Raw genomic sequence first — 57671 nt, 5'->3', positions numbered from 1 at the left:
CGGCACGCTTGCAGAGCGGCTCGAGACGTATTCCCGTTTGGAAAAGGCAGCCGAATGATATTCCCGTTGTCGCACGGTGGATCAGTCGCCCCCACCGTCTCCGCCGCCGCAGTCTCCGCCGGTATCCCCGTCGCTCGACGCATAGACGCCGCCGTCGCCCCCCGATCCCGCCGCCTGGCTTTTCCTCTTTCTCGCGGCGCGGTCCCCCAGGATGACGATCACCAGCACAACAAGACCCGCCAGAACGAGCGGCAGTACGTTGAAGGCGCTGGGTTCGGCTTCCATCCCGGATCTTTCTCCCGTGGTCCTCTGCACCTCAAGGTAATCGACAATGCCTGACCTTGCCACATACAACTTCGCCTATCTCGACGAGCAGACGAAGCGGATGATCCGCCGGGCGATTCTCAAGGCGATCGCCATACCCGGCTATCAGGTTCCCTTCGCATCGCGCGAAATGCCCATGCCCTACGGCTGGGGCACCGGCGGTGTCCAGGTGACGGCGGCGATCCTCGGGCCGGATGACGTGCTGAAGGTCATCGACCAGGGCGCAGACGACACGACCAATGCCGTCTCGATCCGCGCCTTCTTCCAGAAGGTCGCCAATGTCGCGGTGACGACGAAGACCAGCGAGGCGACGATCATCCAGACCCGCCACCGCATTCCGGAGGAACGGCTGAAGACCGGCCAGACGCTGGTCTATCAAGTGCCGATTCCGGAACCGCTACGGTTCCTCGAACCGCGCGAGACCGAGACCCGCAAGATGCATGCGCTGGAGGAATACGGCCTCATGCATGTCAAGCTCTACGAGGACATCGCCCGTAACGGCCATATCGCCACGACCTATGCCTATCCGGTCAAGGTCGAAGGTCGTTATGTGATGGATCCCTCGCCGACGCCGAAGTTCGACAATCCGAAAATGCACATGTCGGAGGCGCTTCAGCTGTTCGGCGCCGGCCGCGAAAAGCGCATCTACGCCGTGCCGCCCCATACCGAGGTCGTCAGCCTCGATTTCGAGGACCATCCGTTCGAGATCCAGCATTTCGACAAGCCCTGCGCGCTCTGCGGCGCCGAGCACGTTTATCTCGACGAGGTCGTGCTCGATGACCACGGCGGTCGCATGTTCGTCTGCTCCGACACCGACCATTGCGAGGATCGGCGGGCGCATGGTCATGCCGGTGAGATGCTGGCGCGACAGGAGGCGGCGGAATGAGCGGGGCGGCTGAGCGTTTAACGAGGAGTTACCCCCCTCTGTCACTTCGTGACATCTGCCCCTCAAGTACCGGGCTATTGCATATGAAGCGAAGGCGCTTGCGACAAGCTCCCTCTTCTCCCCGTCGGGGAGAAGTGCCGAGCGTATGCGAGGCGATGAGGGGGCCTTCTCTGCGATTTCGGCGCCAGCCGTCCCCCTCATCCGGCGCTTCGCGCCACCTTCTCCCCGCTGGGGAGAAGAGGGAGAAAGCCCGGCAAATCCAGGCGGCAGGCTGGGCTGCACGATGGGTCCAGCCGATCTCCCCCCTTGTGGGGGAGATGTCCGGCAGGACAGAGGGGGGTAAACCTCCGCGCGCTCAAAAGGAGGCACGTCAATGACGACCGTCCCGCTTCTCAAAGTCAGCGACATCTCGAAATTCTACGGCGGGCGTATCGGCTGTCGCAATGTCTCCTTCGAGCTCTGGCCGGGCGAGGTGCTGGCCATCGTCGGCGAATCCGGCTCCGGCAAGACGACGCTGCTCTCCTGTCTTTCCACGCGGCTGATGCCGACCTCCGGCGTCGTCGAATATCACATGCGTGACGGCCAATACCGCGATCTTGCCCGCATGGGCGAGGCCGAGCGCCGTTTCCTGATGCGCACCGACTGGGGTTTTGTTCATCAGAACCCGGCCGACGGCCTGCGCATGACGGTTTCGGCCGGCGCCAATGTCGGCGAGCGGCTGATGGCGGTCGGCGACCGGCACTACGGGCAAATCCGGGCCACCGCCACCGACTGGCTGCGCCGTGTCGAGATCGAGGAAGACCGCATCGACGATCAGCCGCGCGCCTTTTCCGGCGGCATGCGCCAGCGGCTGCAGATCGCCCGCAATCTCGTCACCTCCCCGCGTCTCGTCTTCATGGATGAGCCGACCGGCGGCCTCGACGTTTCAGTGCAGGCGCGCCTGCTCGACCTGGTGCGCGGCCTCGTCCATGACCTCGGCCTGTCGGCGATCATCGTCACCCATGACCTCGCCGTCGCCCGCCTTCTCTCGCATCGAATGATGGTGATGAAAGACGGTGTGGTGATCGAGCAGGGCTTGACCGACCGGGTGCTCGACGATCCGCGCGAGCCCTACACCCAGCTTCTCGTTTCCTCCATTCTGCAGGTCTGAGCACGGGTCCGGAAAGTCGGAACCGTTTTCGGACGAATCCATGCTCCAACAGGAAGAATAGTCATGCCGACACCGCTTGTTGTTTCCGAAGTCGCCAAGAGCTTCACCATGCATCTGCGCGACGGCATCACCTTGCCGGTGGTCGCCGGCGTTTTCTTTTCCGTCAAAAAGGGTGAATGCGTCGTGCTCGGCGGTCCGTCCGGCGTCGGCAAGAGTTCGATCCTGAAGATGCTCTACGGCAACTACGCCGTCGATGCCGGACAGATCCTGATCGAGCACCGCGGCCATCTGGTCGATCTCGCCAGCGCGGCGCCGCGCTCGGTGCTCGAGGTCCGCCGCGACACGCTCGGCTATGTCAGCCAGTTCCTGCGCGTCGTTCCCCGCGTGTCGGCTCTCGACGTCGTTGCCGAACCGCTTCTGGCGCGCGGCGTTTCCCATCAGGAGGCAAGCGAAAAAGCGTCCGATCTGCTGGCAAAGCTCAACCTGCCGCGTGAACTCTGGCAATTGCCGCCGGCGACCTTCTCCGGTGGCGAGCAGCAGCGCGTCAATATTGCCCGCGGTTTCATCACCGACCATCCGGTCCTTCTGCTCGACGAGCCGACGGCGTCGCTCGACGCGAAAAACCGCCGCGTCGTGGTCGAAATGATCGCCGGCAAGAAGGCCGAAGGGGTAGCACTTCTCGGCATCTTCCATGACAAGGAGGTGCGCGACGCCGTTGCAGACCGCATCCTCGACGTCTCCGCCTTCTCGCCGCGAAAAGCTGCCGCATGAGCAAGAAACTGACAGAACAGCCGACGATCCACCCAACAGCGGTCGTCAGCGAATCGACGCTTGGCCGATATACCGAGGTGGGCGAACGCTGCCGCATCGACGAGGTCGAATTCGGTGATTATTCCTATATCGAACGGGATGGGTCGATCTGGTGCGCAACGATCGGCAAATTCGCCAATTTGGCGGCCTCCGTGCGCATCAATGCCACCAACCATCCTACATGGCGGGCGACGCTGCATCACTTCACCTATCGTGCCACCAGCTATTGGCCGGACGCGGACGTAGATCAGGATTTCTTTGCCTGGCGCCGTGAAAACCGCGTTGTCATCGGCCATGATGTCTGGATCGGCCATGGCGCGACGGTGCTGCCGGGCGTCAAGGTCGGCAATGGAGCGGTGATCGGTGCGGGCGCCGTCGTCTCGAAGGATGTCGCGCCCTACACGATCGTCGGCGGCGTTCCGGCGAGACTGATCCGCGAGCGCTTCGGCAAGGAGATCGCCGGGCGCTTCGAAAAGCTCGCCTGGTGGAACTGGGATCACGCCAGGCTGCGCGATGCGCTGAACGATTTCAGGATGCTGGACGCCGATGCATTTCTAGCGCGTCACAATGGATGACTTTTTACTCTGCAACCCCTGCCTGCGCAGGAGTCGTGGACTGTAACAAAACCTACATCGATCTGACATTCCCCCTTCATCAAGCACCGATATGGCAAGTGTCGTACCGATGACCGGTGCTGCCAAAGAGGACGAGTGCCCATGTTCCAGCTGAAGAACGTAACACGACGGTTCGGCAAGAAGATCGCCGTCAACGCGGTTACCTTCGACATTCCGCAGGGCCAGATGGTCGGCATCATCGGCCGTTCCGGCGCGGGCAAGTCGACGCTGCTGCGGATGATCAACCGGCTCAACGACGTGTCGTCGGGCTCCATCCATTTCGGCGATCTCGAGGTCTCCTCGCTGCGCGGTGCGGCGCTGCGCACCTGGCAGCGCGATTGCGCGATGATCTTCCAGCAGTTCAATCTGGTGCCGCGTCTCGATGTGCTGACCAATGTGCTGCTTGGCCGCCTCAATCACCGTTCGACGGTGCTCAGCATTCTCAACATGTTCACCCGTGAAGAACGCATCATGGCAATCGGCGCGCTGGAGCGGCTCGGCATCGAGCAGACGGCGCTGCAACCGGCAGGCACGCTTTCCGGCGGCCAGCAGCAGCGCGTCGCCATCGCCCGCGCCTTGATGCAGCAACCGAAGATGCTGCTTGCCGACGAGCCGATCGCCTCGCTCGATCCGCTCAATGCAAAGATCGTCATGGATGCGCTGCGCGACATCAACGAGCGCGACGGCATCACCGTCGTCACCAATCTGCACACGCTGGATACGGCGCGCAATTACTGCGAACGGATCATCGGCATGGCGCATGGCCGCGTCGTTTTCGATGGTCAGCCAAGGGACCTGACGGCAGCGGCCGTCGCTGAAATCTACGGAGGCGGTGCGGAAATCGAGGAATCGATGACCTCGACCAGCATCAGCATTCCTGCAGCGCAGGACAATCAGAAATCAGCCGGCGTCAAGCCGCTGGCACTGGCCGGGTTATAGGGCGTGGTGCCGAAAAGTGCGCAGCAGTTTTCGGATGACATCACACTTGGACACATAGTTCCCCGTCAGGATCGAAAGCCCACGTCACGGGCGCATCCTTGCAACCGAATGTGAACCGGCGCCGCCGGGATAACAGGAGAAGACTCTATGTTGAAGAAAGCCCTCTTGAGCGCCGTTGCGCTCTTTGCCCTGGTCGGCCACGTTCAGGCTGAAGACCTCAAGGAATTCCGCGTCGGTATCATCGGCGGCGAAAACGAAGCCGACCGCCTGCGCAACTTCCAGTGCCTCGGCGACCACCTGAAGACCGCGCTCAACGTCGAGAAGGTGTCGTTCTTCCCGGCTGCCGACTATGACGGCGTCATCCAGGGTCTGCTGGGCGGCACGCTCGATTTTGCCGAACTCGGTGCTTCCGGCTATGCCAAGATCTACCTCGCCAAGGCTGACGCCGTCGAGCCGATCCTGACGACCGAACAGACCGACGGTTCGACCGGCTATTACTCGATCATGGTCGCTCGCAATGACAAGGGCTTCACCAAGATCGAGGACCTCAAGGGCAAGAAGCTCGGCTTTGCCGATCCGGACTCCACCTCCGGCTACCTGATCCCGAACGTCACCCTGCCGGAAACGATCGGCATGCCGGTCAAGGAATTCTTCGCCGAGACCGGCTTCGGCGGCGGCCATGAAAACCTGGTTCTGGAAGTGCTGAAGGGCACCTTCGACGCAGGCACGACCTTCGGTTCGGGCATCGGCGACTTCAAGGAAGGCTACACCTCCGGCAACCTGCGCAAGATGGTCGACAAGGGTATCCTCGACATGAACGACCTGGTCGAACTGTGGCGCTCGCCGCTGATCCCGAACGGCCCGACCGTTGTCCGTTCGTCGCTCAGCGCCGACGTCAAGGCCAAGTTCAAGCAGTTCATGCTCGACCTGCCGAAGACCGATGCGGCCTGCTTCGCGGCTGTCGAAGGCGGCGAGTACAAGGGCTTCGTCGAAGTCAACGCCGACTTCTACAAGCCGATCATCGAAGCCCGCAAGTCGACCATCGGCGGCTGATATCGCCTGAATTCAAAACGCTGGCCGGTCCTGCCGGCTAGCGTTCCTCGTCTGGACAGGCTTCAGGGGCATGATGTCCGCTGAAGCCGCCTCGTTTGCCGGAGACTCCATGGCCACGTCAGCGCCTTCCCCGACCTTGAGCGATAACGGCGCTGTGGTCGAACGCCACTGGCAGGAGCTTAATCTCCGTCGCCGGACCTACACTTTCATAGGTCTCGCACTGCTTGCCATGGCTCTCTCGGGGTCTCTCTGGTTTGCCAACGAGACCAATGCCGGCAAGTTCTTCGACCGTTTGCTCTATTTCTTCGATTTCGTCGGCGATCTCGTCCCGCGCGATGGCGCCGAAATCGCCCGCGCCATGTTCGATCTTGCCTCGCCCTATGACGACGGCAGCCTCAAGTACAACTATCCCGAAGGCCGGATGTATCTGACGGACGCGATCTACGTGCCGGAATATTTCTACAGGATGCTCGAAACGCTGAATATCGCGATCTTCTCCACCATTTTCGGCATGTTCTTCGGTTTCATCCTCTGCTTCCTTGCGGCCCGCAACCTGATGCCGAACCCTTGGGTGCGTGGCTTCGTCCGCCGCCTCATGGAGATATTGCGGGCCTTTCCGGAAGTGGTCATCGCCGGCTTCTTCCTCGCCATCCTGTCGCTCGGGCCGATCCCGGCGATGATCGCCGTATCGATCCATACGGTCGGCGCGCTCGGTAAGCTGTTCTTCGAAGTTGTCGAAAATGCCGACATGCGACCGGACGAAGGGCTCAGGGCCACCGGCGGCAACTGGATCGAACGCGTCTGGTTCGGCATGGTGCCGCAGGTCCTGCCCAATTTCATGAGCTACGCGCTGCTCAGGCTCGAGATCAACGTGCGCGCCTCGACCATCATCGGCGCCGTCGGAGGCGGCGGTATCGGCGAGCCGCTGCGGCTGTCGATCGGCCAGGGGCATGAGGCAAAGACGCTCGCCATCATCATCCTGTTGTTCTCGACGATCATCGCCGTCGATCAGTTTTCCGCATGGCTGCGCCGCCGCCTCGTCGGCGACCAGGCCTTCCAGCTTGCGCAATAGGAGCGGACCATGACCGTCAACACGATGATGAACGCCGCCGAGATGGAAGCGATCGCCGCCCGGCATCCGCATCTGATCTATGGTTCGTCGCGCAAGCGCATCCGCTCTGCCCTGATCTTTGCCGGCATCGCGCTCTACATGATCTATAGCTGGTGGTTCTTCTCGATCGGCCAGGTCCTGACGAACGCCAATTGGGGCATCGCCGGCACGTACCTGGCCGACTGGGTCTCTTACGAAGTTCGCCCGGATATCAAGATCGCCGCTGACGGGGCCATGCAGGTTGTCTATCCACGCTTCTCGCCCCTCGGTCCCGATGCCAAGCCGGAATGGGTGAAGATCGAGACGAGGATGGTGGAGCGCGCCTTCGATGCACCAGCCGCGACGCAGCAGGCTCTCCCGACAAAGAGCTCCACCTTCAGCTTCATGGCGCCGAAATCGGCAGTCGGTAGCAGCGCACGGGCCGAAGTCAAACCCGAAATACGCAGCGAAGAGGTCGTCAGCCGCGCAACGATCAGTTTCAACAGCGCGACCAGCGTCGATGTCGTCGATCGCACGGTGACCGCCACGCATAACGGCGAGACGCTGCTGATCGATCTCGATCCCGGCCGCGGCGTGCAGCCGAAGGGCGAACTGCCGGATTGGGCGACACAGAAGCGGCCGGGCGAAAAGATCACGCTCGCCTTCGGCATGACCGGCTGGGCGGATGTCGATGTGGAAAAGGTCAGCATCCACAACCGCTTCCCCGGCTGGGCAAATTTCATCTTCGATACCAACTCGCCGTTCTTCAACAAATCCTTCGGCGAAGTGGCAGGCCTGATCTTCGCTGGAGAGCGTCTCGATCCGGCCCGCTCCAACCTGTCTCTCGCCTGGAACAACATTCTCTACAATGCCGAATGGCAGCATCTCGACGTCTGGACCAAGCTGTTGCAGACCATTGTCATGGCCTTCGTCGGCACCCTGTTTGCCTCGATCGTCGCCTTTCCGCTCTGCTTCCTGGCGGCGCGCAACATCACCCGCAACGGCGTGCTCAACCAGGTCACCAAGCGCTTCTTCGACTTCCTGCGCTCCGTCGACATGCTGATCTGGGCGCTGTTCTTCACCCGCGCGTTCGGCCCCGGGCCGCTTGCCGGCATGTCGGCGATCTTCTTCACCGATACCGGCACGCTCGGAAAGCTCTATTCGGAAGCACTGGAGAATATCGACGACAAGCAGCGCGAGGGTGTGAAGTCGGTCGGTGCCGCGCCGCTTGCCGTGCAGCGGTTTGGCGTGCTGCCGCAGGTTCTGCCGGTCTTTGCCAGCCAGGCGCTCTATTTCTGGGAATCCAATACGCGATCGGCAACGATCATCGGCGCGGTCGGCGCCGGCGGTATCGGCCTCAAACTCTGGGAAGCGATGCGGACGAATTCCGACTGGGAAAACGTCTGCTACATGGTTATCCTGATTCTCGTCGTCGTCTTCATTTTCGACAGCGTCTCCAATCTTCTGCGCTCGCGTCTGATGGGCCAGAAAACACATTGAAAACGTGCCGGTTCATCGCCGGCCATCACGATAATGTCACGAAAAGCGGATAGCGACGGCGTCTCATCGGCCCGTCCGATCGACGCTCCCGTGACGCCCTCGATAGGGAATGGACCGTGCGCTACGCATTCTATTTGACGCCGGACGAAGACCACCCGCTGACGATCACGGCGGCGAATTGGCTGGGCAGCAATCCGTTCACCGGCGAAACCAGGGCTCTCCAGGCTGCCGGGGAGTTCGGTGCAGCCGAACTGAAGGCCCTGACCGCCGATCCGCGCCGCTACGGATTTCACGGCACGCTGAAGGCGCCGTTTCCCCTTGCCGCGGCGAAAACCGAAGCACAGCTGCTTGCCGCCTTCGATGGTTTTGCCGCCGAATGTGCGCCTTTCGAGATACCTGAAATGACGCTGGGGCAGCTCGGACCTTTTTTTGCGCTGGTACCGGCGGTGGACTGTCCGGAACTGCAGGCGCTTGCCGACGAGACGGTGCGGCGCTTCGAACCTTTCCGGGCGCCTCTCTCGGCCGCGGATTTCTCGCGGCGCAAGCCGGATTCGCTGACCGACCTGCATCGGGCCAATCTGCTCTCCTGGGGTTACCCCTATGTGTTCGAGAGCTTCCAGTTCCACATGACGTTGACCGGCCCGGTGCCGGCGGAACGGCAGGCCGCAATGAAGGCCCTGCTGGAGCAGACCTTCGCGCCCTTCATCGGCGAGCCGCTCTCTGTCACGTCGCTGGCACTGTTTACCGAACACGCGCGCGGCGCGCCCTTCACCGTCCACACGCTCTTGCCGCTTAGCGGCACATCCCAACGAAAGATGGCATGACATGACCGCTGAAACCGTTCTTTCCAATGCCCGCATCGTCCTTGAGGACCAGATCGTCACCGGCTCGGTGCTGATCCGCGAGGGCAAGATCGCCGACGTCTCGGAAGGCGCCGCCCGCACTGGTGAGGATTTCGAAGGCGATTACCTGATACCGGGCCTGGTCGAGCTGCACACCGATCATCTGGAAGCGCATTACTCGCCGCGCCCCGGCGTTCGCTGGCTGAAGATGGCGGCCATCCAGGCGCATGACGCGCAGGTCGTCACGTCGGGCATCACCACGGTCTTCGACTGCCTGCGCATGGGCTCCGACGAGGACGGCGGCTTCGAGCGGGGCGAGATGCGCGAGATGGCAGACGCGCTGGCGCAGGCCGCCAGGGAAAATCGCCTGCGCGCAGACCACCGCATCCACCTGCGCTGCGAAGTCTCGACCGATAACGTGCTTGCGCATTTCCAGGAATTCGAGAATGACCCGCAGGTCGGCCTCGTCTCGCTGATGGATCATGCGCCGGGCCAGCGCCAGTTCCAGACGATGGATCAGTACACGCTCTACTACAAGAACAAGCGCGGCATGACGGACGAGGCCTTCGCCGCGTTCTGTGCCCGCCAGCAGGCTCTTTCGGCCAAATACGCTGGACCGCATCGCACCGAGATCGCCAAGGCCTGCGCCGAGCGCGGCATCACGATTGCCAGCCATGACGACGCGACCCTTGCCCATGTCGAGGAATCCGTCGGTTTCGGTATTCGGCTGGCGGAATTTCCGACCAGCTTCGAAGCCGCGAAGGCCTCGCATGCCGCGGGCCTGAGCGTGCTGATGGGTGCGCCGAACGTCGTGCGGGGCAAGTCGCACTCCGGCAATATCGCCGCGCGTGACCTTGCCGAACGCGGCGTTCTGGACGTGTTGTCGTCGGACTACGTGCCGTTCAGCCTGATCCATGCGCCCTTCGTGCTGTCGGACGAGGTGGAAAGCGTCAGTCTGCCGCAGGCGCTCGCCATGGTGACGGCGACACCGGCCCGCACGGTTGGTCTTGACGATCGCGGCCGCATCGCCACCGGCCTGCGCGCCGATATCGTTCGGGTGCAGCGTCATGAGGGCATTCCGGTCGTCCGTTCCGTCTGGCGCGAAGGTCGGCGGGTCGCCTGATGGACGGCCAGCTCAAGAATCGATCCGGGGCGATCATCGTCGTCGTCGGACCAAGCGGCGCCGGCAAGGACAGCGTCATCGGCTATGTCGCCCAGCACTTCTCCGGCCGCGCCGATATCGATTTCGTCCGCCGTGTGATCACCCGTCCCTCCGATGCCGGCGGCGAGGATCACGAGAGTGTTGCCACTGACGAATTCGACGCTCGGCTGGAGACGGGTGATTTCGCCGTTGCCTGGCAGGCGCATGGGTTGAAATACGGCATTCCCCGCGAGGCGCTTGAGCGCGTGCACGCCGGGCGTATCCTGATCGCTAATGGCAGCCGTGGGGCGCTTGCCCAGTTCCGGCAGGTTTTCCCCAAGGTGGTGGTCGTCAACATCACGGCATCGCCGCAGGTTCTCGCCAAGCGACTTGTCGCACGCGGGCGCGAAAGCGAGGCGGACATTCTGAGACGCCTGCAGCGGCAGGCACCGGATATTCCCGACGCCGCCGACGCCACGACGATCGACAACAGCGGGCCGCTCGATATAGCCGGCTCGCGCTTGGTTGCCCTCGTTGCCGAGTTGCAGGGAACGGTGCAGGCGCTCTGCAGCGCCGCGCGTCAGACATGACGCGCGTTAAAGGGCGTTGTCGAGGAAATACCACTGGTCGAGATGGGCGCGGACGACGGGCTCGATGACCGAATTGAGCAGCAGGACGTCGTCAATCAGGCGCTCGCCGGGTTTGTTTTCTGGCGGCAGCGTGATCGGGGGGAGCGCGAAGGCTTCGAAATGCGCCCCTTCCTTGCGCAGGATATAGCCCGGGCAGATTGTCGCCTGCGTCAGCCGGGCAAGCCGCACGACGACCGCGAGATTGCCTTCGAGATGCGGAGGACGGTCGAAGAAGGGGCCGCGGATCTTGCCGGCAAAACCCTCGTCGCAGAACACCGAAATCGCACCGCCTTCCTTCAATATCTTCAATGCCGGCCGTATCCCCTCCTTGCCCGGCGGCATAAGGCCGTATCCCAGCTTGCGCCGGACCCGCTCGGCGATCCAGGCCCGCGCCCTTCCGGCGGGCGGCGTATAGTTGGCGGATGGGCTCAGTCCGAGTTCAACGAGCTTCGGGGCATATATCTCCCAGTTTCCGAGATGCATGCCGACCATGATCACCGGCCCCTTCGCATGGGCCTCGGTGAAATAGTTGAGATTGTGCCAGACGACGCGTCGCGCCAGACGCCCGACGATCGATAACTCCGTCATGATGCGTCCCTGGTTTTGCCAGTTTCGCTTCAGAATACGGTCGCGTTCTTCTTCGGTCGCATCCGGCAGAAGCCGCTCCAGATTCTTCTGCGCCTTCTTGACTGCGGATTTATGCCAGCGAGGCATGACAAAAGCGCCAAGCCGCGCGCCTGCCGCCGAACAGACCCGCGCCGGCATGGCTTTCAGTCCGAAATGGACGGCAAGGTCGAGGAGGTTCTGGATATTTTCGGTCACATGGTAGCGAAATGCGGCGCGGCGGCGGTCGGCGCTCGCAAACAGATCCGCGAGCGGCGGCGCGGCCGGGGCGCTGTAGACCCAGGCGGACCGTTTCGCCGGAACGCTCTTCGCCTTCTTGTTCGCCTCGGCCATGGGCTCTACACCCTTTCTCGCCGGTGCAGCGTCACCGGCAGGCCGCCGCGCGGCCGCAGCGTCAGGCGGCACTGCGGCTCGACCTTGGCATCATCGGCAACGCGCACCCTGAAGCGCTGCGCAAGGATCGCCAGGCACAGGATCGCCTCCGTGAGGCCGAATTGCAGCCCGGGGCAGACGCGCGGGCCGCTGGCAAAGGGGATGTAGCTGTAGGGGATCGGTCTCTGCCCGTTCAGGAAGCGCTCCGGCTTGAACAGATGCGCGTCCTTGAAGAAGGCCTCGGTGCGATGCAGCAGCCACGGCACGATCAGGATCAGCGACGCCGGCTTGACGTCGATATCGCCGATCCGGTCGGCTTCGTTCGTCTGCCGCGCAAGGATCGGCACCGGCGGATAGAGCCTGAGCGTTTCCTCGATCACCGCCCGGCACCATTCGAGCTGCGGGATGTCGTCAAGTGTCGGTACGCGGTCGCCGCAGACGCGGGCGATCTCCTCATGCAGGGATTTTTCCACCCATCCGGCCCGCGACAGCAGGTACCAGGCCCAGGTCAGCGTCGCCGCCGTCGTCTCGTGGCCGGCCATGAAGATCGTCGCCGCCTCGTTGCGCAGCGCCACCACGTCGAGCTTCAGCTCCGGATTGCGGTTTTGCCGGCGCACCAGGAGCTCGATCATCGAATTGTTGTCGCCGCGGCCGGCCAGATGGTCCTCCACCACCTTGTCGATGATCTGGTGGATACGTGAAACGGAGCGGCGCAGCTTCGGCGTGCGCAGCACCGGCAGGCCATCATCGAAGCCGAGGAAATAGCCGATGTTGACGGAATCGATCAGCGATTGATAGCTCTCGAACCCCTCGCTGACGGCGCTGGCCGCGTCTTCGCCGAGGTCGTTGCCGAAAACCGAACGCGAAATGATCTCGGCCGTGAGACCGGCCATCTCGAACAGCGCGTTGACGGGTGCACCCTCCGGCAACGATTCCCAGCGCTGGACGAGCTCGCTTGTCGTGTTTTCCATGATCTTGCCGAACGCCGGCACACGGTTCTTGTGAACGATATCGTTGACCAGCGGGCGGCGCTGCTTCCAGGTTTCACCGTCGGAGATGAACAGGCCGTCGCCGAGCAGGAATTCCAGTGCGCGGCGCATCTGCGGGGTCTTGCGCTCGAAATTCTCGTGCCGTTTGGCGACGACGTAGCGGATCGCGTCCGGCGAATTGACGACGACGATCTGGCGTCCGAAGACTTTCATCTGGGTGACGCGGTCGGTATAGTCGCCCTTGCGCCAGATCGACAGGAAGTCGTGGCGGGCCTTGAGGATCAGGTTCAGTGGCCGTCCGGGCTTGCCCGTATAATAGGCGGAATGCGCGGGCTCGAACGACGTCTTCCTGAGTTTTTCAATGACATCCGTCGTTTGCCGTAAACGGGAGAACATGCTCCGGTTGCCCCTCTCTGTGTCCGCTCACGGCCCATCGCGCGCTTCGTTGCGGCTTACCGGATAGCAGCAATTCTCCGTAGCGCAAAATCCTTTCGAAGCTCCCCGGCGCGGCGCGAAAGCCATTCACGGCCGCGGGTGCTGTCGCGGCCGTGAAGGAGAATTCAGCGCAAGGCTGCGCAAGCCTTGGCAATCCGCTCCATGGCTTCGCGCAGTTCCGCTTCCGACGTGGCATAGGAGATGCGGAAGAAGGGCGAGAGGCCGAAGGCGGAACCTGGCACGACCGCGACATGCGCATCTTCGAGCAGATAGGCGCAGAAGTCGGTGTCCGTCTCGATCCGCCTGCCGCTGGGCGTCGTCTTGCCGAGCACGCCGCTGCAGCCCGAGAAGGTATAGAACGCCCCTTCCGGCACGCGGCATTCGAGGCCGTCAATGGCGTTGAGCGCGGCGACGACCAGATCGCGGCGGCGCTTGAAGCTTTCGGTGCGCTCCTTGAGGAAATCCTGCGGTCCGTTAAGGGCCTCGACAGCGGCGGCCTGGCTGATCGAGGACGGACAGGAGGTCGACTGGCTCTGGACGACGGCCATTGCCTTGATCAGCGCGCGCGGACCGCCGGCATAGCCGATGCGCCAGCCGGTCATGGCATAGGCCTTGGAAACGCCGTTGACCGTCAGGGTGCGGTTCTTCAGGCGCGGTTCCAGGGCGGCCGGGGTCACGAAACGGAATCCATCGTAGACGATGTGTTCGTACATGTCGTCGACCAGCAGCCAGACATGCGGATATTTCAAGAGCACGTCGAGCAGCGGCCGGTAGTCCTCGGCGCTGTAGGCGGCGCCCGAGGGGTTGGATGGCGAGTTCAACATCACCCAGCGCGTCTTCGGCGTGATCGCCGCTTCGAGCTGTTCGGCCCGCAGCCGGAAGCCGGCTTCGGCATCGCAGGCAATCAGCACCGGCTTGCCCTCGGCGATCTCGATGATATCCGAATAGGAGGTCCAGTAAGGTGTCGGGATGATCACCTCGTCGCCCGGGTCGAGCGTCGCCATCATCGCGTTGAAAAGGACCTGCTTGGCGCCGGTCGCGACGGTGATTTCGTCCTGTTCGTAGGAGAGATCGTTTTCGCGTGCGAATTTCTTGCGGATCGCGGCCTTCAGCTCCGGGGTTCCGTCGAGCGCCGTATATTTGGTTTCGCCCCTGAGCATGGCCGCGGTTGCCGCGCGCTTGACGTGGTCCGGCGTGTCGAAATCGGGTTCGCCGGCGCCGAGAATGATCACCGGCTTGCCGTCACGCTTCATGGCTTGTGCGCGTGCGCCGATCTTCAGGATTTCCGAGACACCGATCGTGGAAATCCGCGAGGCGGGCGAAAAGCCCGCCTCCTCAACCTTGGTGTTGATGGTCATGGTGCGATCCTGTTCGATGGCGCCAATTATTCGATATCGAACGAGACGCCCTGTGCCAGCGGCAGGGCCTTCGAATAGTTGATCGTGTTGGTGGCGCGGCGCATGTAGGCCTTCCACGAGTCCGAGCCGGATTCGCGACCGCCGCCCGTTTCCTTCTCGCCGCCGAACGCGCCGCCGATCTCGGCGCCCGAGGTGCCGATATTGACGTTGGCGATGCCGCAGTCCGAACCGTCTGGCGACAGGAACCGCTCGGCTTCCTGCAGGTCGAGCGTGAAGATCGACGACGAGAGGCCGGCTGCGACGGCGTTGTGCTCGGCAACGGCGGCGTCGAAATCGCTGTACTTCATGACGTACAGGATCGGCGCAAAGGTCTCTTCGAGAACCGGGCCCGCCTGCTTGGGCATTTCGACGAGAGCGGGCTTGACGTAGTAGCTGTTGGCATGGCCGAGAGCGACGCGATCGCCACCCGTGACCGAGCCGCCATGGGCCTTGGCTTCGGCAAGCGCCCTCTGCATGTTGTCGAAGGCCGGCTTGTCGACCAGCGGACCGACGAGGGCGGTCGATTCCAGCGGATTGCCGACCGACACGCTCTGGTAAGCCTTCTTCAGGCGCGGAACGAGCTTGTCGTAGACGCTTTCGTGAACGAACAGGCGGCGCAATGTCGTGCAGCGCTGGCCGGCCGTGCCCATGGCGCCGAAGGCGATGGCGCGCAGGGCCATGTCGAGATCGGCCGAGGGGCAGACGATGCCGCCATTGTTGCCGCCGAGTTCGAGGATGGCGCGGGCAAAGCGCTTGGCCAGGCGCGGGCCGACGTCGCGGCCCATGCGGGTGGAGCCCGTCGCCGAAACCAGCGGCACCTTCGGATGATCGACCAGCACCTCGCCGATGGCGCGATCGCCGATCAGCACCTGGGCCAGGCCTTCCGGCGCATCGCCGAAGCGGGCAAGGGCGCGCTCAAAGATAGCCTGCGATGCAAGTGCCGTGAGCGGCGTCTTTTCAGAAGGCTTCCAGACGACGGCATTGCCGCATACCAGCGCCAGCGCCGCATTCCACGACCAGACGGCGACCGGGAAATTGAAGGCGGAGATGACACCGATGACGCCGAGCGGGTGCCAGGTTTCCATCATGCGGTGGCCGGGGCGTTCGGTGGCGATCGTCAGGCCGTAGAGCTGGCGCGAGAGGCCGACCGCGAAATCGCAAATGTCGATCATTTCCTGCACTTCGCCGAGGCCTTCCGACGGTATCTTGCCGGCTTCGATCGATACCAGGCGGCCGAGGTCGGCCTTGTGGGCGCGCAGCTCTTCGCCGAGCAGGCGGATCAGTTCGCCGCGCTTCGGGGCCGGAACGAGACGCCAGGCGCGGAAAGCTGCGTCGGCCTTCTCGATCTTGGCTGCGGCTTCGGCGGCCGAGACCGTCTTCAGGCTGGCGATCTGTTCGCCGGTGACCGGCGAGAAGGAGGCCATATCGCCGCCGGTGTAGAGCTCCTTGGCGACGCCGAGCTTTTCGAGAAGTGCGGCCGTTTCCTGAACGACATTCACCGTCTTCGTTGCAATGTTCATGATGAGCAAACTCCCGTTTCTTGTCTCGAAGGACTATCCGAAGCTGACCGTGCCGAGGTCTCCCGGCGAGGTGATGACTTTGAGGCCGTGGGCCATGTCCTTGATCTTCTGGTGTGTATAGAGGTCGTAATAGGCCTGGTTTTTCCGGCCGATGGCATGTTCGGCGCTGAAGCTGCCGTTGAAATCCTGAACGGCGATGGCAAATACCCAGTCGCGCAGCCGCCGCTCGAAGTCCTTGTCCGATGCTGCTGCGCTGTCCCTGGGCACGACGAGATTGAAATGTACGCCGCCGTCGCCGATATGGCCGAAATCGCAGATCGTCACCTCCGCAAAGGTTTGCGGCATCTCGTCCTTCATTCGGTCGCAGAAGGCCATGATATCACCTCTGCGGAAGGAAAGATCGAAGGCGATCAATTTTCCGGCGTGCTTGACACCCTCGGACAGGGCATGGCGCAGCGCCCACATTTCATGCGCCGGACCGACAAAGGCATCGGCGAGCGGCGGGTCTTCACTTTCCCAGATGTCCGCCAGCACCGTTTCCAGAACCGCATCGAGCGGCTGTTCGCCCGCGCGTGGATCCCAGGTCCGGGAGAGTTCGGCGAGAATGACATAATCGGGCACGTTGCCACCCTGGAAGGGGTTCTTCAGCGACGGCACGTGATCGAGCGCCGCCGCGACGGCGTTCTTCGACATGCCTTCGAACGCGGAGAGATAGGCGCCGAGGCGGTCTTCCATGGCGCGCAGCAGCGGCATGACATGGGCGCCGCTTGCCGGCACCAGATAGGCGGTCGCCATCTGCTTCGGCAACGGTTCGAGATTCAGCACGCATTCCGTGATGATGCCGAAGGAACCGACGGTGCCGATGAACAGCTGTTTCCAGTCGATGCCGGTGTTGTTCTTGCGCAGTTCGGAGGTGTGGTCGAGGATAGTGCCCTCGCCGTCGGCCAGCACCACCTTGATGCCGAGCGTGTTGCGGCGCACATCGCCATATTTCAGGAAGCGCGAGCCGCCGGTATTGGTCGCGAGCATGCCGCCAAGGCGCGGATCGGCGCCGAGGTCGATCGGAAAGAACAGGCCGTGCCTTTCGAGCTTCTGGTTGACGTCCGAAAGCCGGAAACCGGCGCCAACGCGCAGCGACCGATTGTCGAGATCGAGATCGAAACGCTGGGTCATGCGGTCGAGGCTGAGCACGGCTTGAGTGCCGCTCGCATCCGGCGTCGAGCCGGAAACGAGGCCGGTATTGCCGGACTGCGGAATGAGCGGAATGCCGTGTGTGACGCAATAGCCGACCGCCGCCGAGACCTCTTCGGTCGTCTCCGGCCGCAGGACGAGTGCGGCCCGGCCCTCGTCATAGCGCGCGCCGGTCTGGTAGGCCGCCATGTCCCGCGGCTCGGTGACAACACCCTTGTCGCCGAGAATACCGGTCAGTGCGGCGATGTGCGCTTGGTCAATCATCGTTTCAGGTTTACTCCGCTGCCTCGGCGCAGGAAAGCATCTGAACGCAATCGGCGATGGATGCCTGCTCGATGCCGGCATAGTGTTCGAATTCGTTCAGCACCTTGGCGCCCAGATCGAGCTCGAAACGCTGCTGGTTCGGGCTTGCCACGAATTCCTGCGCGGCATCGTCGCCGAGGTTGGACTGGAAGATGCCGGCGGCGCTGACCGGCAGGAAATCCTCGTAGACAATGGGATCGAACTGGACGAGGCCGCCTTCGATCAGGCTGTCGAGGCTTTTGGCGGCATCGACCTTCGTCTTGCGGCCCTTGGCGGTGAGCGAATAGGCGAAATAGCCGAGGCCTTCGGCACGGATGCCTGCCCATGTGTCGGGGAATGGGACGAAGGCTTCGGCGAGCGCCTTTTCATAGGCCGCCGCATTCGAGCCGTCTGCAGCCGGGCGAACGATGTTGCGCGAAGCGTTCAGCAGCTCGTCGTAGAGCGCGCGGCCCTTCGGCGTCAGTGCGATGCCGCGCTGCTCGATTTCGCCGAAACGGGCGGTGTGCGAGCCCGCATGCCAGCTGCCGTCGGCGGCCTGGAAGGAGACCAGCTCTTCGAGCGCCTTGAACGAGGTCTGGCGTAGCAGGATGGCGCATTTGCGGGTCGGCGGGCCTTCGACGATCGCCTTCGGCGCAATGGCGTGATCCGGCATGCGCGCCTGGACAGCGTCGATATCGAGCGTGCGAGGCGTCAGGTGGTTGATGTGCGGGCCCTTGAAGGAAACGACGTCGGCAATCAGTCGGTGGGCGTCATGCAGTCGCTGGTACATCTCCGGGCTGACTTTGGCCTTGTCGTGCCAGCGGAAGGTCTCGAGCGCTTCGGCAACAAAACGCTCGGCATCGGCCTTGTCGAGGCCGCCTTCTCTCTCGGCCTTTTCCGTCAGGGCGACGGCACCGGACGTGAAGATCTGCCGCTTCGACAGAATCTGCTCGGCCTCGGTGCGCAGAGTCTCGTCGGCGATCAGGTCGAGCCTGAGCAGCGAGGTAAAGACGCGGAAAGGGTTCTTCTTCAGGCTGGCGTCGCCGACCGGGCGGAACGCCGTCGAATGAACCGGGACGCCGGCGGTAGAGAGATCATAGTACCCGACGGGGTGCATGCCCATGACGGCAAAGACGCGGCGCATCATCGAGAGTTCCGCAGGCGTGCCAAGCCGGATCGCGCCATGCCGCTCTTCGGAAATGCGCTCCAGCGAATCGGTATCCTCGAGCCTGGCCTGCAGATCGGGGTCGGCCGCGAGCGTTTCGGCGTTCACCTGCCCGACCAGTTCCATCAGCGTGCCGTAGGCAGGCACTTCGGTCCGGTACATGGCGGACATGGCGGCCGAAAAGGCCGCACGGATCTCGTCGCTGGATACGAAACTATTCTCTTTCACGGCAGCACGCCTCGCAGTATTGAATGGATGGGGTCGATCATTCTCATTTCGTATCATATCCGGGTCGAATGAGCATTGATTGCGACTGTTATGACTATGATCATGCGAGGCGGGAATGAAGTTGAGCAGAAGACTGGTTCCAGACATCACCACGCTGCAGGCGTTCGAATGCGCTGCGCGCCACGGCAGTTTCACCCAGGCCGCGGCTGAGCTGAACCTGACGCAGAGCGCCGTCAGCCGCCAGATCAAGGATCTCGAAGGCCAGATCGGCGTGCTTTTGTTCGAACGCGTCCGCCAGCGGGTGATCCTCTCTGACGCGGGCCAGAAGTTCCTGCCCGAGGTTCGCAGGCTGCTGACTCAATCGGAGGAGCTGATGGTGCGGGCGATGGCCTCGGCGCGCTCGGAATCGACCCTCTCGGTCGCCTCGCTGCCGACGTTCGGCAGCCGCTGGCTGACGCCGCGCCTGCCGGATTTCCTGAAGCGGCATCCCGGCACGGTGATCAATATTGCCTCGCGCTCCCAACCCTTCGATTTCGAGGAGCAGAACTTCGATCTCGCCATTCACTATGGCCAGCCGGTCTGGGCGCATGCGACCTGCAGCTATCTCTGCAGCGAGATCATCGTGCCCGTGGCAAATCCTGCGCTTTGTGAACAGCATCCGATGAAGGAGCCGAGCGAACTGGAAGACAAGCCGCTGCTGCATCTCGCCACTCGCCCGAAGATGTGGGCGCAATGGTTCGAGCACAACGGCGGCGAGATGAAGTCCGCTTATCGCGGCAACCGCTTCGACCAGTTTTCGATGGTCATCGAAGCGGCTGCGGCCGGTCTCGGTTTTGCGCTTCTGCCGCGCTATCTGATCGAACAGGAACTGGCGAGCGGCCATTTACGTGTGGTGTTCGACCGGCCGATGCAAACCGAAAACAGCTATTATCTCGTCGTCCCGGAAGGCAAGCTTGAAAATCCGATCAGCCAGGCTTTCCGTGGCTGGATCACTGCGCAGGTCGGGTAAGATCCAGGCACTGCCGCATTGCAAAAATGAAATGCGGAACCTTTCCGCGCGGTGCGCGTTTCGGGCTGAATGAACAGTGTCCAAGAGACAGCCCCAGGGGATTTCACTTCATTTGGTGCGAAAGGGGACCACGTCACTGGTCGTTCTTTAGCGCGGTATGATAGAATTCGCCCCGCGGGAGCGTCCAACTCCTTGCAACACATTGGCACTACGGCTAAAAAATGCCCATTTCTTGCATCACGCAGCCCTGACAGCGAAGCGACTGCCGCCTTCACGACCCTCAAGGCCCTTCCGGGCTGTGTCAAAGCCCATGGTTTCCCGCGTGCGCGAGACCTTACGGTTGATGACATAACTCAGACGAGTCTCTAGGTCGTGGCGGCGCAGAGCCAAACGACAGGGCAGCCGCCCATCCGGCATGACGACCACAGCCGGACCCTTCAACACCGCCTGGATCCAGAACCCGTACCGATGAACCTTCAAAATACGCATTCCACGCCTCCGCGCGAAGCTGAAATCAAGCCGATCGATTACAACGATTCGATCCGGTCGACCTATTTCACTATCGATGAGCTTCATGAATGCGGCGCGGCGCTCGCCCGCGATGGCGTGGCAAGCCTTCCGGGTTTCTTCCCGTTCGAGTTTCGCCCGCGCCATCGCGAGAATGAACACGAGATTTTCCGCGTCTACAAGGTGACGGCCGCCGACGTCGAAGCCGGCGCCTCGATTACCCCCGCGGCGGAATGGCTGCTCGACAACCATTATCTGGTCGAAGAGTCGATTCAGGAAGTGCGGCGCGATTTTCCGCGCAGGTTCTACCGCCAGCTGCCGACCTTGGACGTGGCCGGCACGACGATCCCGCGCACCATGGCGCTTGCCTGGCTCTATGTTGCCCACACCCACAGCACGGTGTCGCGCGAGAGCCTCACGGCGATGGTTGCCGGTTTCCAGAATCACGAGACCTTCAAGATCGGTGAACTCTGGGCGCTGCCGTCCATTCTCCGCTTCGTGCTGATCGAGAACCTGCGCCGTATCGCCATCCGCGTCGATCGTTCGCGGGGGATGCGCAAGAAGGCGAACGACGTCGCCGACCAGATCGTCCGGCTGGGCGATCCGGAGAAGTTCAAGTCGGTGCTTTTGGAAGCCCAGCCGCTGACCGAAGACAATACGTTCGTGACGCAGCTTCTCTATCGCCTGCGTGACGGATCGCAGACGTCCGGCTACGTGATCACCTGGCTCGAAGAGCAGCTGGAAAAGCGCAACAGCAATGTCGAGGAAGCGCTGGTCGCCGAGCAGAACCGTCTGTCGTCCGGCAATGCGACGATGAGCAACATCGTCCGCAGCCTGCGCGAAATCGACGACAACGACTGGGCCGTCTGGTTCGAAAGCGTCAGCAAGCTCGACGATGCCCTGCGCGCCCGCTCGGATTACTCGTCGCTCGATTTCGGCTCGCGCAACAAGTATCGCAACACCATCGAAAAACTGGCTCGCCGCTCCGGCTACACCGAGCTGGAAGTCACCCAGATCGCGCTGGACATGGTCAAGGAGCAGGCCGCGTCTGCGGAGGAAATCCCGCATGAGCCGAATGTCGGCGGGTTCCTGGTCGGCAAGCAGCGCCGGCTTCTGGAGCAGAGGATCGGCTATCGTCCGACTATCCTGCAAAGCATCATCCGCGTGAGCCGCAAGCTCGATTGGCTCGCGATTGCCGGTCCCAACATCATCCTGACGATCCTGGCGATGATCGCCGTCTATGTCTTCGTCAGCCCGATGGATATTCCGACCGGGGCAAAGCTGATCATGCTGCTCCTGTTCGCGCTTCCGGCTTCCGAAGGTGCTGCCGGTCTCTTCAATACGCTGGTCACGCTGTGCGTGACGCCCTCGCGTCTCGTCGGCTACGAGTTTCTCAACGGGATTCCGGAGGATGCGCGCACCCTCGTGGTCGTCCCCTGTCTGATCTCAAAGCGCGATCATGTCGACGAGCTCGTGCGCAACATCGAGGTCCACTACCTCGCCAATCCGAAGGGCGAGATCTATTTCGCGCTGCTGAGCGACTGGGCCGACAGCAAGGTCGAGGAAACGGCCACCGATCTCGACGTGCTCGACTATGCCAAGCGCGAGATCGACATATTGAGCGCGCGCTATGCCCATGACGGCCGCACCCGCTTCTACCTCCTGCATCGCCGCCGTCTCTACAATGAGGCTGAAGGCGCCTGGATGGGCTGGGAGCGCAAGCGCGGCAAGCTGCACGAGCTGAACCTGCTTCTGCGTGGCGACAGCGACACAAGCTTCCTGCCCGGCGCCAATACCGTGCCGGAAAACGTGCAGTATGTCATGACGCTTGATTCCGACACGCGCCTGATGCGCGATGCGGTGACCAAGCTCGTCGGCAAGCTCTATCATCCGATCAACCGTCCGGTCGTCGATCCGGTGACGCAGAAGGTGACCGCCGGTTACGGCATCCTGCAGCCGCGCGTCACCGCGTCGCTGACCACCGGCAACGAAGCCTCGGCGTTCCAGCGCATCTTTTCGGTTAATCGCGGCATCGACCCTTATGTCTTCACCGTTTCCGACGTCTATCAGGACATCGCCGGCGAGGGCACGTTCACCGGCAAGGGCCTCTACCATATCGACGCCTTCGAGGCAGCGCTGAAGGGCAGGATCGAGGAAAACGCGGTTCTCAGCCATGACCTCCTGGAGGGCTCGCTTGCCAAATGCGCGCTGGTGAGCGATGTCGAACTGGTCGAGGATTTCCCGATCCGCTACGAAGTCGAGATGTCGCGCCAGCATCGCTGGGCGCGCGGCGACTGGCAGCTCCTGCCTTACATGTTCGATTTTTCCAACGGCGTCAGCATGCTCGGCCGATGGAAGATGTACGACAATCTGCGCCGCTCGCTGATCCCCTGCGCCTGGCTCGTCGCCTCGGTCATGGGCTGGTACTACATGCAGCCCACCCAGGCTCTGGTCTGGCAGTTCGTGCTGATCTTCAGCTTGTTTGTCGCGCCGACCCTCTCGCTCATCTCCGGCGTCATGCCGCGCCGCAACGATATTGTCGCCCGCGCTCATCTGCATGCGGTTCTGTCTGAAATCCAGGCGGCCAATGCCCAGGTCGCGCTGCGCATCGTTTTCATTGCCCACGCCGCCGCCATGATGGCCGACGCCATCGTGCGCTCGCTTTACCGCACCTTCGTCAGCGGCAAGCTGATGCTCGAATGGCGCACGGCAGCGCAGGTGCAGGGTTCAGCCAGCGGTACGATCTGGGACTATTACCGGTCGATGTGGACCGCCCCGGCCCTCTCGGTGGTCTCGGTGCTGCTTGCGGCCGTCTCCGATACCGGCCTTCCGTTCATTGGACTGCCGTTCGCCTTGCTCTGGGCGCTGTCTCCGGCCATTGCCTGGTTCGTCAGCCAGTCGGCCGAGACGGAAGACCAGCTGGTGGTGCCGGAAAACGTCGTCGAGGAACTGCGCAAGATCGCGCGCCGGACCTGGCTCTATTTCGAGACGTTCGTCACGGCAGAGCAGAACTTCCTGCCGCCGGACAATTTCCAGGAACTCCCGCATCCGGTTGTGGCCGAACGGAGTTCGCCGACGAATATCGGCGTCTATCTTCTATCCGTCATGTCGGCCCGCGATTTCGGCTGGATCGGTTTCGAGGAGACCGTCCGGCGCCTGGAAGAAACGGTCGGCACGATCGACCGGATGCCGAAATATCGTGGTCATCTGTTCAACTGGTATACGACGAACCCGCTTGAGACGATGGAGCCGAAATACATTTCGGCTGTCGACAGCGGCAATCTCGCCGGACATCTGATCGCCGTCTCCTCGATGTGCCGCGAATGGGCCGAAGCGCCGTCAGCGCATGTTCAGGGCAATCTCGACGGCATCGGCGATGTGGCATCGATCCTGTCGGAGGTGCTGGCCGAACTGCCGGATGACCGCAAGACCGTGCGGCCGCTGCGACGTCTGATGGACGAGAGGATCGCCGGGTTCCACAGTGCGTTGCAAGTGGTCAAGCGCGAGCAGGAATTTGCCTCCATCCGGGTGATCAACCTTGCGGTGCTGGCGCGTGACATCCAGAAGCTGACTGCCAACCTCGATCATGAAGTCCGCAGCGCGCAGAGTGGCGAAGTCAGGAAATGGGCTGGTATTCTCGTCAATACCTGCGAATCCCACATCGCCGACGGCGTCTTCGATCTCGATGCCATCGAGGTGCTGCGCCAGCGGCTGATCGTCGTGCGCGACAGGGCGCGGGATATCGCCTTCTCCATGGATTTCGGCTTCCTGTTCCGTCCGGAGCGGCGGTTGCTGTCGATCGGGTATCGGGTGAATACGAACGAGTTGGACGAAGCCTGCTACGACCTGCTCGCCTCGGAAGCACGACTGACCAGCCTGTTTGCCATTGCCAAGGGCGATTTGCCCACCGAGCACTGGTACAAGCTCGGCCGTCCGATCGTGCCGATCGGCGCGCGCGGTGCGCTCGTCTCCTGGTCGGGCTCGATGTTCGAATATCTCATGCCGCCTCTGGTCATGCAGGAGCCCCAGGGCGGCATCCTCAACCAGACCAACAATCTGATCGTCAGGGAACAGATGAATCACGGCCGTCGTCTCGGCACGCCGTGGGGCATTTCGGAAGCGGCATTCAATGCCCGCGACCACGAACTGACCTATCAGTACACCAATTTCGGGGTTCCGACGCTCGGCCTCAAGCGCGGCCTCGGCCAGAACGCCGTCATCGCGCCCTACGCCTCGATCCTTGCCAGCATGTACGATCCGAAGGCGGCGCTCGCCAATCTGGAGCGGCTGCGCGAGGTCGGTGCGCTTGGCGCCTACGGTTTCCATGACGCCGTCGATTTCACCCCCACCCGCGTACCGGAAGGCAAGACCTGCGCCGTGGTGCGCAACTATTATGCCCACCACCATGGCATGTCGATCGCCGCCGTCGCCAACGTCGTCTTCAACGGCCGCCTGCGCGAGTGGTTCCACGCCGATCCGGTCATCGAAGCGGCCGAACTGCTGCTGCAGGAAAAGGCGCCACGCGATATTCCGATCATCAACACCAAGAAGGAACCGGAATCGCTCGGCAAGGGCCAGGAGGATCTTCTTCGCCCCGAAATCCGCACCGTCAACAACCCGCTGATCAAGGATCGCGAGACCGTCTTCCTGTCGAATGGCCACTATTCGGTCATGCTGACGGCGACCGGCAGCGGCTATTCCCGCTGGAACGGCCAGACAGTCGCCCGCTGGAATGCCGATCCGAGCGAGGACCGCACCGGCACGTTCATCTTCCTGCGCGACACGGCGACCGGCAACTGGTGGTCGGCAACGGCCGAACCGCGCCGGGTGGAAGGCGAAAAGGCCATGATCCGCTTCGGCGACGACAAGGCGGAATTCATCAAGACCGTCGGTGACCTCACCAGCGAAGTCGAATGCATCGTCGCCACCGAGCACGACGCCGAAGGTCGCCGGGTGATCCTTCTCAACCGAGGCATGGAAGATCGCTTCATCGAGGTGACGTCCTATGCCGAGCCGGTGCTGACGACCGACGACACGGACAATGCCCATCCGCTGTTTGCCAAGATGTTCCTGCGCACCGAAATCGATCCGAAGGGCGACGTCATCCGCGTCACGCGCAACAAGCGCAGCCCCGGCGACCCGGACATGCAGGTGGCTCACCTGGTTGTCGACAATGCCGGCAGCAGCCGCCATACGGAAGCCGAGACGGACAGGCGCCGGTTCATCGGTACGGGCCGGACGCTCGCCGAGGCGCAGGCCTTCGACGCCGACGCCAAGCTGTCCGGCACGGACGGCTATACACTCGATCCGATCGTTTCGCTGCGCCGTATCGTGCGCGTTCCGGCCGGAAAAAAGGTCAGCGTGATCTTCTGGACCATCGCGGCGCCCGGGCGCGAGCAGATCGACAAGGCGGTCGATCGCTATCGCCATCCGGACAGCTTCAATCACGAGATGATCCACGCCTGGACCCGTTCCCAGGTGCAGATGCGCCATGTCGGCGTGACCTCGCAGGAGGCGGCAAGCTTCCAGACGCTCGGCCGTTACCTTACCTATCCCGACATGCAGTTGCGTGCCGACATCGCCACGGTTCAGGCCGGTCTTGCACCGCAATCGTCGCTGTGGCCGCTGTCGATTTCGGGCGACTTCCCGATCTTTTCCGTCCGCATCAACGATGACATCGACCTCAGCATTGCGCGTGAGGCCCTGAAGGCGCAGGAATATCTGCGCTCGCGCGGCGTCACAGCCGATCTCGTCATCATCAACGAGCGCGCCTCCTCCTACGCGCAGGACATGCAGCACACGCTCGATGCCATGTGCGAAAACCTGCGCCTGCGCCTGTCGGACAGCGCGCGCCAGCATATCTTCGCGGTCCGCCGCGATATCATGGAACCGCAAACGTGGTCAGCGCTTCTGGCCGCATCGCGTGCCGTCTTCCATGCCCGCAACGGCAAGATTTCCGATCAGATCTCCCGCGCGGAAAATCTGTTTGCCAAGCCGGTCAGCAAGAAGAGCAAGATCGTCCTGCCTCTGCTCGCAGCACCCGCTGCGGACCGGGATGCGGCCCCAGCCGAGATCAATGGCGCCGGGCTCGATTTCTGGAACGGCTATGGCGGCTTTTCCAGGGACGGCCGTGAATATGTGACGCGCCTGCGCGGCGGCGAAGCAACGCCGCAGCCGTGGATCAATGTCATTTCCAACGAAAGCTTCGGCTTCCACGTGGCGGCGGAAGGCGCTGCGTTCACCTGGGGCCGCAATTCCCGCGACTACCAGCTGACTCCTTGGACCAACGATCCGGTGATCAACCGGCCGGGTGAAGCGATCTTCGTGAGAGACATGGACAGCGGTGCCGTGCTCTCCCCCTACGCCGCCCTGTCGCGGCGCAAGTCCGTACTCTTCGAAACCCGGCATGGTCTGGGCTATTCGGTGTTCAAAAGCGTCCAGGACGGATTGGAGATCGAGGTCAGCCACGCCGTTCACCGCAAGGCGCCGGTGAAATACTGGCGGATGCGGTTGAAGAACCACACCGGCGAAGCGCGCAGCCTCAAGATCTACGGCTATGCGGAATGGCTGCTCGGCAACAATCGCGGCAAGACGGCACCGTTCATCCTGTCGCATCGCGACGAGGCCAGTGGGGCGGTGCTCGCGACCAACCCCTACAGCATCGACTATTCCGGCCGCACGGCTTTCCTGGCGGCGAGCGAAATGCCGGTGGGCTTCACGGCGAGCCGCCGCGACTTCATCGGCCTCGCCGGCAGCATCTACGCGCCAAAGGCGGTGCTTGACGGTACCTCCCTGTCGGGCGTGATCGACGCGGATGGCGATCCCTGCGCTGCACTCGTTCTCGATCTTTCGCTGGAGCCGGGCGCAAGCCGGGAGCTGACCTTCTACATGGGCGACGCCGATAATGCCGATCAGGCGCTCGAGCATCTTGAAACGGCGCGCAGCACGCCGTTCGAAACCGTCCTTGAGGCGTCCAACAGCTTCTGGCGGGATTTTACCGGCATCCTCCAGGTCGATACGCCCGACAAGGCGTTCAACAACATGGTCAATGCCTGGCTGCCCTATCAGAGCCTCGGCTGCCGAATCCTTGCGCGTTCGGCCTTCTACCAGGCCAGCGGTGCCTTCGGCTTCCGCGACCAGCTGCAGGATACGCTTGCCTTCATCGTTCACCGTCCGGAACTTGCGCGGGCCCAGATCCTGAACGCTGCGGCGCGGCAGTTCCCGGAAGGCGACGTCCTGCATTGGTGGCTGCCGGGCAACGGCTCGGGCGTCCGCACGATGATCTCCGACGACGTCGTCTGGCTCGGCCATGCCGTGCAGTATTATTGCAATGTAACGGGCACCAAGGACATTCTCGACGAGCAGATTGCCTTCATCGAGGGGCCTCCGCTGGAAACCGGCCAGCACGACAATTTCTTCCAGCCGCTGGTGTCCGGGCGGCGTGCAACGCTCTATGAACACTGCGCGCTGGCACTCGATCTGGCGATTGCCCGCACGGGAGAAAACGGATTGCCGTTGATCCTCGGCGGCGACTGGAATGACGGCATGAACCGCGTCGGTATCGAAGGCCGCGGCACCAGTGTGTGGCTTGGCTGGTTCCTTGCGGCCACCCTGCGCTCCTTCACCGAGATCGCGCGCCAACGCGGCGATGCCAAGCGGGTTGCCGCCTGGGAAACCCATCTGGCCAGTCTCAAGCAGGCGCTGGAGACCGCCGGTTGGGATGGTGGATACTATCGCCGGGGCTACTACGACGACGGTGCGCCGCTCGGCTCTGCCAACAGCAGGGAATGCCGCATCGATTCGATCGCTCAATCCTGGAGCGTCCTGTCCGGGGAAGGTGACCGCGCGCGTTCAGCCCAGGCGATGGACGCCGTGCTGGCCGAGCTTGCGGATGCCGATCACCAGATCATCCGCCTGTTCACGCCGCCGCTTTCCGAGACGGCGCAGGATCCGGGCTACATCAAGGGCTATCCGCCCGGTGTCCGCGAGAATGGCGGGCAATACACCCATGCGGCAACCTGGGTCGTGCTGGCGCTTGCAGCGCAAAACCGCACGGAAGACGCATGGCGCGCTTTCGAGATGCTCAATCCGGTCAACCATTCCAAGGATCGCGAAGGCGCCGATCACTATCGCGTCGAACCCTATGTGGTCGCTGCCGATATTTATGGCGACGGCGCTCTGACCGGACGCGGCGGCTGGACCTGGTACACCGGTTCGGCGGCCTGGCTCTACAGAGCAGCAGTCGAAGGCATTCTCGGCATTCGCAGACAGGGCGGGACGCTGACGGTTCGCCCGGTCCTGCCGGACGCCTGGGATGGTTTCTCGGCGACGCTGACCATCGACGGCAAGGCGCAGGTCATTTCCGTGACGAAAGATGCGCAAAGCGGCGAGCCGATCGTCAGCATCAATAAAACTGTCACAAAAAACGCGCATGAAAGCGTTTTAGTCTAGCTGCCGGCGCTACGTCGGACGTGCAGCCGGCTTTGCATCGCAAGTTGCAAGGCCGGCTTCGTTCTGACTGCCGGCACTCGTATTGCGTCAAGGGGGCAGGGGGCACTGAACTCGGACGAGAACATTCTGAATGCTTCAAAAACTGCAATTCGAACCGTCTGCCGATGACGGACAGACCGGGACGAAGCGATCCATCCCTGCTAAGCGTGATACCCGCCTCGACGTGTTTCGCGCGCTTTGCCTCATCACCATCTTCGTCAATCATGTGCCGGGGCAATATCTCGAATATCTGACGCCGAAGAACTTCGGCTTCTCCGATTCGGCGGAAGCCTTCGTGCTGATTTCGGGGCTTTCTGCGGGGCTCGCCTATGGGCGGAAATTCAATGTCGGCAACCGCCTCGCGCTCAGCCTGAAGATCTGGCGCCGGGCGTTCACGCTCTACGTCGCGCATATCATGACCAGCATCATCACGCTGGCGATCTTCGCCGGCGGAGCGCTTTATTTCGGGCGGCAGGACCTGATCAGCGAGATCAATATTCGCCCGCTGGTCGACCACACGGAACAGGGCTTCGTTGCGATGGTCCTGCTGGGTCACCAGTTGGGCTACAACAACATCCTGTCGATGTATGCAGTCGTCTTCCTGCTTTTGCCGGGCATGCTCTGGCTCTACGGCCGCAGCCCCCTGCTTCTGTTCGTCGCGTCCGCCGCACTCTGGCTCGCCGCCGGCGTTTTCACGATCGTGCCGATCAATTTCCTCGATGAAGGCTATTGGTTTCTCAATCCCTGGTCCTGGCAGTTCCTGTTCGTCATCGGCATGATCTGCATGATGCGCGCGCGCGCCGGCAAGCGCCTGCCGCGTCACCCGGTGCTGGTGGCCCTGTCCGCCGGCTATGTGACGCTGTCGTTCTTCTGGGTCGTGTTTTCCTGGTGGAACATCGACTTCTCCTACGGCCTGCCAGCTGTTCTGACTGGTTTCGACAAGACCTTCCTGTCGCTGACGCGCCTGCTGCATGTTCTGGCGCTTGCCTATCTGCTGGCAGTCTTTCCCGTTTTCAGCCGGATGGCGCGGCTGCGCCTCGATCATCCGCTGGTGATGATCGGGCGCCATTCGTTGCCGGTGTTCATCCTCGGCACGATCCTTGCCATGGCGGGGCAGGTGCTTCTGTTCGTCACGGGGCGTGACCCGCTCTGGGGCTCGCTGTTCGTCATCGTCGGCATAGGGCTCCATTTCGCCTATGCGCGTTATCTCGATTGGCTTGGCGGGTTGTCGCGGCCCGAGGCCGTCAGGGCTTGAGGGCAGGATCCGCGGTCATTTGCGAACCTCTGGGGTACCTGCTGGCTGCCGGCGCACCGCTTCGACAGCCTTCCGAACACCGCCTCGGCTTTTGTCGGCTGGCTGGCTGAAAGCCCCACTTCATCCAACGGGTGATATATCGACGGGGCAACCCCGCATAAAAAAATCCCCCATGGCAGCGCCATGAGGGGAAATGTGGAAACGCATGCTGCCCGTCGGTCAGGCCGCAGCGTGGCTCTTGCGGACGTCCTCGTCCGTAAGGATGCCGCTTGCGCGCAACAGCGATGCAAAGCGGCCGTTGCTGTGGCTGAGTTCGTTGAAGCCACCCATCTCGACGATGCGGCCGTGATCCATGAAGATCACCAGGTCGGCCTCGCGCACCGTCGACAGGCGGTGGGCGATGATGAAGGTCGTGCGGTCCTTGCGCAGGTTGTCGATCGCCGTCTTGACGCGGTTTTCCGTTTCGACGTCGAGCGCGCTGGTCGCCTCGTCGAGAACGAGGATCGGCGCATTCTTCAGGATTGCGCGGGCGATGGCGATGCGCTGGCGCTCGCCTCCGGAGAGCCGGTTGCCGCGTTCGCCCACCTTGGTGTCGTAGCCACCCTGACGACCTTCGATGAAGTCGGCCGCCGCTGCTGCCTGAGCTGCTTCCGCGACTTCGACCAGCGATGCGTCTTCACGGCCAAGGCGGATGTTCTCGCAGATCGACCGGTTGAGCAGGCCTGCGTCCTGGAACACGGTGGCGATCGAGCGGCGCAGTGACTTGCGGGTCACCGTCGAGATGTCGACGCCGTCGATCAGGACCTTGCCGCTGGCCGGTTCGTGCACGCGCTGCAAGAGGTTGACCAGCGTCGTCTTGCCGGCGCCGGTCGGGCCGACGATGGCGATCGTCTGGCCGGCCTTGGCGGTGAAGGAGACGTTGCGCAGGCCTTCGTTCGAGTTGGCAAAGTTGAACGACACATCGCGGAATTCGACTTCGCCGCGGACATGGTTCAGCTCGCCGGCGTCGGCGGGCTCTTCCCGGTCGCGGACCGAATCCTCGAGGTTGAAGAAGTCCTCGAGCTTGGCGCGGGCTTCGAAAATCTGCGTCACGAAGGCCTTCATCTGGTCGAGACGGCCGATCAGAAGGCCGGCAAAACCGATAAAGGCAATGACGTCGCCAATACCCAGTTCGCCCTTCTGGACGAGGAAGGTACCGATGACGAGGATGGCCATCATGGAGATCGTCGAGGCCATGCGGTTCAGTGCGCTGGCCAGCGCCCACCAGTCGAGGACCGGCAGCTGGGCCGAGATCAGCTTCTGGGTGAAGTTCTTCAGCTCGCGGGTCTCTGCCTCAATGCGGTTGTAGCTGTGTACGACCGAGACGTTGCTGATCGAGTCGGAGACATGCGAAAACACGGTATGATAGTGGTCCTCGACAGAGGCCTGGCCTTCCTTGGTGCGCGTCATCACGATCTTGCCGATCACGACGTAGAGAACGCCGAGCACGACGAGGACCAGCGACAGCCGGATGTCCATGGCAAAGGCTGTCGGTACGAGCAGCGTTAGCGCCACGGCGGTCGCCAGGTGCTGGCGCATGAATTCGAGCCAGAGGCCGAACAGCGTCTCGCAGGCGCGCAGCAGCGTGTGCAGGGCGTTGGAGGTGCCGCGCTGGCTATGCCAGGAAAGCGGCATCGCGATGATGCGGCCGAAGGCTTCCGTGATCAGGGTCGAGCGGCGCGTATGCGCCAGCCGGTCGGCTTCGCGGGCGACCAGCACGAAAGCGATCGTGTTGAAGACGCCGAGACCGGCCCACATCAGGAGCATCGGTGTCACGGCCTGTTTGGATGAGATCGCGTCGATGATGCGGCCGAACAAAATGGGCTCTGCAATCGTAATGACCGCCAGCACGATGTTGGCGATAACAATGGCCGAGACGCGAAGTTTGTGGACGGCAAGATACTGAAGCGCTCTTGCATAGACCTGGAACAATGACACTGTCTTATCCCTCTTGGGCAGTTGGTTGCGGTGCAATGAAAAGCAACAGGACATTTGCATCGCGGTATAAGTTACTGAGAACGAAGGATATCCTCCGAAAATGAACGTCGTGAATCATCATCCTTGATAACCCCGCTTAGTTCTTCCCGGTAAATCTCCAGTTCTTCCTTTGTTTTCCACGGCAAAACAAAACATCGTCTTGATCAACTTTCAGGTCGAACGAACAAGCCCATCTGTGATAGATACCGGGGGAGACAAATTGCACGTGTCGTCCGGTAAAATTATTCATAGTTTGCTATTTTTCGCGCCTTGCAGGTGAACGGCGATGCGGTGTTAGGTGGCTCCATGGCTGACGGAGGGATTATTGCGATTGCAACATGAATGGGTGCTGAACAGGACATTCATGTTGCGCTGCGGTGGACGCTGCCGAAAGACTGGAATGAATTTTTTCAAGGGGCATTTATGAATATTACGTTGCTGGTGCAGTTTCTGGCGCTCATAGACGAAATGACGAGCAGGGACGAAATCGTTCAGGAGTTCGAGCGAGTCCTGGACCGCTACGGCTTTGACTATTACGGAATCGTCCGCCAGCCGAAGCCGAATGAAAATCCCATGAGCCTGCTGCTTGCCGGGCGCTGGCCGGACGGCTGGCCGCAGATCTACATCAAGAAAAAATACGTCATCATCGACCCGACGATACGCTTTCTCGGCCATGCGCAGCGCGGTTTCCGCTGGCGCGAAACGCTGGTTGCCTTCCGCTCCGATCCGCACCGCAAGCGCATGGAACGCATGATGGTCGAGGCGCGCGGTTATGGCCTTCACGACGGGTACATCTTTCCCGTCCATGGGCGTCGCGGACTGCTCGGCAATTTGTCGCTCGGCGGCCGCGTCGTCGATCTCAGCCCGGTGGAGATGAGCCTGTTCGACGGCATTGCCAAGAAGATCTTCTGGCGACTTCTGGAATTGACCGATCCGGCGGTCCTCGCCGAAATGGTCTCCAGCGTCGACGTGCAGATGACCCGCCGCGAGATGGAAGCGTTGAACTACCTGGCCGACGGCATGACCTCGAACGAGATCAGCCGGATCCTCGACATCTCCAACCATACCGTCGACTGGTACATGAACGGCATCCAGGAAAAACTGCGCGCGAAAAACCGCCACCACGCGGTTGCCCTGTCCTTCCGGCTGGGATTGATTTCCTGACGAAATTGAACGCCCTCATGTCGACTCTGAAATTGAACTTCCTGTCATGAACCGCTAATAGTCCTTTTCGCGGTGCAGCATGACCGCGTTCAAGTCTTGAGGAGTCCGACTTGCCCATTTCAAAGATCCTTGTCGCCAATCGTTCTGAAATTGCCATCCGCGTGTTTCGCGCTGCAAACGAGCTGGGAATAAAAACGGTTGCGGTATGGGCGGAGGAGGACAAGCTCGCGCTGCACCGGTTCAAGGCGGACGAAAGCTACCAGATCGGCCGCGGCTCGCACCTCGCACGCGATCTCGGTCCGATCGAGAGCTATCTGTCGATCGATGAAATCATCCGCGTCGCCAAGCTGTCGGGCGCCGATGCCATCCATCCGGGCTACGGCCTTCTGTCGGAAAGCCCGGAATTCGTCGACGCCTGCAAGGCGGCCGGCATCATCTTCATCGGGCCAACCGGTGACACGATGCGGCGCCTCGGCAACAAGGTCGCCGCCCGCAATCTCGCGATCGAGATCGGCGTGCCGGTCGTGCCGGCGACCGAACCATTGCCGGACGATCCTGCCGAGATCCAGCGCCTCGCCGGAGAAATCGGCTATCCGGTCATGCTGAAGGCTTCCTGGGGCGGCGGCGGGCGCGGCATGCGCGCGATCCGCGACCCCAAGGATCTGATCCGCGAGGTGACGGAAGCCAAGCGCGAGGCAATGGCCGCTTTCGGCAAGGACGAGGTCTATCTGGAGAAACTGGTCGAGCGTGCCCGCCACGTCGAAAGCCAGGTGCTCGGCGATACCCATGGCAACGTGGTGCATCTGTTCGAGCGGGATTGCTCGGTCCAGCGCCGTAACCAGAAAGTCGTCGAGCGCGCTCCGGCTCCCTATCTCACGGAAGCGCAGCGCCAGGAACTGGCCGGCTATTCGACCCGGATCGCCCAGGCGACGAACTACATCGGCGCCGGTACCGTCGAGTACCTGATGGATATGGATACCGGCAAATTCTACTTCATCGAGGTCAATCCGCGCATCCAGGTCGAGCATACCGTCACCGAAGTCGTGACCGGCATCGACATCGTCAAGGCGCAGATCCACATCCTCGACGGCTTTGCCATCGGCACGCCGGAATCGGGCGTGCCGAAACAGGAGGACATCCGTCTCAACGGCCATGCGCTGCAGTGCCGCATCACCACCGAAGATCCGGAACAGAACTTCATCCCGGACTATGGCCGCATCACCGGCTACCGCTCGGCGTCCGGCTTCGGTATTCGCCTCGACGGCGGCACGGCCTATCCGGGGGCTGTCATCACGCGCTTTTATGATCCGCTGCTGGTCAAGGTCACCGCGTGGGCGCCGAACCCCGCCGAGGCGATCGCCCGCATGGACCGCGCCCTGCGCGAATTCCGTATTCGCGGGGTGGCGACGAACCTCACCTTCCTGGAAGCGATCATCAGCCACCCGAAATTCAAGGACAATTCCTACACCACCCGCTTCATCGACACGACGCCCGAGTTGTTCCAGCAGGTCAAGCGCCAGGACCGCGCCACCAAGCTCTTGACCTACCTCGCCGACGTGACGGTCAACGGGCACCCGGAAGCAAAGGGCCGGCCGAAGCCGAGCGCGGATGCGGCAAAGCCGATCGTTCCCCACAGCAATGCGGCGATCGTCGACGGCACGAAGCAGAAGCTCGATGCGCTCGGTCCGAAGAAGTTCGCCGAGTGGGTGCGGGCGGAAAAGCGCGTGCTTTTGACCGACACGACCATGCGCGACGGCCATCAGTCGCTGCTCGCCACCCGCGTGCGCACCTATGACATCGCCCGGGTCGCCGGTACCTATGCCCGTGCCCTGCCCAACCTGTTCTCGCTCGAATGCTGGGGCGGCGCCACCTTCGACGTGTCGATGCGCTTCCTGACCGAGGATCCCTGGGAGCGTCTCGCTAAGGTGCGCGAGGATGCACCGAACCTCTTGCTGCAGATGCTTTTGCGCGGCGCCAACGGCGTCGGCTACAAGAACTATCCCGACAATGTCGTCAAATACTTCGTCCGCCAGGCGGCGAAGGGCGGCATCGACGTGTTCCGGGTGTTCGACTGCCTCAACTGGGTCGACAACATGCGCGTCTCGATGGACGCGGTCGCCGAGGAGAACAAGATCTGCGAGGCGGCGATCTGCTATACCGGCGACATCCTCAATTCCGCCCGGCCGAAATACGACCTGAAATACTACTCCGCGCTCGCCACCGAGCTGGAAAAGGCCGGCGCGCACATGATCGCGCTGAAGGACATGGCCGGCCTGCTGAAACCGGCGGCGGCGACGGTGCTGTTCAAGGCGCTGCGCGAGGCAACCGACCTGCCGATCCATTTCCACACGCACGATACCTCGGGCATTTCCGCCGCGACCGTCCTTGCCGCTGTGGATGCCGGTGTCGACGTCGTCGATGCGGCGATGGATGCCTTCTCCGGCAATACCTCGCAGCCCTGTCTCGGCTCGATCGTCGAGGCGCTGCGCGGTTCCGAGCGCGATCCGGGCCTTGATCCCGAGTGGATCCGCCGCATCTCCTTCTACTGGGAAGCGGTGCGTAACCAGTATGCCGCCTTCGAAAGCGACCTCAAGGGGCCGGCGTCGGAAGTCTATCTGCATGAAATGCCGGGCGGCCAGTTCACCAACCTCAAGGAACAGGCCCGCTCGCTCGGGCTGGAGACCCGCTGGCACCAGGTGGCGCAGGCCTATGCCGATGCCAACCAGATGTTCGGCGACATCGTCAAGGTGACGCCGTCCTCCAAGGTGGTGGGCGACATGGCGCTGATGATGGTCTCTCAGGACCTGACGGTCGCCGATGTCGAGAACCCGGCCAAGGACGTCTCCTTCCCGGATTCGGTCGTGTCGATGCTGAAGGGCGATCTCGGCCAGCCGCCGGGCGGATGGCCGAAGGCGCTGCAGGCAAAGGCACTGAAGGGCGAGAAGGCCTATACCGCCCGTCCCGGTTCGCTGCTTGCGGATGCCGATCTCGACAAGGAGCGCAAGGACATCGAGACCAAGCTGGAGCGCAAGGTCAGCGACTTCGAATTCGCCTCCTATCTGATGTATCCGAAGGTTTTCACCGACTATGCGCAGGCCGCCGAAACCTACGGTCCGGTCTCGGTGCTGCCGACGCCCGCCTACTTCTACGGGCTATCGGCCGGCGAGGAACTGCTGCCGGAACTCGAAAAGGGCGTGTCGCTGGTCATCCTGCACCAGGCCAAGAGCGAGCCGGACGAGCAGGCCATGGTCAAGGTGTTCTTCGAGCTCAACGGCCAGCCGCGCCTGATCAAGGTGCCGGACCGCAACCGCTCGGCCTCGAGCGCCGCGCGCCGCAAGGCCGATCTTGGCAACGCCACCCATCTCGGCGCGCCGATGCCGGGCGTCATCTCGACGGTCTCCGTTTCGCCCGGCCAGACCGTCAAGTCCGGCGACGTGCTCTTGTCGATCGAGGCGATGAAGATGGAAACCGCGCTGCACGCCGAAAAGGACGGCACCATCGCCGAAGTGCTGGTGCGCACCGGCGACCAGATCGACGCCAAGGATCTTTTGATCGTCTACGGGGCTTGAGCATTCCGATACCAAAGAAACGGCCGGGCTTTGCCCGGCCGTTTGCGTTTCAAATCTCGTAGTCGTTGCCCATGTTCAGCGAGGAAATGAACTTCTTCGTTCGTTCCCGCTGCGGCGTCTGGAAGATGTTCCTAGGCGGGCCGCTTTCGACGATCAGGCCGCCGTCGAGGAACAGCACCTGGTCGGCGACTTTCGAGGCAAGCCGCAGGTCGTGGGTCGCCATGATCATCGTCGTGCCTTCGGCCGCGAGCCGGTTCAAGACCTCTACGACTTCCTCGGCCAGTTCCGGGTCGAGCGCCGAGGTCGGCTCGTCGCAGAGAAGCACGCGCGGCGAAGGGGCCAGCGCGCGGGCGATCGCCACGCGCTGCTGCTGGCCGCCCGAGAGCGTTGCTGGCCAGGCGTCAGCCTTGTGGGCCATGCCGACCTTTTCCAGCAGTTCGTTCGCGCGGGCCCTTGCCCTGTCCTTCGGCCATTTCAGGACGGTCACCAGCCCTTCCATGACGTTCTCGATCGCTGTCTGGTGCGGGAAAAGCTGGAAGTTCTGGAAGACCATGCCGGTCTGGCGGCGCAGGCGCTGAATGGCGTCCCAGCCGGTCTTCCTGTTTGGGGCGAACTCGATGCGCTCCTCGCCCAGCCGGATCGCGCCGGAGGTCGGGATTTCCAGGAGGTTGACGCAGCGCAGCAGCGTGCTCTTGCCGCCGCCGGAGGGGCCGACCAGCGCTGTTACGGTGCCTTCGGCGATGGTGACGCTGATGTCCTTCAAGACGACATTGTCGCCGAAGCGCTTTTCGATATGGGTGAGCTCGATCATGTGCGCGCCTCCAGGAAGCCGCCATAGCGGGCAAAGCGGTTTTCCAGCCGCACCTGCAGGGCAGAGAGAACGGAACTGAGCGCCAGGTAGATCAGCGCCGCCTCGATATAGAGGATCAGCGGTTCATAGGTCGTGGCAACGATGCGCTGGGCCGTCTGGAACAGTTCCGGCACGGTAATGGCGGCGGCGAGCGAGGTGTCCTTGACCAGCGAAATGAAGGTGTTGGACAGCGGCGGCACGGCAACGCGGGTCGCCTGCGGCAGGATGGTGCGGCGCATCGCCTGGCCCCAGCTCATGCCGATCGAATAGGCCGCCTCCCACTGGCCGCGCGGCACCGAGGAGATGACGGCGCGGATGATTTCGGACGTATAGGCACCGATGTTGAGCGTAAAGCCGATCAGCGCCGCGGGAAAGGCGTCGAGCAGGATGCCGAGGCTCGGCAGGCCGTAGAAGATGACGAAAAGCTGGACGAGCAGCGGCGTGCCGCGAATGACCCAGACATAGAACCGCGCCACGGCGACCAGCGGTTTGGCCCCGAAGAGACGGGTAATCGCCGTCAGAAGCCCGAGCGCCAGGCCAAGACCGAACGACAGCAGCGTCAGCGGGATGGTGAAGATCAGTCCGGCCCGCAAAAGCGGCAGGAGCGAATCGAGCATGAGTTGGAGCCAGGAGGGCACGGACAGGGCCTTTCAAACGACATGATCCGCCCCGGAGCTTCCGGAACGGATCACGCCTTATAGTTCACAGAACGAAGCGGCGAAACCGGTAACGGCCCCTCATCCGCCCCTCACCCTAGCCGTCTCCCCGCGAACGGGGAGAAGGGACAAGCGGCAGCCTCCGTCGTCCCTTCTCCCCGTTCGCGGGGCGTTCACAGGGCTTGGGGAAACTGATCCACCTCAGTCGCGTTACTTCGAAACGTCGGCGCCGAAATACTTTTTCGAAATCGCGTCATAGGTGCCGTCGGCCTTGATGTCGGCCAGCGCCTTGTTGATCGCGTCGAGAAGCTCCGGCTCGCCCTTGCGGATGATGATGCCGGAATAGTCGGCATTCGCCTGCTCGGCGGCGATCTTCACCGGAGCATCCGGCTTGTGCTTCTTGAAATCGAGGAAGGACAGGCTGTCGTTGATCGTCGCATCGGCACGGCCGGTCAGGACGAGCTGGATCGACTGATCGAAGCCATCGGTGCCGACGAGTTCGGCGCCGGAGGCCCCTGCCAGCTTGCCGAAGTTGCTGGTCAGCGACTGCGCGGCCTTCTTGCCCTTAAGGTCGGGGAAATCCTTGATCTCCTCATTCTCTGCCTTGACGATCAGAACGGCCTTGGAGGCGATGTAAGGCTCTGAGAAATCGTACTTCTTCTTGCGCTCCTCGGTGATGCCCACCTGGTTGATCACGGCGTCGTAGCGGTTGGCGTCGAGACCGGCGATCAGCCCGTCCCACTTGCCTTCGAGGAACTCGGCCTTGACGCCCAGCTTGCTGGCGATCGCTTCGCCGATCTCGACGTCGAAGCCGACGAGCTTGCCGCTTTCGTCGTGATAGGTGAAGGGTGCGTAGGTGCCTTCGGTGCCGATCTTCAGCGCCCCGGCCGACTTGACGGCCTCAAGGTTTTCGCCGGCAAAGGCCGGAGCGATCGAAACCAGCTGCGCGATGGCGGCGGCGGCGAGAAGTGTGTGAACCCATTTCATTGTCTTTTTCCATCTTTCTGTCCGGCCCGTCGCCGGTGTGAGAGGACAATCGCATATGGTCCCGCCGCCCACAGCGCACAAAACTTCAATTGTGCGACGCAACAGCGAAAGGTTTTTCTCAATTTCCGGGCGTTTCCACGCAAAATTGGCGCCGATCGCTCAAATTCAAGGCGGCTTGCCGGTTTTCGCGGCAAATTTTTCCAGAAGCGATCACAAATCGGTTGAAGTGCCAGGAAAACCTGTGTATGCCTGTTTGTGCCGATTTATCCGTAATCATGCACGATGTGGCCGAACCATGCAGGCAGAACTGCTTCTTCAACAACGTCAACGGCTGATCCAGGACCGCCTGCGGGCGTCCGGGCGGGTGCTGGCTGTCGATCTCGCGCAGGAATTCAACGTCTCCGAAGATACGATTCGCCGTGATCTGCGCGAGCTTGCCGCCGCAGGGCTTTGCGAGCGGGTCTATGGCGGCGCGCTGCCGGTTTCGCCCGGCAGCACGACCCTTGCCCAGCGTGTCGGCGAGGCGCCGGAGCGCAAGGCGGCACTTGCCGCTGCCACTCTTGCCTTCATCAAGCCGGGAACGACCGTCTTCTTCGACGCAGGCTCCACAAATCTGGCGATTGCCGAGGCGCTTCCGGACGATCTGGAGCTGACGGCGGTGACGAACACGCCGCTGATTGCCGCCGCACTGATGGACAAGCCAGGGGTTGATCTGATCGTCATCGGCGGCAAGATCGACCGGCGTGTCGGCGCTGCGGTCGGCGCCAGGGCGCAGCGCGACATCGAGACGCTGCGACCCGATCTCTGCATTCTCGGCGCCTGTGGCGCCGATATCGACGCCGGGCTGACCGTCTTCGAATACGAGGATGCCGAATTCAAGCGGCTTGTCGCGCTCGGCAGCGCATCGGTGCTGGCGGCAATCACCAACGACAAATTCGCGACCTCGGCGCCGCACAGGGTCATCGCGGCAGCTCAATGCTCGGCGCTCATTGTCGAGCACGATGCGCCGGCAGATGCCGTCGGTCGCTACGAAGCGGCCGGCATTGTCATCGCCCACGCCCGAAAGACCAAGGCATGAGGATAGCTCACGTCGCCCTCTGGACAGCCGACCTCGACGGCCTCTGCCGTTTCTGGGCCGACACGTTCGGCGCGGTCGTGGGTGATCTCTACGAGAGCGCCCGCCGCCCCGGCTTTTGCTCGCGCTTCCTGACGCTGAAGGGCGGCCCCTCGATCGAGGTGATGCAGGGTCCCTGGATCACGCGAGAGGTGCTTCAGGAACGGCAGGGCTACGCCCATCTTGCGCTGTCGCTCGGAAGCCGGAAGGCCGTGGATGCAATGGCCGCGCAGGCGGCGGCTTCAGGAATTCTCATCTCTCCCGCCCGCATGACGGGCGATGGCTTCTACGAGGCGGTCCTGAAGGACCCCGATGGCAACCTCATCGAAATCACGGTTTGAATCCGGCAGTGGATTGCACAGGAAAAAGATCATGGCTCAGCAAAGCACAATCCAGCAGCAGGCCGCCGTCCGCTCGGGCTATATGCCGAAAACCCGCCTGGCGGTGTCGCTGCTATTCCTGATGAACGGCTTCGTCACCGGTAGCTGGGCGCCGAAGATCCCGGAGTTCAAGGAGAAGCTCGGCATCGGCGAAAGCGTGCTCGGCCTGTTGATCCTCGTGTTCGGCATCGGTTCGCTGGTGCTGATGCCGATCGCCGGCGGCTTCATTGCCCGGCTCGGCTCGCAGAAGGTCGTGAAGGTTACCGCCATCATCCTGTCGCCGCTTCTCCTGCTCCTGACGCTTTTGCCGAATGTCTGGACGGCGGCGATCGGCATGTTCCTGCTCGGCGGCTTCGTCGGCGCCATGGATGTGGCGATGAATGCCAATGCGGTCGAGGTGGAGAAGTCGATGCGCCGGGCGATCATGTCGTCCTGCCATGCCTATTGGAGCCTTGGCGGTCTCATCGGTTCGGCAAGCGGCGGTGTCATCATGGCGCAATTTGGCGTGTTGCCGCACGCGATCCTCGTCACGCTGTTCTGTCTTGTGGTGCTTGGCCTTGCCTGGCCGATGATTCTCCACGACCGGCCGCATCCCGATGTCGCCAGGCAGAAACTGCGTCTGCCGAAGACGCCGCTTCCCTGGCTGATCGGTCTGGTGGCGCTGTTTTCGATGGTGCCGGAGGGAAGCGTTCTGGATTGGGGCGCGCTCTACCTGCGCAACGAACTCGGCGCCTCGGTCGCCCTGTCCGGCTTCGGCTTTGCCGCCTTTTCCGCGACCATGGCGATCATGCGCTTTGCCGGCGATCACGTGCGCGACCGCTTCGGCGGCGTGAAGACCCTGCGCGTCTGCACGCTGACGGCACTGGTCGGCCTCGTCCTTGCCGGTCTTGCGCCCAACGCGCCGCTGGCCATCATCGGCTTTGCGCTGGCCGGCGTCGGCATTTCCAACATGGTGCCGATCGCCTTTTCCGCTGCCGGCAACATGCCGGGACTGGCCCCGGGCATCGGGCTGTCGGTCGCTACCTTCATGGGTTACTCCGGCATGCTGTTTGCGCCGTCACTGATCGGCTTCATCGCCGAGCACACCGGTTTTTCGATCATCTTCACCTGCATTCCGGCCTTGTTCATCGTGGTGCTTCTCCTGTCGCATCATGCGGTTCACGCCGATCCGAAGGGGCACGACTGAGGTCAACATGCGGCCTTGCGGTCATCAATTCGCCGTCAATCCATGATGTTGCCGTTGACAAGGCGGCCTTCCTCATCCACCTCAGGGGAAATCGCCGCAACAGCACGTGCAAGGGGCTTTCATGTCTTCCGCCTTCGATTTTGATCCGCAGCCGCGCCGCGCCTCCGTTGCCGTCGATGTCGGTGGCGTGATCGTCGGGGGATCTGCACCCGTCGTCGTGCAGTCGATGACCAATACCGACACGGCAGACGTCGACGCCACCGTTGCGCAGGTCGCGGCACTGCATCGTGCCGGCTCCGAACTGGTGCGCATCACCGTCGATCGCGACGAAAGCGCTGCCGCCGTGCCGAAGATCCGCGAGCGGCTCGAGCGCCTCGGCCTCGACGTGCCGCTGATCGGCGATTTCCATTATATCGGCCACAAGCTGCTCGCCGACCATCCGGCCTGCGCCGAGGCGCTGGCAAAATACCGCATCAATCCCGGCAATGTCGGCTTCAAAGACAAAAAGGACAAGCAGTTCGCCGCCATCATCGAGCGCGCCATCGACTTCAACAAGCCGGTGCGCATCGGCGTCAACTGGGGCTCGCTCGACCAGGAACTGTTGACGCGGATGATGGACGACAACCAGGCCCGGGGATTTCCGCTGACGGCCAGCCAAGTCACGCGCGAGACCATCGTACAGTCGGCGCTGATCTCGGCGGAACTGGCCGAGGAAATCGGCCTGCCGCGCAACCGCATCATCCTCTCGGCCAAGGTCTCGAACGTACAGGACCTGATCGCCGTCTATGCGATGCTGGCCGCCCGTTCCGACCACGCGCTGCACCTCGGCCTGACCGAAGCCGGCATGGGCTCAAAGGGCATCGTCGCCTCTGCCGCCTCGCTCGGCATCCTGATGCAGCAGGGCATCGGCGACACGATCCGCATTTCGCTCACCCCCGAGCCCGGCGGCGACCGCAGCCGCGAGGTGCAGGTGGCGCAGGAACTGTTGCAGGTCATGGGCTTCCGGCAGTTCATCCCGGTCGTTGCCGCCTGTCCCGGCTGCGGCCGCACGACCTCGACGGTGTTCCAGGAGCTTGCCCGCAAGATCGAGGACGATATCCGCCGCAACATGCCAGTCTGGCGTGAAAAATATCCGGGCGTCGAAGGCCTGAAGGTTGCGGTCATGGGCTGCATCGTCAACGGCCCGGGCGAAAGCAAGCATGCCGATATCGGCATCTCGCTGCCCGGCACCGGCGAGCTTCCGGCCGCCCCGGTCTATATCGACGGCAAGAAGGCGATGACGATCCGCGGCACCAATATCGCCGGCGATTTCGAGGCGCTGGTTTCCGACTACATCGAGAAGCGCTTCGGCCGGGGCCAGGCGGCCGCCGAATAGGCTACAGTTTGGCCGTCAGCAACCTCAATCCGGCAAAGGCGAAGAAACCGGCCATCGCGCCTTCGATCCCGCGCCGCGCCTTGCGGTAGACCCGGTTCACCGCGCCGAGTGAAAACAGAAGCGCAAAGCCGGTGAACACCGCGACGCCGAGCACCATGCAGCCGGCGATGAATGCTGCGGTGACACCGACCGGTGCGTCCTTCGGCATCCCCAGCGAGACAAGCATGATCCAGTTGAAAATGGCCTTCGGGTTCGTCAGGTGGATACCCAATCCCTTGAGGTAGAGCCGGTGCAGGGAGGGCGCAACCTCATTCTCCGCGATGTCTTTCGGTGGCTCTTTTCGAAGTGCCGCCCTCAGCGCGTTCAACGCCAGCCAGAGCAGATAGAGACCGCCGGCTATCTTCAGGATGACCAGCGCCTGGCCGTAGGAGCGGATCAGCGCGGAAAGCCCCGCGGCCGTCAGCATCGCCCAGATGTAGGAACCGGTCAGCACGCCCAGCGCCAGCGCCACGCCGGAGCTTCTCCCGCGACTGATCGACGTGCCGATGATGGCAAGCACGGCCGGGCCTGGCGAGGCGGTGGCGATCAGATAAGCGCCCCAGGCGACCATGAGTTGCGGCAGATAAGGCAAGAGGTAGGACATAGGTGATTTTCCGATGGTTTTTTCGGCGCCACTATGCCCGTTATTCCTTTCGGTGAAACAGGCATTTTGTCGTGGCGACAATATTTTCTGCCGTTGCCCCTCCGAAGACCAGCGACAGGCCCGCCTTGCGGCCTGGCTCAGCTCGCGATGACGGCGAGGATAGCGGGCCGCGCGAGGCGTTGGCGATCATAGGCGGGACGTCGGACATCGGGACCGCACCTTGTTGCAAAGGTTGAAGCGACCCGTACCGCGCGAACGAAAGCCGTCAGAGAATGTCTTCCAGTGCCGCAATGAGCGCATCGCACTGCTCCGGCGTGCCGATCGAGATGCGCAGGAAATCGGAAATACGCGGCTCGGCGAAGCGGCGCACGAGCACCGCCCGCTCGCGCAGGCCCTTTGCCAGTGCCTCGCCGCTGTGGTCCGGGTGACGGGCAAACACGAAGTTGGCCTGCGAAGGCAGCACCTCGAAGCCCCGCTGGCGCAGTGCACCGGAAACGCGGTCTCGCGAGGCGATGACGGCATGGCGCGTCTCGTCGAACCACGCGGTGTCTTCGATGGCGGCGGTGGCGCCCGCCTGCGCGATGCGGTCCAGCGGATAGGAGTTGAAACTGTCCTTGACGCGCTCCAGCGCATCGATCAGTGGCCGCTGGCCAATGGCATAGCCGACCCGCAGACCCGCCAGCGAGCGCGACTTGGACAGGGTGTGGATGACCAGCAGATTGTCGTATTTCCGGGTGAGGGGGATCACGCTCTCGCCGCCGAAGTCGATATAGGCTTCATCGATCACCACCGGCTGCTCGGGATGCGCTGCAAGAAGGGTCTCGATCGCCGACAGCGGCAGGCCGATGCCGGTGGGCGCATTCGGGTTGGGCAGGATGATCGCGCCGCAGGGACGGTCATAGTCACCGATGTCGATGCCGAAATCGTCGTTCAGCGGCACGTCGACGGCCTCGATGCCGAACAGGCGGCAATAGGTCGGGTAGAAACTGTAGGTGACGTCGGGATAGAGCAGCGGCTTCTCGTGCTTGAGAAGCGCCACGAAGGCATGTGCCAGGACCTCGTCGGAACCGTTGCCCACAAAAACCTCGTCCGGCGAGACGCCGTAGGTCCTGGCGATCGCTTCGCGCAGTGCAAGCGCGCTCGGGTCCGGATAGAGCCTCAGCGTATCGGCCACGGCCGCCTGCATGGCGGCGATTGCCTTCGGCGACGGACCATAGGGGTTCTCGTTGGTGTTGAGCTTGACGAGGTTGGCGATGCGCGGCTGCTCGCCTGCCGTATAGGGCTTCAGCGTGCCGACGATCGGCGACCAGAACCTGCTCATCGGTCAGCTCCTGCGATTGGCGACGAAACGGGCGGCCTCGTTGAGAACGTCCGCCCGCTCACCGAACGGCTCAAGCAGCGTGGCAGCTTCCTGCACCAGCCGGGCGAGCTGGGCCTCGGTCCAGTCCTTCCCGTGCAGGGCAACGAGCGTGCCCTTGCCGCGGGCAGCGTCCTTGCCGGTCGCCTTTCCCATCGTCTCGGCGTCGGCCGTCAGGTCGAGAAGGTCGTCGGCCAGCTGGAAGGCGAGGCCGATCTTTTCGCCGTATTGCCGCATCAGCCGCCGATCGGCATCGGAGCTGCCGGCTATGATGGCGCCGGCCTCGCAGGCAAAGCGGATCAGCGCGCCGGTCTTCATCGCCTGCAGCGTGGTGATGCCTGTCTCGTCGAGCGCTAAGCCTTCCGCCGCGAGGTCGAGGGCCTGGCCTCCGGCCATGCCGCCGATGCCGGAGGCACGCGCCAGTGCCAGGACCAGCTCGGTCTTCTGCCGGTCCTGAAGCCCTGTTTCGGGTGCGGCGATGATATCGAAGGCGAGCGTCAGCAGGCTGTCGCCGGCCAGGATCGCGTTTGCCTCGCCATGGGCGATATGCACGGTCGGCTGGCCGCGGCGCAGATCATCATCGTCCATGGCCGGGAGATCGTCATGGACCAGCGAATAGCTGTGGACGCATTCCAATGCCGCGCCGATGCGCAGTGCCGCCTGCGCATCGCCGCCGAGAAGGGCCGCGCTCTCCATCACCAGGAACGGACGCAGGCGCTTGCCGCCGTTCAGCACGCCATGGCGCATGGCCGCCAGCAACGGTTCCGGCCGGGCGATTTCATCCGGTTGTGCCGTGTCGGTGAGAATACCGGCCAGACAGGCCTCGACCTCTGCAGCATTGTTCTTCAGGCGGATTTTGAAGGATGCGGAGTTTTCGCTCATGCGGCGCTCTTTGGCATGACAGTTAGGCCGCTGGCAACGGGATTTTACCATATCGGCAGGCGACGGCCCTGCTGTCGGTACAGGGCAGAGAAAACCGTTCAAATTTGGCCGTTCTTGCTCTATGAGAATTTTATGGATTATCAGGCGGGCGCTTCAGGGGTGGACATCGTACCGGAGACTCGGGAAGAGGAGGAAGACGTGTCTTCCAGCCGTTCGCGAGGGTGGCGCGATATCTTGCGCCGGCACTGGCGCCGTATGCTTTTGATCGCGGCCGCCATCGTCCTCCTGCCTTATGTCTTGATCATCCTCTATATCCCCAGCTTCATTCACCCGATTTCGACGCTGATGCTGCGCGATCTCTTGTTTCTGCGCGGTTATGACCGCCAATGGGTCTCCTTCGACGAGATTTCTCCCAATCTCGTGCGGTCGGTGATGATGTCGGAGGACGGGCAGTTCTGTCTCCATGATGGTGTCGACTGGGTGCAGATGCGCGGTGTCGTCACGGATGCGCTGGAAGGCGAGTCCACCCGCGGCGCCTCGACGATCCCGATGCAGACCGCAAAGAACCTGTTTCTCTGGAACGGCCGCTCCTTTATCCGCAAGGGGATGGAACTTCCCCTGGCGCTCGTCGCGGATTTCGTCTGGAGCAAGCAGCGGATGATGGAGCTTTATCTCAACGTCGCGGAATGGGGTCCCGGAATTTATGGCGCCGAAGCTGCGGCTCGCCACCACTTCGGTGTTTCTGCCGCCAAGCTCACGCGCCGCCAGGCCGCGATGCTGGCTGTCGCATTGCCCAATCCGTTCGAGCGCAATGCAGGCAAGCCCGGCCGCGGCCTGCGGCGGCTCGCCTCCGTGATCGAGCGCCGTGCCGGCCGGTCCGGCGAATATATCAAATGCCTTTATGAATGAGATCAGGCCTTTTCATTGGCGCTGAACGTGGCTTTCCCTTTATAGCGTGAGCCTCATTCACGAGGATTGGAGAACACCGGTGACCAAGCTCACGCTCTATGTCGGCAACAAGAACTATTCCTCCTGGTCGCTTCGGCCCTGGCTGGCGCTGGAAGCCTGCGGCGTGCCTTTCGAGGATGTCGTCATCCCCTTCGATTTTGAGGCCGGCAATCCGAAGTTCAGGGATATTTCGCCGACAGGGCGGGTTCCGGTTCTGCATCATGGCGATATCCGCGTCTGGGAATCGCTGGCGATCATCGAATATGTCGCCGAGCTTTTCCCGCAGGCCGGCCTCTGGCCGGAAGATCCGGCCGAAAGGGCGGTCGCCCGCAGCTATTCCATGGAGATGCTCTCCGGTTTCCGGGCGCTACGCGGCGCCTGCCCGATGAACATGCGCCGCGAAAAGCGGGCGATCAACCTGCCGAACGATGTCCTGGGCGATGTCGAGCGGATCGAGACGATCTGGCGCGAGGCCGTGGCCCGCTCCGGCGGCCCGTTCCTGTTTGGCCGCTTCACCGCCGCCGACGCCATGTTTGCTCCCGTCGTCAACCGGTTCGAGGTCTATGACCTTACCCGCAATCCCGGCTCGCTCGCCTATATGGATGCGGTGAAGACGCACCCTGCCTTTGCCAAGTGGCAGGAGGCGGCGCTGCAGGAAACCTGGATCGTGCCGGAGGACGAAGCGTGATTCGTCCCGCCGCCGGTTATCATGAAAAAATACCTGTGGGGACTGGTCAAACGCCTGCGAGGCATGTATAAGCCCGGCAAATTCCGAGATTGACATCTGTTTGTCCCGGCCAACGGTCTGGCCGCTCAACAGAGTTTTGCCCGATAAGTGGAGTATGAAATGGCTGTACCGAAAAGAAAAACAAGCCCGTCCAAGCGCGGTATGCGCCGTTCCGCTGACGCGCTGAAGGCTCCGACCTATGTCGAAGACAAGAACTCCGGCGAACTGCGCCGTCCGCACCACATCGACCTGAAGACCGGCATGTATCGCGGTCGCCAGGTTCTGACCCCGAAGGCTTCCGCTTAATCAGCGTTGCCGTCAGGCTGAAGTTTTGAAGGGCTGGCTTTCGCTGGCCCTTTTCTGTTGTCTGCTTGCCAGCTGGCTGATTGCGGCGTTCCTTCCAGACGGTCATTTTCTTGACCATGACCGTGCTGTAGGCAAATATCGATCGACGTCCGGCCGCGCGGCCGGTGCCATAAATTGGGAGCCATTGCCGATGATCGCCGCCATTCCGTTGCTGATCCTGCCGTTCATTCTCTACAATCTCGGAATGGTCGGACTGCTGGGAAGCGGCGGTGTCGCGGTCTTCGAAAGCACCGTCCTGTCGATGACGATGCTCTCGGGCGCCGTCTGGACGATGAGCGTCGGCGATCTCGTGATCGTCATCGCGCTCGTGCTGTTTTTCGTCGAAATCCTCAAGGCGACCCGTGTCAGTTCCAAGGCCTTGATGGATCACCTGCTGTCGATGATGCTGTTCATCGTCTTCCTGGTGGAATTCCTGCTGGTCGCCAATGCGGCGACGCACACCTTCTTCATCCTGATGACGATCAGCTTCATCGATGTGATTGCCGGCTTCTCGGTGTCGATGCGCAGCGCCGGCCGGGATGTCTCGATCGGACTGTAAGGATCAAGGCCAGTGCCGCGCCTTCGGCAGGCGCGGCAAAGGCTGGATCAGCCGAGGTTTTCCAGCTTCGTCTGCAGCGCGCGAAGCTGTTCCTTCAACTCGTCGATGTCCTTGGCTTCGGCCTTGCGCGGCTCCCTGGCCTGCGGTGTCGCTGCCATGAAGGGCGAGAACATCTGCATCGCCTGATGGAACAGCTCGGTATTGCGCCGGACCTGTTCCTCCACCAGTTGCAAGGGAACCGCGAGGTTCTTGCCGAGCGGCGTGTCGCCGAAGGCCTTGTTGATCTGCTCGCGCATCTGCACCTGCTGGTCGGTAAAGGCCTGCATCGAATGTTCCAGATAGCTCGGCACCACCATCTGCATCTGGTCGCCGTAGAAGGAGATCAGCTGGCGCAGGAAGGAAATCGGCAACAGCGTGTTGCCGGTCTTGGATTCCTGCTCGAAAATGATCTGCGTCAACACCTGATGCGTGATGTCCTCGCCTGATTTCGCGTCAAGGACGGTGAATTCCTCCCCCTTCTTGACCATGACCGCGAGATCGTCGAGCGTGACGTATGTACTGGTTCCGGTATTGTAGAGCCTCCGGTTGGCGTATTTTTTGATAACGATCTGGCCGTCGTGTTTTGCCATCAGGGTCTCCTCCCCATGCTCCCGTCTTTATTGAGTTTTTCAGAGTATCCGTAAAAAACCTGTTCTGACAATCTCTTTGTGCAATGCGACGACGCAGGTGCAAAATTTCTTTTCGCGTCTGGATTGTGGATCGGAAAAGGCAGTCGCTGCATTATGGCGTTTGACTTGGGCGTTGACCTTTGCCAGTCTTCGACAGTTGCGAAAAAAATGAACGAGGAAATATCTGATGAGCACTCCCTCTATCGTCATCGCCAGCGCCGGCCGCACCGCCGTCGGGTCTTTCAACGGGGCATTTGCCAATACGCCCGCCCACGAACTCGGCGCGGCGGTCATCAAGGGTGTGCTCGAGCGCGCCGGCGTCGATGCCGGCGAAGTGGACGAGGTGATCCTCGGTCAGGTTCTGTCGGCCGGCGAAGGCCAGAACCCGGCCCGCCAGGCTGCGATCAAGGCCGGCCTTCCGCAGGAAGCCACCGCCTGGGGCATGAACCAGCTCTGCGGTTCCGGCCTGCGTGCGGTTGCACTCGGCATGCAGCAGATTGCCACCGGTGACGCCAAGATCATCGTGGCCGGCGGCATGGAGTCCATGTCGCTGGCGCCGCATTGCGCGCATCTGCGCGGCGGCGTCAAGATGGGCGACTTCAAGATGGTCGATACCATGATCAAGGACGGCCTGACTGATGCCTTCTACGGCTATCACATGGGCACCACCGCCGAGAACATCGCCAAGAAATGGCAGCTTTCGCGCGACGAGCAGGACCATTTCGCGCTTGCCTCGCAGAACAAGGCCGAAGCCGCCCAGAAGGACGGTCGCTTTGCCGATGAAATCATTCCGTTCGTCGTCAAGGGTCGCAAGGGCGATGTCACCGTCGATCAGGACGAATATATCCGCCACGGCGCCACGCTGGACTCGATGGCAAAGCTGCGCCCGGCCTTCGACAAGGAAGGCACCGTCACCGCTGGCAACGCCTCCGGGCTCAACGACGGTGCGGCCGCAACGTTGCTGATGACCGAGGAGGAAGCCGGCCGCCGCGGCATCCAGCCGCTGGCCCGGATCGTCTCCTGGGCAACCGCCGGCGTTGATCCGCAGATCATGGGCACCGGTCCCATCCCCGCTTCGCGAAAGGCGCTGGAGAGGGCAGGCTGGTCGGTTGGCGATGTCGAGCTTGTCGAGGCCAACGAGGCCTTTGCGGCGCAGGCCTGCGCGGTCAACAAGGATCTCGGCTGGGATACGTCGATCGTCAACGTCAATGGCGGCGCCATCGCCATCGGCCATCCGATCGGCGCGTCCGGCGCCCGCATTCTCAATACGCTGCTGTTCGAAATGAAGCGCCGCGGCGTATCCAGGGGGCTTGCAACACTCTGCATCGGCGGCGGCATGGGCGTTGCCATGTGTGTCGAACGGCTGTGACAATCATCCGCTAGTCAAACCGCTCCGGCCCCGTGGCCGGGGCAAATTCACGAGCAAGAGCCGGAACAATCGTGCCCGCATCTGCGAGCACAGGCATCTGGCCAGAAACCTAAAAGGGAGAGACGGATGAGCAGAGTAGCATTGGTCACTGGCGGTTCGCGCGGCATCGGCGCGGCCATATCCATTGCCTTGAAGGACGCAGGATACAGGGTTGCCGCAAACTATGCCGGCAATGACGAAAAGGCTCAGGCCTTTACCGCCGAAACCGGCATCCCGACCTATAAATGGGACGTTTCCGACTATGCGGCTTGCGCTGCCGGCATCGCCAAGGTCGAGGCCGATCTCGGCCCGATCGAGGTTCTCGTCAACAATGCCGGCATCACCCGCGACGCCATGTTCCACAAGATGACGCCGGAGAACTGGAAGGACGTCATCGATACCAACCTCAGCGGCCTGTTCAACATGACGCACCCGGTCTGGACCGGCATGCGCGACCGGAATTTCGGGCGCGTGATCAACATTTCCTCGATCAACGGCCAGAAGGGCCAGATGGGCCAGGCCAATTATTCGGCAGCGAAGGCCGGCGATCTCGGCTTCACCAAGGCGCTTGCGCAGGAGGGCGCTGCCAAGGGCATCACCGTCAACGCCATCTGCCCCGGCTACATCGGCACCGAAATGGTCCGCGCCATCCCCGAAAAGGTTCTGGCGGAACGCATCATTCCGCAGATTCCCGTCGGCCGTCTCGGCGAACCGGAAGAGATTGCCCGTATCGCCGTGTTCCTGGCCTCCGACGACGCAGGCTTCATCACCGGTTCGACGATCTCTGCCAATGGCGGCCAGTTCTTCGTCTGACCGCGGATTGCCCTCGTGCTTTGCGAACGGCGCCCTTGTGGCGCCGTTTTGCATTGTCGGGCGATCCGCTCCCGCTTGCACGTCTCAGATGGGATATTCGGATTCGGCGAAAAAATTAAAGCGGCGGCCGGAATCTGGCAAAAGACTCAATTTTTCCTATGGTTAAATATTCGTTGCACCCACAATATCTTGTAGGGAACAAATCGGGAAATTCGCGGTGCCGGCGATTCGTCGCCGATTCGTTCAGCCTTTGACCGCGGCCTCGCCAGTCGCTGCGCCGACGGCGAGCCGATTAACCAAAGTGGTAAAATTTTTCTGAATTTTCAGCAGTTTGGATTCTGAATCTCACAGCCTGCGCGGCCCGATGAGGCTAACTGCCACGGGTCGTTCTTCCAAGGATCAAGCGATTCAGCATGTGGTGCGAATCCGACTTAGTAAATCAATATCTAGCAGTGAACAAACAATGAATCCAGGCGAGTCAGCGATTCGTCTCCGATTCGTTCCGTGGCTGTTCCGATTCCGGTAAATGCGGGTGGAAATGCAGGCCGCGAGTCCCATTTGCAGTATTTCATGCTCCGGCACCCTTGCGTTTGTGTCGTTGCGTGGGCATGTGTGCTGCGCCGGTTGAAACGGCTTTCCGCCGTGAATGGCCTTCGCAGAGTGAAAGTGCGCAGGATCGATAAAGTGCGTGACCAACCCATGATCTTGAGCGGCCGCGGTGTGATCGCGGTCCTCGGCCCCACCAATACCGGCAAGACGCATTATGCGATCGAGCGCATGGTCGCGCATGAATCCGGCGTGATCGGATTGCCGCTCCGGTTGCTTGCCCGCGAGGTCTATACGCGGCTGGTCGAAAAGGTCGGCGCCCACAACGTCGCGCTGATCACCGGCGAGGAGAAGATCGCGCCGCATATGGCGCGCTTCTCGGTCTGCACCGTCGAGGCCATGCCGCGCGAGACCAAGGCGGCATTCGTCGCCATCGACGAGGTGCAGCTCGCCGGCGACCTCGAACGCGGCCACATCTTCACCGACCGGTTGATGCATCTGCGCGGCAGAAGCGAAACCCTGCTTCTCGGCGCAGCGACCATGCGACCGATCCTCGAGCAATTGCTGCCGGGCATCACCGTCGTCGAGCGGCCGCGGCTGTCGCAGCTTCTCTATGCCGGCTCGAAGAAGATCACCCGCTTGCCGCAGCGCACGGCGATCGTCGCCTTCTCGGCGGAAGAGGTCTATGCGATCGCCGAACTGATCCGCCGCCAGAGGGGTGGGGCAGCCGTCGTGCTCGGCGCCCTGTCGCCGCGCACGCGCAACGCGCAGGTTGCACTCTACCAGGCGGGCGATGTCGAATATCTGGTCGCGACCGATGCGATCGGCATGGGGTTGAACCTCGATGTCGATCACGTCGCCTTCGCCCAGGATCGAAAATATGATGGCTATCAGTTCCGCAATCTCAACCCCGGGGAACTGGCGCAGGTCGCCGGCCGCGCGGGGCGGCATATGCGCGATGGTACCTTCGGCGTCACGTCGCGGGTAGAGCCGTTCGACAACGAGCTTGTCCACCGCATCGAATCGCACCAGTTCGACCCGGTGCGGGTGCTGCAATGGCGCTCGAAGGCGGTCAGCTTCGCCTCGCTTGCGGCTTTGAAGAAAAGCCTCGATGCCGCACCCACGGTAAACGGCCTGACGCGGGCTCTGCCGGCCGTCGACCAGCAGGCGCTGGACTATCTTTCGCGTTTTCCCGAAATCACCAGTGTCGCAACGACACCGGAGCGTGTAGAAAAACTCTGGGAGGCCTGTGCGCTTCCCGACTATCGTCGTATAACCCCGGCGCAACACGCCGATCTGATCTCGACGATCTATGCCGATCTCGTCCGGCGTGGCACAGTGAACGAAGATTTCATGGCCGAACAGGTTCGCCGCGCGGACCAGACGGATGGTGAAATCGACACATTGTCCGCGAGAATTGCACAAATCAGGACATGGACCTATGTGTCTAACCGTCCAGGGTGGCTTGCCGATCCGACACACTGGCAAGAAAAGACGCGGGAAATCGAAGATCGATTGTCTGACGCGTTACATGAAAGGTTGACGAAACGCTTTGTTGATCGCAGGACATCTGTGCTCATGAAGCGCCTGAGAGAGAATGCGATGCTGGAAGCTGAAATCAGTGTAAATGGCGATGTCTTCGTTGAAGGGCATCATGTGGGACAATTGGCCGGGTTCCGTTTCACGCTGGCGGCAGTGACCGACGGGCTCGACGCGCGTGCGGTGCAGGGCGCCGCCCAGAAGGCGCTGGCGCTGGAATTTGAAGCGCGCGCCGCGCGCCTGCATGCGGCGGGCAATGCCGATCTGGCGTTGGCTTCCGATGGCCTCGTGCGCTGGGTCGGCGAACCCGTTGCGCGGCTTGCCGCAAGCGACCATGTGATGCGCCCGCGCGTCATCCTGCTTGCCGACGAGCAGCTGCAGGGCAATGCGCGTGATCACGTGCTTGCCCGCATCGAGCGCTTCGTCAACCACCACATCTCGACGGTCCTGAAGCCGCTCGACGACCTGTCGCGTGCCGAGGATCTCGAGGGCCTTGCCAAGGGCCTGGCGTTCCAGCTCGTGGAAAATCTCGGCGTGATGTTCCGCCGCGACGTCGCCGACGAGGTCAAGTCGCTGGATCAGGAGGCACGCGCCTCGATCCGCCGCCACGGCATTCGCTTCGGTGCCTATCATATCTTCATGCCGGCGCTGCTGAAGCCCGCTCCGGCCGAGCTCATCACGCTGCTCTGGGCCTTGAAGAATGACGGCCTGGACAAGCCCGGCTATGGCGAGCTCATCCCGGTTCTGGCGGCTGGCCGTACCTCGGTCGTCACCGATCCGTCTTTCGAGCGCACCTTCTACAAGCTGGCCGGCTTCCGGTTCCTCGGCAAGCGCGCCGTCCGCATCGATATTCTCGAGCGGCTCGCCGACCTCATCCGGCCGCTGTTGCAGTGGAAGCCGGGCACGACGCCGCGTCCGGACGGGGCCTATGACGGCCGCCGCTTCACCGCGACGACGGCCATGCTGTCCATTCTCGGCGCGACCCCCGACGACATGGAAGAGATTCTCAAGGGGCTCGGTTATCGCGCCGACAGCGTAAAGGCCGAGGAGGCTGCGGCATTCCTGGCTGCGCAGGCGGGTGGTGCGTCCGCGCCGGCGGACGGGGCCGCGGTCGAAGCGCCGGCCGAGACGGCCGACCATGACGACGCGGATGCGCCAAGCGAAGAGGCTTCCGAGCCGGTGCCGGAACAGGCAGCGGCCGCTGCGGCCGCTCCGGAGGCGGAAGCTGTCGTCGCCGAACTGGCGGGCGAGCCCGCAGAGCCGGTCGAAGCCAAGCCGGTTCTTCTGTGGCGCCCCGGCGGCCGCAACGACAACCAGCGCTCCGGCGGTCGCCCGCACGGCAACCACCGCGGCGCCGGCAATCGGGCGCATCAGGGTGAAGCCCGCCGCGATGGTGGCGAGCCGCGCCGCGAGGGCGATGGCCGCCGTGAAGCCCGCGGCGATGACAATCGCAAGGGCGGCGGTCGTCCGGACCGCAACCGCGGTCGTGACGGCGGCAAGCCGCAGAATGGTCAGCGCCATGAGAAAGGCGATCGCCAGGATCGTCCCGATCGCAACGACCGCGGCGTAAAGCCGCAGGCCGCCAAGTTCGAGGCACGTCCGCCGCGCAAGGAAAAGCCGATCGATCCGGATTCACCTTTCGCCAAGCTCGCTGCCCTGAAGGAGCAGATGAAGAAATAAGGCCATGAGCGAAAAGCAGCCCCAGTCCCTGTCGGTTCTCCGCCAGCGTCTCGACAAATGGCTGTTTTTCACGCGCCTGCAAAAATCCCGCTCGATCGCCCAGAAGGCGATCGAGGCCGGGCACGTCCGGGTCAACGACGCCCGTGTCACCCAGCCTTCCTTTGCACTGAAAGCCGGCGATGTCGTCGTTCTTTCGCTCGATCGGCGGGATATGACGGTGCGTGTCCTGCAGCCCGGCAATCGGCGCGGTCCCTACGAGGAAGCGCGGCTTCTCTACGAGGATCTGACCCCGCCCCCCGTGCCGGGCGAAAAGCTGAACGCGTTCGAGCAGGCGACACGCGAGCGCGGCAGCGGCCGGCCGACCAAGAAGGAGCGCCGCGATGTGGACCGGCTGCGGCCGGGCTGGCAAGAGGATTAGAAAACTGTCCCTCCACGCGGTGCTTTGGCGTATGGATTATCCTTGCAAAGCCCAGGCAAAGCCTTTACCTGACGGGACAAATGCGCAGTTCTGTTGCGCCGTGATAGGCGTTGGCGGGCTGATATCCTGGATGGATGCGGACAAGCGGGCTTCGCTCTCGATTGCTGTCTGCCATCGAATGTGAGAAATCGCTGGAGTACCTCATGACGTATGTCGTGACCGACAATTGCATACGCTGCAAATATACCGATTGCGTGGAAGTGTGCCCGGTGGACTGCTTCTATGAAGGCGAGAATTTCCTGGTCATTCATCCCGACGAATGCATCGACTGCGGCGTCTGCGAACCGGAATGTCCGGCCGGGGCCATCAAGCCCGATACCGAGCCGGGCCTCGATATGTGGCTGAAAGTAAATGCTGATTTCGCCACGCAATGGCCAAACATCACCGTCAAGAAAGACGAGATGCCGGAAGCCAAGGAAATGGATGGCGTGGAAGGCAAGTACGAGAAATATTTTTCGCCGGAGCCCGGCAAGGGCGACTGATCTTTCAGGCGCTTTCCGCGACGGTTCACAGCGCGTTTTTCCGGTCGCGAAAAGTGGCGAAAATTTGGCAATTGTGGCTTAACCGTGTCCCTGCCGGACAGGTTGGTCTGATCCGTCGTTGTGAAGCAAATTATTGATTTCGACAGTTTTTTATGATAGGGTCGAAAAACTGATCCACATCACGGCACGCGTGTGCCTGAAAACCATCACGAAAGCAAAAGAGTCCTCCGGCGCGGCTGACCCCAAATACGCAACGTCTGTTGCTTGTGTGTGATCGCCACGCAGAGGATCGATTTGATGACCGTTGGCTCGGATCAGCATGGAGTCACCCGACGGTGCCCCCGTCCATCCCGGGCCTGACTGACCCGGCCCCGGCTTGCAGCCGGGAGCGTAACAGGGAGTTTTTGAAACGAATGACGACCCAGCAGAAAAAATCTTCAGCACGCCATGGATTCAAGACCGGTGAATCGATCGTTTATCCGGCTCATGGCGTTGGACAGATCGTCGCAATCGAAGAGCAGGTGGTTGCGGGCATGTCGCTCGAACTGTTTGTGATCGATTTCGAAAAGGACAAGATGCGTCTCAAGGTGCCGGTTGCCAAGGCCGTCAGCATCGGCATGCGCAAGCTGTCCGAAACCGATTTCGTCGAGCGTGCATTGAAGGTTGTCCAGGGCAGGGCGCGCGTCAAGCGGACCATGTGGTCCCGCCGTGCGCAGGAATATGATGCCAAGATCAATTCCGGCGACCTGATCTCGATCGCCGAGGTCGTACGCGATCTCTACCGGGCTGAGAACCAGCCGGAGCAGTCCTATTCCGAACGTCAGCTCTACGAAGCTGCGCTTGACCGCATGGCGCGC

The 57671-nt window shown here is 62.4% G+C and carries 47 protein-coding genes (2 of these 47 running past the window's edge); 31 read left to right on the top strand and 16 right to left on the bottom strand.

Annotation, left to right across the window (positions count from 1 at the left end; genetic code table 11):
- Nucleotides 1-58, top strand: the 3' end of a protein-coding gene (gene fosX / locus A3AY_RS0125230; protein ID WP_018328459.1) for a FosX/FosE/FosI family fosfomycin resistance hydrolase. Its footprint begins 362 nt before the window's first position; 58 of the gene's 420 nt are visible here — the last part of the coding sequence; the start codon falls outside the window, past its left edge; it ends in the stop codon at nt 56-58.
- Nucleotides 59-81: 23 nt separating this feature from the next.
- Here fosX and A3AY_RS0125225 read toward each other — a convergent pair whose 3' ends face one another.
- Nucleotides 82-285 (bottom strand): hypothetical protein, encoded by a 204-nt coding sequence (locus tag A3AY_RS0125225; protein WP_018328458.1) that lies wholly within the window; start codon nt 283-285, stop codon nt 82-84.
- A 46-nt stretch (nt 286-331) separates the two neighbouring features.
- Here A3AY_RS0125225 and A3AY_RS0125220 point away from each other — a divergent pair, with 46 nt between their 5' ends.
- The 11 genes from A3AY_RS0125220 (at nt 332) to phnN (ending at nt 10939) form a co-directional block, all read left to right on the top strand.
- Nucleotides 332-1210, top strand: coding sequence for an alpha-D-ribose 1-methylphosphonate 5-phosphate C-P-lyase PhnJ (locus A3AY_RS0125220; RefSeq protein WP_018328457.1), 879 nt, complete (start codon nt 332-334; stop codon nt 1208-1210).
- Nucleotides 1211-1583: 373 nt separating this feature from the next.
- On the top strand, nt 1584-2360 hold the full coding sequence (phnK, locus tag A3AY_RS0125215) for a phosphonate C-P lyase system protein PhnK (protein WP_018328456.1): 777 nt from the start codon (nt 1584-1586) through the stop codon (nt 2358-2360).
- A 63-nt stretch (nt 2361-2423) separates the two neighbouring features.
- Nucleotides 2424-3131, top strand: a complete 708-nt coding sequence (gene phnL, locus A3AY_RS0125210; RefSeq protein WP_018328455.1) for a phosphonate C-P lyase system protein PhnL — start codon at nt 2424-2426, stop codon at nt 3129-3131.
- Nucleotides 3128-3745, top strand: coding sequence for a DapH/DapD/GlmU-related protein (locus tag A3AY_RS0125205; protein WP_018328454.1), 618 nt, complete (start codon nt 3128-3130; stop codon nt 3743-3745). Before phnL ends, A3AY_RS0125205 begins: the two co-directional genes overlap by 4 nt.
- 141 nt (nt 3746-3886) lie before the next feature.
- On the top strand, nt 3887-4723 hold the full coding sequence (phnC, locus tag A3AY_RS0125200; protein ID WP_018328453.1) for a phosphonate ABC transporter ATP-binding protein: 837 nt from the start codon (nt 3887-3889) through the stop codon (nt 4721-4723).
- 147 nt (nt 4724-4870) lie between these two features.
- Nucleotides 4871-5776 (top strand): phosphonate ABC transporter substrate-binding protein, encoded by a 906-nt coding sequence (gene phnD, locus A3AY_RS0125195; RefSeq protein ID WP_018328452.1) that lies wholly within the window; start codon nt 4871-4873, stop codon nt 5774-5776.
- Between the two features lie 109 nt (nt 5777-5885).
- Entirely contained in the window at nt 5886-6848 is a 963-nt protein-coding gene (gene phnE, locus A3AY_RS0125190) for a phosphonate ABC transporter, permease protein PhnE (RefSeq protein ID WP_018328451.1), read from the top strand.
- A gap of 9 nt (nt 6849-6857) precedes the next feature.
- Nucleotides 6858-8366, top strand: a complete 1509-nt coding sequence (phnE, locus tag A3AY_RS0125185) for a phosphonate ABC transporter, permease protein PhnE (protein WP_018328450.1) — start codon at nt 6858-6860, stop codon at nt 8364-8366.
- Between the two features lie 116 nt (nt 8367-8482).
- Nucleotides 8483-9190 carry a DUF1045 domain-containing protein gene (locus A3AY_RS0125180; protein ID WP_018328449.1) on the top strand — a complete coding sequence of 236 codons (708 nt, stop codon included), beginning with the start codon at nt 8483-8485 and terminating at the stop codon, nt 9188-9190.
- A gap of 1 nt (nt 9191) precedes the next feature.
- Nucleotides 9192-10331, top strand: coding sequence for an alpha-D-ribose 1-methylphosphonate 5-triphosphate diphosphatase (locus tag A3AY_RS0125175; RefSeq protein WP_018328448.1), 1140 nt, complete (start codon nt 9192-9194; stop codon nt 10329-10331).
- A complete protein-coding gene (phnN, locus tag A3AY_RS0125170) occupies nt 10331-10939 on the top strand; it encodes a phosphonate metabolism protein/1,5-bisphosphokinase (PRPP-forming) PhnN (protein ID WP_018328447.1) in 609 nt (202 codons plus the stop codon). The genes A3AY_RS0125175 and phnN overlap by 1 nt, the downstream gene beginning before the upstream one ends.
- A gap of 6 nt (nt 10940-10945) precedes the next feature.
- Here phnN and A3AY_RS0125165 read toward each other — a convergent pair whose 3' ends face one another.
- The 6 genes from A3AY_RS0125165 to hglS all read right to left on the bottom strand — a co-directional run bounded on the left by A3AY_RS0125165 (nt 10946) and on the right by hglS (nt 19181).
- Nucleotides 10946-11935, bottom strand: a complete 990-nt coding sequence (locus tag A3AY_RS0125165; RefSeq protein WP_018328446.1) for a lysophospholipid acyltransferase family protein — start codon at nt 11933-11935, stop codon at nt 10946-10948.
- A 5-nt stretch (nt 11936-11940) separates the two neighbouring features.
- The gene (locus tag A3AY_RS0125160; RefSeq protein WP_018328445.1) at nt 11941-13359 is read right to left on the bottom strand and encodes a cytochrome P450; all 1419 of its coding nucleotides are present in this window, start codon (nt 13357-13359) and stop codon (nt 11941-11943) included.
- Between the two features lie 164 nt (nt 13360-13523).
- Nucleotides 13524-14756 (bottom strand): pyridoxal phosphate-dependent aminotransferase, encoded by a 1233-nt coding sequence (locus A3AY_RS0125155; protein ID WP_018328444.1) that lies wholly within the window; start codon nt 14754-14756, stop codon nt 13524-13526.
- 26 nt (nt 14757-14782) lie between these two features.
- Nucleotides 14783-16315, bottom strand: a complete 1533-nt coding sequence (gene amaB, locus A3AY_RS0125150; RefSeq protein ID WP_018328443.1) for an L-piperidine-6-carboxylate dehydrogenase — start codon at nt 16313-16315, stop codon at nt 14783-14785.
- A 33-nt stretch (nt 16316-16348) separates the two neighbouring features.
- Nucleotides 16349-17770: an FAD-binding oxidoreductase gene (locus A3AY_RS0125145; RefSeq protein ID WP_018328442.1), complete on the bottom strand. Its 1422-nt coding sequence runs from the start codon at nt 17768-17770 to the stop codon at nt 16349-16351.
- Nucleotides 17771-17780: 10 nt separating this feature from the next.
- Nucleotides 17781-19181: a 2-oxoadipate dioxygenase/decarboxylase HglS gene (gene hglS / locus A3AY_RS0125140; protein ID WP_018328441.1), complete on the bottom strand. Its 1401-nt coding sequence runs from the start codon at nt 19179-19181 to the stop codon at nt 17781-17783.
- Between the two features lie 115 nt (nt 19182-19296).
- On the opposite strand from hglS, the gene A3AY_RS0125135 reads away from it, so the two are divergent.
- Nucleotides 19297-20190, top strand: coding sequence for a LysR family transcriptional regulator (locus A3AY_RS0125135; RefSeq protein ID WP_018328440.1), 894 nt, complete (start codon nt 19297-19299; stop codon nt 20188-20190).
- A gap of 237 nt (nt 20191-20427) precedes the next feature.
- On the opposite strand, the gene A3AY_RS38245 is transcribed toward A3AY_RS0125135, so the two are convergent.
- Nucleotides 20428-20679, bottom strand: coding sequence for a hypothetical protein (locus tag A3AY_RS38245; protein WP_018328439.1), 252 nt, complete (start codon nt 20677-20679; stop codon nt 20428-20430).
- On the opposite strand from A3AY_RS38245, the gene A3AY_RS0125130 reads away from it, so the two are divergent.
- Together A3AY_RS0125130 and A3AY_RS0125125 are read left to right on the top strand one after the other, a co-directional pair.
- Entirely contained in the window at nt 20659-29148 is an 8490-nt protein-coding gene (locus tag A3AY_RS0125130) for a glycoside hydrolase family 94 protein (RefSeq protein WP_018328438.1), read from the top strand. The genes A3AY_RS38245 and A3AY_RS0125130 overlap by 21 nt on opposite strands.
- A gap of 130 nt (nt 29149-29278) precedes the next feature.
- Nucleotides 29279-30442 carry an OpgC family protein gene (locus A3AY_RS0125125; protein WP_018328437.1) on the top strand — a complete coding sequence of 388 codons (1164 nt, stop codon included), beginning with the start codon at nt 29279-29281 and terminating at the stop codon, nt 30440-30442.
- A gap of 219 nt (nt 30443-30661) precedes the next feature.
- Here A3AY_RS0125125 and A3AY_RS0125120 read toward each other — a convergent pair whose 3' ends face one another.
- Complete coding sequence (locus A3AY_RS0125120) at nt 30662-32419, bottom strand: glucan ABC transporter ATP-binding protein/ permease (protein ID WP_026203807.1); 1758 nt, start codon at nt 32417-32419, stop codon at nt 30662-30664.
- Between the two features lie 462 nt (nt 32420-32881).
- Here A3AY_RS0125120 and A3AY_RS0125115 point away from each other — a divergent pair, with 462 nt between their 5' ends.
- Both A3AY_RS0125115 and pyc read left to right on the top strand, forming a co-directional pair.
- On the top strand, nt 32882-33622 hold the full coding sequence (locus A3AY_RS0125115; RefSeq protein ID WP_026203806.1) for an autoinducer binding domain-containing protein: 741 nt from the start codon (nt 32882-32884) through the stop codon (nt 33620-33622).
- A gap of 110 nt (nt 33623-33732) precedes the next feature.
- Nucleotides 33733-37191 (top strand): pyruvate carboxylase, encoded by a 3459-nt coding sequence (pyc, locus tag A3AY_RS0125110; RefSeq protein WP_018328434.1) that lies wholly within the window; start codon nt 33733-33735, stop codon nt 37189-37191.
- Between the two features lie 49 nt (nt 37192-37240).
- On the opposite strand, the gene A3AY_RS0125105 is transcribed toward pyc, so the two are convergent.
- The 3 genes from A3AY_RS0125105 to A3AY_RS0125095 all read right to left on the bottom strand — a co-directional run bounded on the left by A3AY_RS0125105 (nt 37241) and on the right by A3AY_RS0125095 (nt 39684).
- Nucleotides 37241-38002, bottom strand: a complete 762-nt coding sequence (locus A3AY_RS0125105; protein ID WP_018328433.1) for an amino acid ABC transporter ATP-binding protein — start codon at nt 38000-38002, stop codon at nt 37241-37243.
- Nucleotides 37999-38679, bottom strand: coding sequence for an amino acid ABC transporter permease (locus tag A3AY_RS0125100; protein ID WP_026203805.1), 681 nt, complete (start codon nt 38677-38679; stop codon nt 37999-38001). Before A3AY_RS0125100 ends, A3AY_RS0125105 begins: the two co-directional genes overlap by 4 nt.
- A gap of 228 nt (nt 38680-38907) precedes the next feature.
- Nucleotides 38908-39684 carry an amino acid ABC transporter substrate-binding protein gene (locus A3AY_RS0125095; protein WP_018328431.1) on the bottom strand — a complete coding sequence of 259 codons (777 nt, stop codon included), beginning with the start codon at nt 39682-39684 and terminating at the stop codon, nt 38908-38910.
- A gap of 295 nt (nt 39685-39979) precedes the next feature.
- Here A3AY_RS0125095 and A3AY_RS0125090 point away from each other — a divergent pair, with 295 nt between their 5' ends.
- The 4 genes from A3AY_RS0125090 to ispG all read left to right on the top strand — a co-directional run bounded on the left by A3AY_RS0125090 (nt 39980) and on the right by ispG (nt 43739).
- Nucleotides 39980-40762: a DeoR/GlpR family DNA-binding transcription regulator gene (locus tag A3AY_RS0125090; protein WP_018328430.1), complete on the top strand. Its 783-nt coding sequence runs from the start codon at nt 39980-39982 to the stop codon at nt 40760-40762.
- On the top strand, nt 40759-41139 hold the full coding sequence (locus tag A3AY_RS0125085; RefSeq protein WP_018328429.1) for a VOC family protein: 381 nt from the start codon (nt 40759-40761) through the stop codon (nt 41137-41139). Before A3AY_RS0125090 ends, A3AY_RS0125085 begins: the two co-directional genes overlap by 4 nt.
- 31 nt (nt 41140-41170) lie before the next feature.
- The gene (locus A3AY_RS0125080) at nt 41171-42364 is read left to right on the top strand and encodes an MFS transporter (protein WP_018328428.1); all 1194 of its coding nucleotides are present in this window, start codon (nt 41171-41173) and stop codon (nt 42362-42364) included.
- A gap of 121 nt (nt 42365-42485) precedes the next feature.
- Nucleotides 42486-43739, top strand: a complete 1254-nt coding sequence (gene ispG, locus A3AY_RS0125075) for a flavodoxin-dependent (E)-4-hydroxy-3-methylbut-2-enyl-diphosphate synthase (RefSeq protein ID WP_018328427.1) — start codon at nt 42486-42488, stop codon at nt 43737-43739.
- A gap of 1 nt (nt 43740) precedes the next feature.
- Here the strand turns inward: ispG and A3AY_RS0125070 are convergent, their stop codons facing one another.
- From A3AY_RS0125070 to A3AY_RS0125055, 3 genes are all read right to left on the bottom strand, one after another.
- The gene (locus tag A3AY_RS0125070; protein WP_018328426.1) at nt 43741-44382 is read right to left on the bottom strand and encodes a LysE family translocator; all 642 of its coding nucleotides are present in this window, start codon (nt 44380-44382) and stop codon (nt 43741-43743) included.
- Nucleotides 44383-44647: 265 nt separating this feature from the next.
- Nucleotides 44648-45703: a histidinol-phosphate transaminase gene (gene hisC / locus A3AY_RS0125060; RefSeq protein WP_018328425.1), complete on the bottom strand. Its 1056-nt coding sequence runs from the start codon at nt 45701-45703 to the stop codon at nt 44648-44650.
- Nucleotides 45704-45706: 3 nt separating this feature from the next.
- Nucleotides 45707-46621, bottom strand: coding sequence for a polyprenyl synthetase family protein (locus A3AY_RS0125055; RefSeq protein ID WP_018328424.1), 915 nt, complete (start codon nt 46619-46621; stop codon nt 45707-45709).
- A gap of 132 nt (nt 46622-46753) precedes the next feature.
- Between A3AY_RS0125055 and mtgA the strand changes: the two genes are divergently transcribed.
- From mtgA to A3AY_RS0125035, 4 genes are all read left to right on the top strand, one after another.
- Entirely contained in the window at nt 46754-47530 is a 777-nt protein-coding gene (gene mtgA, locus A3AY_RS0125050) for a monofunctional biosynthetic peptidoglycan transglycosylase (RefSeq protein ID WP_018328423.1), read from the top strand.
- 79 nt (nt 47531-47609) lie between these two features.
- A complete protein-coding gene (locus tag A3AY_RS0125045) occupies nt 47610-48257 on the top strand; it encodes a glutathione S-transferase family protein (RefSeq protein WP_018328422.1) in 648 nt (215 codons plus the stop codon).
- A 159-nt stretch (nt 48258-48416) separates the two neighbouring features.
- On the top strand, nt 48417-48602 hold the full coding sequence (rpmF, locus tag A3AY_RS0125040) for a 50S ribosomal protein L32 (protein WP_026203804.1): 186 nt from the start codon (nt 48417-48419) through the stop codon (nt 48600-48602).
- 190 nt (nt 48603-48792) lie between these two features.
- Nucleotides 48793-49200 carry a hypothetical protein gene (locus tag A3AY_RS0125035; RefSeq protein ID WP_026203803.1) on the top strand — a complete coding sequence of 136 codons (408 nt, stop codon included), beginning with the start codon at nt 48793-48795 and terminating at the stop codon, nt 49198-49200.
- Nucleotides 49201-49247: 47 nt separating this feature from the next.
- Here A3AY_RS0125035 and phaR read toward each other — a convergent pair whose 3' ends face one another.
- A complete protein-coding gene (phaR, locus tag A3AY_RS0125030; RefSeq protein ID WP_018328419.1) occupies nt 49248-49829 on the bottom strand; it encodes a polyhydroxyalkanoate synthesis repressor PhaR in 582 nt (193 codons plus the stop codon).
- Between the two features lie 226 nt (nt 49830-50055).
- Here phaR and A3AY_RS0125025 point away from each other — a divergent pair, with 226 nt between their 5' ends.
- From A3AY_RS0125025 to A3AY_RS0125000, 6 genes are all read left to right on the top strand, one after another.
- Nucleotides 50056-51237 carry an acetyl-CoA C-acetyltransferase gene (locus tag A3AY_RS0125025; RefSeq protein WP_018328418.1) on the top strand — a complete coding sequence of 394 codons (1182 nt, stop codon included), beginning with the start codon at nt 50056-50058 and terminating at the stop codon, nt 51235-51237.
- Between the two features lie 126 nt (nt 51238-51363).
- Nucleotides 51364-52089: a beta-ketoacyl-ACP reductase gene (gene phbB / locus A3AY_RS0125020; protein ID WP_026203802.1), complete on the top strand. Its 726-nt coding sequence runs from the start codon at nt 51364-51366 to the stop codon at nt 52087-52089.
- Between the two features lie 699 nt (nt 52090-52788).
- Nucleotides 52789-55854, top strand: a complete 3066-nt coding sequence (locus A3AY_RS0125015; protein ID WP_018328416.1) for a helicase-related protein — start codon at nt 52789-52791, stop codon at nt 55852-55854.
- 4 nt (nt 55855-55858) lie between these two features.
- Nucleotides 55859-56272 carry an RNA-binding S4 domain-containing protein gene (locus tag A3AY_RS0125010; protein WP_018328415.1) on the top strand — a complete coding sequence of 138 codons (414 nt, stop codon included), beginning with the start codon at nt 55859-55861 and terminating at the stop codon, nt 56270-56272.
- A gap of 203 nt (nt 56273-56475) precedes the next feature.
- The gene (gene fdxA, locus A3AY_RS0125005; RefSeq protein WP_018328414.1) at nt 56476-56814 is read left to right on the top strand and encodes a ferredoxin FdxA; all 339 of its coding nucleotides are present in this window, start codon (nt 56476-56478) and stop codon (nt 56812-56814) included.
- Between the two features lie 413 nt (nt 56815-57227).
- Nucleotides 57228-57671 carry the 5' portion of a CarD family transcriptional regulator gene (locus A3AY_RS0125000; RefSeq protein ID WP_018328413.1) on the top strand. The gene runs 126 nt beyond the window's last position, so only the first 444 of its 570 coding nucleotides appear in the window; the start codon lies at nt 57228-57230; its stop codon lies beyond the right edge, outside the window.

This window comes from Rhizobium giardinii bv. giardinii H152 (assembly GCF_000379605.1).
Lineage (GTDB): Bacteria > Pseudomonadota > Alphaproteobacteria > Rhizobiales > Rhizobiaceae > Pararhizobium > Pararhizobium giardinii.
The sequence above is the reverse complement of the archived record's forward strand: the minus strand, read 5'-3'. Positions and strand labels throughout refer to the sequence as shown.

What these genes read in the sequence shown, in the direction of transcription:
- A3AY_RS0125095 (WP_018328431.1), bottom strand. Translation starts at nt 39,684, where the DNA reads ATGAAATGGGTTCACACACTTCTCGCCGCCGCCGCCATCGCGCAGCTG.
- A3AY_RS0125080 (WP_018328428.1), top strand. Translation starts at nt 41,171, where the DNA reads ATGGCTCAGCAAAGCACAATCCAGCAGCAGGCCGCCGTCCGCTCGGGC.
- A3AY_RS0125135 (WP_018328440.1), top strand. Translation starts at nt 19,297, where the DNA reads ATGAAGTTGAGCAGAAGACTGGTTCCAGACATCACCACGCTGCAGGCG.
- A3AY_RS0125165 (WP_018328446.1), bottom strand. Translation starts at nt 11,935, where the DNA reads ATGGCCGAGGCGAACAAGAAGGCGAAGAGCGTTCCGGCGAAACGGTCC.
- hisC (WP_018328425.1), bottom strand. Translation starts at nt 45,703, where the DNA reads ATGAGCAGGTTCTGGTCGCCGATCGTCGGCACGCTGAAGCCCTATACG.
- A3AY_RS0125160 (WP_018328445.1), bottom strand. Translation starts at nt 13,359, where the DNA reads ATGTTCTCCCGTTTACGGCAAACGACGGATGTCATTGAAAAACTCAGG.
- A3AY_RS0125055 (WP_018328424.1), bottom strand. Translation starts at nt 46,621, where the DNA reads ATGAGCGAAAACTCCGCATCCTTCAAAATCCGCCTGAAGAACAATGCT.
- phaR (WP_018328419.1), bottom strand. Translation starts at nt 49,829, where the DNA reads ATGGCAAAACACGACGGCCAGATCGTTATCAAAAAATACGCCAACCGG.
- A3AY_RS0125070 (WP_018328426.1), bottom strand. Translation starts at nt 44,382, where the DNA reads ATGTCCTACCTCTTGCCTTATCTGCCGCAACTCATGGTCGCCTGGGGC.
- A3AY_RS0125220 (WP_018328457.1), top strand. Translation starts at nt 332, where the DNA reads ATGCCTGACCTTGCCACATACAACTTCGCCTATCTCGACGAGCAGACG.
- A3AY_RS38245 (WP_018328439.1), bottom strand. Translation starts at nt 20,679, where the DNA reads ATGCGTATTTTGAAGGTTCATCGGTACGGGTTCTGGATCCAGGCGGTG.
- phnE (WP_018328451.1), top strand. Translation starts at nt 5,886, where the DNA reads ATGGCCACGTCAGCGCCTTCCCCGACCTTGAGCGATAACGGCGCTGTG.
- phnD (WP_018328452.1), top strand. Translation starts at nt 4,871, where the DNA reads ATGTTGAAGAAAGCCCTCTTGAGCGCCGTTGCGCTCTTTGCCCTGGTC.
- A3AY_RS0125175 (WP_018328448.1), top strand. Translation starts at nt 9,192, where the DNA reads ATGACCGCTGAAACCGTTCTTTCCAATGCCCGCATCGTCCTTGAGGAC.
- A3AY_RS0125010 (WP_018328415.1), top strand. Translation starts at nt 55,859, where the DNA reads ATGAGCGAAAAGCAGCCCCAGTCCCTGTCGGTTCTCCGCCAGCGTCTC.
- A3AY_RS0125130 (WP_018328438.1), top strand. Translation starts at nt 20,659, where the DNA reads ATGAACCTTCAAAATACGCATTCCACGCCTCCGCGCGAAGCTGAAATC.
- phnE (WP_018328450.1), top strand. Translation starts at nt 6,858, where the DNA reads ATGACCGTCAACACGATGATGAACGCCGCCGAGATGGAAGCGATCGCC.
- ispG (WP_018328427.1), top strand. Translation starts at nt 42,486, where the DNA reads ATGTCTTCCGCCTTCGATTTTGATCCGCAGCCGCGCCGCGCCTCCGTT.
- A3AY_RS0125225 (WP_018328458.1), bottom strand. Translation starts at nt 285, where the DNA reads ATGGAAGCCGAACCCAGCGCCTTCAACGTACTGCCGCTCGTTCTGGCG.
- A3AY_RS0125145 (WP_018328442.1), bottom strand. Translation starts at nt 17,770, where the DNA reads ATGATTGACCAAGCGCACATCGCCGCACTGACCGGTATTCTCGGCGAC.
- A3AY_RS0125035 (WP_026203803.1), top strand. Translation starts at nt 48,793, where the DNA reads ATGATCGCCGCCATTCCGTTGCTGATCCTGCCGTTCATTCTCTACAAT.
- A3AY_RS0125205 (WP_018328454.1), top strand. Translation starts at nt 3,128, where the DNA reads ATGAGCAAGAAACTGACAGAACAGCCGACGATCCACCCAACAGCGGTC.
- A3AY_RS0125125 (WP_018328437.1), top strand. Translation starts at nt 29,279, where the DNA reads ATGCTTCAAAAACTGCAATTCGAACCGTCTGCCGATGACGGACAGACC.
- A3AY_RS0125105 (WP_018328433.1), bottom strand. Translation starts at nt 38,002, where the DNA reads ATGATCGAGCTCACCCATATCGAAAAGCGCTTCGGCGACAATGTCGTC.
- amaB (WP_018328443.1), bottom strand. Translation starts at nt 16,315, where the DNA reads ATGAACATTGCAACGAAGACGGTGAATGTCGTTCAGGAAACGGCCGCA.
- A3AY_RS0125090 (WP_018328430.1), top strand. Translation starts at nt 39,980, where the DNA reads ATGCAGGCAGAACTGCTTCTTCAACAACGTCAACGGCTGATCCAGGAC.
- A3AY_RS0125025 (WP_018328418.1), top strand. Translation starts at nt 50,056, where the DNA reads ATGAGCACTCCCTCTATCGTCATCGCCAGCGCCGGCCGCACCGCCGTC.
- rpmF (WP_026203804.1), top strand. Translation starts at nt 48,417, where the DNA reads ATGGCTGTACCGAAAAGAAAAACAAGCCCGTCCAAGCGCGGTATGCGC.
- phnC (WP_018328453.1), top strand. Translation starts at nt 3,887, where the DNA reads ATGTTCCAGCTGAAGAACGTAACACGACGGTTCGGCAAGAAGATCGCC.
- A3AY_RS0125085 (WP_018328429.1), top strand. Translation starts at nt 40,759, where the DNA reads ATGAGGATAGCTCACGTCGCCCTCTGGACAGCCGACCTCGACGGCCTC.
- A3AY_RS0125015 (WP_018328416.1), top strand. Translation starts at nt 52,789, where the DNA reads ATGATCTTGAGCGGCCGCGGTGTGATCGCGGTCCTCGGCCCCACCAAT.
- A3AY_RS0125155 (WP_018328444.1), bottom strand. Translation starts at nt 14,756, where the DNA reads ATGACCATCAACACCAAGGTTGAGGAGGCGGGCTTTTCGCCCGCCTCG.
- fdxA (WP_018328414.1), top strand. Translation starts at nt 56,476, where the DNA reads ATGACGTATGTCGTGACCGACAATTGCATACGCTGCAAATATACCGAT.
- phnN (WP_018328447.1), top strand. Translation starts at nt 10,331, where the DNA reads ATGGACGGCCAGCTCAAGAATCGATCCGGGGCGATCATCGTCGTCGTC.
- A3AY_RS0125115 (WP_026203806.1), top strand. Translation starts at nt 32,882, where the DNA reads ATGAATATTACGTTGCTGGTGCAGTTTCTGGCGCTCATAGACGAAATG.
- phnL (WP_018328455.1), top strand. Translation starts at nt 2,424, where the DNA reads ATGCCGACACCGCTTGTTGTTTCCGAAGTCGCCAAGAGCTTCACCATG.
- mtgA (WP_018328423.1), top strand. Translation starts at nt 46,754, where the DNA reads ATGGATTATCAGGCGGGCGCTTCAGGGGTGGACATCGTACCGGAGACT.
- phnK (WP_018328456.1), top strand. Translation starts at nt 1,584, where the DNA reads ATGACGACCGTCCCGCTTCTCAAAGTCAGCGACATCTCGAAATTCTAC.
- phbB (WP_026203802.1), top strand. Translation starts at nt 51,364, where the DNA reads ATGAGCAGAGTAGCATTGGTCACTGGCGGTTCGCGCGGCATCGGCGCG.